The following is a 44,291-nucleotide window of genomic DNA, read 5'->3' as shown; positions in this document are numbered from 1 at the left end:
AGCCGACGATCAGGATCTTGTGACCCATCTGCGCCAGCGCCGCCAAAGTGTTCTGGGACGTCGTCGACTTGCCGATGCCCCCCTTCCCGTAAAATGCGATCTGTCTCAGCGACATCTTGCTCTCCTTAGACCTGATGCTTGCCCGGCGCGCCGAACCTCTGCGCGGGCGAATTCCCGATCGACCTTCGACCGCGGCGCGGGCGTGGGCCCGGGGTCCACCCAAGGATCCTCCGATGCTCCCACCGGGGGCGCGCCGGCGGTCGCGGAGCACCCGACAAGGGGTTAAGCAACCCGCGTGCCACGACTTTTCGTTCTTGAAAATCGTTCAAATCTAAGGAGATACCCGGACGCCGTGGATTCTCGCCGCGGTGTTCAGAACCCGACATCCAGGGCCCGCCGCCCCACAGGTCCGGGCGGCGCTGTCCGAAACGGAACAAGTCGTGTCGGAGCCGCCGGACAGTAAAAATCACGCAGCTCCGGATGTTTACGGAGGCGGCGTGAAAACCGGGCCGGGCGGTACGCAGCTTGCTTGGTGCGGCAGGTCCCCGCGCGCGCCGGCCGCGCGGGCGCCGGCCCCAAGGGCGGGTCCGCCGGCTTATCCGCGGCGTCGAGAGGGCGTTTTATGACGACACCGAGCATCACGGCCTTCAGCGCGACGGCCCACAGCACCGCCGCTCTTCCGCCGGTGGCGGAGATCGCCGAGAATTTCGCGCTGCTCGACCAGTGGGACGACCGCTACCGCTATGTGATCGAGCTCGGCCGCGCCTTGCCGGAGATGCCGGAGGCGCTGCGCACGGAGGCCACCAAGGTGCAGGGCTGCGCCAGCCAGGTGTGGCTCTTCACCGAAGTGCGCGACGCCGGGGCCGGCCCGGTGCTCACCTTCGCCGGCGACAGCGACGCGCACATCGTGCGCGGCCTCGTGGCGATCCTTCTGGCGCGCTTTTCCGGCACCGGCGCGCGCGAGATCCTCGCCACCGATGCGCTTGCCTTCTTCGCCCAGCTGGGTCTGAAGGAGCACCTCACGCCGCAGCGCTCCAACGGCCTGCGCTCCATGGTGGAGCGCATCCGCCGGGATGCGGCGGAGGCGCTGGCGGTGGCGGCCTGAAAGCGTTCGAGCCCGCCATTCCCGCCACGCCGTCATGCCTCGGCTCGTCCGGGGCATGACGGCGTGGCGGCATCCGCCTCAGGCGAACATCGCCTGCGCCTTCTTCAGCGCCGCCACCAAGGCGTCCACCTCCGCTTGCGTGCTGTAGAGCGCGAACGAGGCGCGGCAGGTGGCGGTGACGCCGAAGCGCTCCAGCAGCGGCATGGCGCAGTGGGTGCCGGCGCGCACGGCGATGCCGTCACGGTCGATCAGGGTCGCGAAATCGTGGGCGTGGCCGCCCGCCATGTCGAACGAGACGATGGCGCCCTTGTCCCGCGCCCGGCCGATGATGCGCAGCCCCTCGATCGCTCCAAGCTGCGCTTCCGCGTAGCGGGTGAGCGCGCTCTCGTGGGCGCGGATGCGGCTTTTGCCGATGGAGGTGATGTAGTCGAGCGCCGCGCCGAGGCCGATGGCCTGGACGATGGGCGGCGTGCCGGCCTCGAAGCGGTGGGGCGGAACACCATAGGTGACGGTGTCGCGCGTCACGGTGCGGATCATCTCGCCGCCGCCGTTGAAGGGCGGCATGGCGGCGAGCAGGTCATACTTGCCGTAGAGCGCGCCGATGCCCGTGGGCCCGTAGAGCTTGTGGCCGGTGACGACGTAGAAGTCGCAGTCGATGTCGGTGACGTCCACGTCGAGGTGCACCGCCCCCTGCGAGCCGTCCACCAGCACCGGGATGCCGCGGGCATGGGCGAGCCGCACCACCTCCTTCACCGGGACCGTGGTGCCGAGCACGTTGGACATCTGCGTGATGGCGACCAGCTTGGTGCGCGCGGTGAGCAGCGTCTCGAATGCGTCGATCAGGAAGTTGCCGTCCTCGTCCACCGGCGCCCATTTCAGCACCGCGCCCTTCTCCTCCCGCAGGAAGTGCCAGGGCACGATGTTGGCGTGGTGCTCCATGATGGAGAGCACGATCTCGTCGCCCGCCTGGATGTTCGCCCGGCCCCAGGTGGCGGCCACGAGGTTGATGGCCTCGGTGGCGGAGCGGGTGAAGACGATCTCCTCCGCCCGCCCGGCATTGAGGAAGCGCCGCACGCTCTCGCGCGCGCCCTCATAGGCCTCCGACGCCGCATTGGCGAGATAATGCAGGCCGCGATGGACGTTGGCGTATTCGCGCGTTTCGGCGAGACGCATGCGGTCCATCACCTGGATCGGCTTCTGGGCCGAGGCGCCGTTGTCGAGATAGACCAGCTTCTTCCCGTAGACCTCCATGTGGAGGATTGGGAAGTCCTTTCGGATCCGCTCCACGTCGTAGCCGCCGCCGGCCACGGCGGGATGGAGCGCGACGGCGTCCTGCGGGATCGGCGCCGCGCTGTTCATGCGCGCGCCAGCAGCCAGGCGCGGATGGCGCCCATGAGCGCGTCGCGCACCGTCTCGTCCTCGATCTGGTCCACCACCTCGCCGACGAACGCCTCCACCAGCAGCGCCACGGCCTCGGTCTCGGGGATGCCGCGGGCCATCAGATAGAATTTGAGGTTCGCATCGAGCGCGCCGGCGGTGCAGCCATGGCCGCATTGCACGTCGTCGGCGAAGATCTCGAGCTCGGGCTTGGCGTTCGCCTCCGCCCTGTCGGACAGCAGCAGCGCCCGGCTCATCATGCGCGCGTCGGTCTTCTGCGCCGCCTGGCGCACGGCGATGCGGCCCTGGAACACGTCGCGCGCTTCGCCGTCGAGCACGGCGCGGAACGCCTCGCGGCTCTCGCAGCGCGGCGCCGTGTGCTCCATGGCGAGCGTGGTGTCCGCGTGCTGGCGGCCCGACAGCAGGCTCGCGCCGGACACATGCGCCACGCTCTCCGCGCCGTCGAGGCGGATCGCCAGCTGGTTGCGCACCACCGCGCCGCCCAGCACGAAGCCGGCGGCGCTGAACGCCGCCTGCGCGCCGACGCGGGCGAGCAGGCTCGCCAGGTGGAGCGCGCCCGGCCCCTCCGCCGTCACCTTCACGCGCGAGACCTTGGCGCCGTCGCCGGCGACGATCTCCAGCGCGCAATTGACCTGGTAGGCGCCCTCCGCCGGACCCTCGTGGGTCTCGATGAGGCTCACCGTGGCCTCCTCCTCCGCCACCAGCAGCGAGCGCACGAACAGCGCCGCCGGGGCGGCAAGATCGGCCACGTGGACGATGTGGATCGGCCGGGCGAGCGCCGCCCCCTTCGCCACGTGGATCACCACGCCGTCGCCCATGAGGGCGGTGTTGAGGGCGAGCACGGCATCGTCGGAGGCCACCACCTGGCCGAGATGGGCGGCCACCAGCGGGTCGCCTTCGGCGAGCGCGGCGGCCATGGAGCGAATCATAAGGCCGGGCTCGGGGGAAAGGTCCGACAGTTCCGGCACGAACGCGCCGTTCACCACATAGAGCCGGCGCGCGGCGAGGGCGGCGAACAGCGCGCCCTTGCCGGCCGCGCCCGCTCTGGCGGCGGCATCCGGCGGGGCGGCGAGCGGGGCGGCCTCGCGCATGAGGGTGCGCAGATCGGTGTAGCGCCAGGCCTCCACGCGGCGGTGCGGCAGGCCGCTCGCGGCAAAGCGCGCGAAGGCGGCGGCGCGGGCGGCCGCCATGTCGCCCGTGCCCGGCAGGCGGTCCTCGACCGCGGCGAAGGTCTCGGCCAGCGTCAGTTCGGCCGGGGTCTTCATGAGATGGACGGCGGCGGCCATGGCTCAGGCCGCCTCGGTCTGGAACTGGGCGTAGCCGGTGGCCTCCAGCTCCAGCGCCAGCTCCTTGCCGCCGGAATGGACGATGCGGCCGGCGGCGAGCACATGCACCACGTCCGGCACGATATAGTCGAGCAGGCGCTGATAATGGGTGATGACCACCATGGAGCGGTCCGGCGCGCGCAGGGCATTGACGCCGTTCGACACCACCTTCAGCGCGTCGATGTCGAGGCCGGAATCGGTCTCGTCGAGCACGCACAAACGCGGCTCCAGCAGCATCATCTGCAGGGTCTCGTTGCGCTTCTTCTCGCCGCCGGAGAAGCCGACGTTCAGCGGCCGGCGCAGCATCTCGGCGGAGATGTCGAGGCTCTTGCCGATCTCGCGCACGCGCTTCAAGAGCTCGGGCGAGGTCATCTCGGCTTCGCCGCGCTTCTTCTTCTGCGCGTTCACCGCCGCATGCAGGAACGCCATGGTGGAGACGCCGGGGATTTCCAGCGGATACTGGAAGGCGAGGAACAGGCCGAGCGCGGCGCGCGCATCGGGGGCGAGCTCGCTGAGTTCCACGCCCGCGAGCTTGATCGAGCCGGAGGTGATGACGTAGCCCGGCTTGCCGGAGAGCACGTAAGAGAGCGTCGACTTGCCCGCCCCGTTCGGCCCCATGATGGCGTGCACCTCGCCCGGGTTCACGGTCAAGGAGAGGCCGTCGAGGATATTGCGCCCGCCTTCGATCTCGGCGTGGAGGTCTGCGATTTCGAGCAGGGGGGTCATGGGAGCGGTCCTCTGTCGGAAGGGGGCGCCGGCGTCAGCCGACGCTGCCTTCGAGGCTGATGGAGATGAGCTTCTGGGCCTCCACGGCGAATTCCATGGGCAGCTGCTGGAGCACGTCGCGCACGAAGCCGTTGACCACGAGCGCCACCGCCTCTTCCTGGGAGAGGCCGCGCTGCATGGCGTAGAACAGGACGTCCTCCGAGATCTTCGAGGTGGTGGCCTCGTGCTCGAACTGGGCGGACGGGGTGCGGGTCTCGATGTAGGGCACCGTGTGGGCGCCGCATGCGTCGCCGATCAGCAGCGAATCGCAATTGGTGAAGTTGCGCGCGCCCGCCGCCTTGCGGTGCGCCGAGACCAGGCCGCGATAGGTGTTCTGCGAGCGCCCCGCCGAGATGCCCTTGGAGATGATGCGGCTGGTGGTGTTCTTGCCCAGATGGATCATCTTGGTGCCGGAATCCACCTGCTGGCGGCCGTTCGAGATGGCGATGGAATAGAATTCGCCGCTCGAATTGTCGCCGCGCAGGATGCAGCTCGGATACTTCCAGGTGATCGCCGATCCGGTCTCGACTTGAGTCCAGGAGATCTTGGAATTCTTGCCGCGGCAGTCGCCGCGCTTGGTGACGAAATTGTAGATGCCGCCTTTGCCTTCCGCGTCACCGGGATACCAATTCTGGACCGTGGAATACTTGATCTCCGCGTCGTCCATGGCCACCAGTTCGACCACCGCGGCGTGCAGCTGGTTCTCGTCGCGCATGGGCGCGGTGCAGCCTTCGAGATAGCTCACATAGGCGCCTTCCTCGGCGATGATGAGCGTGCGCTCGAACTGGCCGGTGTTCTTCTCGTTGATGCGGAAGTAGGTGGACAGCTCCATCGGGCAGCGCACGCCCCTGGGGATGTAGACGAACGAGCCGTCCGAGAACACCGCGCTGTTGAGCGTCGCAAAGTAATTGTCTGTGGTGGGCACCACGGTGCCGAGATATTTCTTCACCAGGTCCGGGTGCTCGTGCAGCGCCTCGGAGATCGGCATGAAGATGACGCCGGCCGCCTTCAGTTCCGCCTTGAAGGTGGTGGCGACCGAGACGCTGTCGAACACCGCGTCCACGGCGATCCGGCGCTCGCCCTCGGGGCGCTCGACGCCGGCGAGGATTTCCTGCTCGCGCAGCGGGATGCCGAGCTTCTCGTAGGTCTTCAGGATCTCGGGATCGACCTCGTCCAGGGACTTGGGCCCGCTGCCGCCCTTCTTGGGCGCCGAATAATAATAAAGGTCCTGATAGTCGATGGCGGGATAGGCGACGCGCGCCCAGTCCGGCGCCTGCATGGTGAGCCAGCGGGCATAGGCGTCGAGCCGCCATGCCAGCATCCAGTCCGGCTCGTTCTTCTTGGCCGAGATGAAGCGGATGACGTCTTCGCTGAGGCCCTTGGGCGCCTTCTCGGTGTCCACCAGGGTCTCGAAACCGTATTTGTACTGGTCGACGTCGATGCGGCGGACCTGCTCGATCGTCTCGTGTACCGCGGCCATCCGATCCTCCGTTCACCTGAACCTGACGTCACTTCACCCGGCATCGCCGCAGCGGCCGCGGACCGCGCGGGGGATGCGGGCCTGCCGCACCCCGCGCCGACCGTCCCCGTGGGCGGGCGTGCTGCTCAGGCGGGGATGCAGGTGTTCTCGACCGGGCACACGACGGCGCATTGGGGCGTGTCGAAGGAGCCCTCGCACTCGGTGCACTTCTTCGGATCGATGACGTACATGTCGCGCTTGAGCGAGATGGCGGCGTTCGGGCACTCGAACTCGCAAGCGCCGCAGACGGTGCATTGGGAGGCGACGATCTTGTAGGCCATTGGCTTTCCCCGCTGGTGCAGAAGATGGCGGACAAGGCCCTCTTTCAAGCGGCGTGCCAGTCTGTAATTGTTTGATTTTCAAAGAAAAACAAAGCGGTCGCCGGCGGATGGCGGTGTCGCGCCCCCGACACGGTGTCGCAAGTGCGACAGGGGGGCCCCTGCCCGGCTGCTTTCACGCGCGCCGTCCTGCCCCGGCTTGTCCGGGGCATTCACCCGTCCGCTGGCCTGCGCTTCAGGCCCGGTCGCTGGGTGGCTCCCCCGGACAAGCCGGGGGATGACCCAAGAGCGGGAGGATGACGCGGGAACGCGATGACGCGGGAGGGGACGACGACCGCCGGGACGGAAAGGTGCCGTCCTCAGAAGCGCTTGATCTCGATGTCGTGCTTCTTCAGCGCGTAGCCGATCTGGCGCGGGGTGAGGCCGAGCAGACGCGCGGCCTTGGCCTGCACCCAGCCGGCGCGCTCCATGGCGTCGACCAGGCGCTCGCGCTCGCCCGCCTCCCCGTCGGTTGCCGGCAGGCCGCCGAGCGCCACGGGCGGCGACGGCAGGCGCACCACGGCGCCGGCACCGGGGGAGGACACGACCGCCGGCAGAGGCGCCGCCTCGGCCGTTTCGATGGGTGCCGGGCGGATACCGGGCCGCGCCACCACCGGCAGCGGGATGTCGATGGGCCGGCGCAGCACCGGCTGCGGCGAGCTCTTCCACAGGAGCGCCGAGAGGCATTCATTGTGCGCGCAGGCGAAGTCCGAGGCGCCGATGGCGGCGCCCTGGGCCAAGGTCGCCGTGCGCTGCACGCAATTTTCCAGCTCGCGCACGTTGCCGGGGAAGCCGCAGCCCATCAGCACCTCGAGCGCGTCGCGGCCGAACGACAGATCGCGGCTGTTCTCCTTGTTGAAGCGGTCGAGGAACTCGCCCGCCAGCAGCGGGATGTCGGAGCGCCGGTCGCGCAGCGAGGGCACCAGGATCGGGATCACCGTGATGCGGTAATAGAGATCGGCGCGGAACTCGTTCTTGGAGACCGCCTCCTCGAGATTCTTGTTGGTGGCGGCCACCACGCGCACGTTCACCTTGATGGTCTGCGATCCGCCGACCCGCTCGAATTCCTGCTCCTGCAGCACGCGCAGCAGCTTGGCCTGGAAAGCGGGGGAGATCTCGCCGATCTCGTCGAGGAACAGCGTGCCCTTGTCGGCCAGTTCGAAGCGGCCCTTGCGGGCGCCGACGGCGCCGGTGAAGGCGCCCTTCTCGTGGCCGAACAGCTCGCTCTCCAGCACGCTCTCCGGAAGCGCCGCGCAATTGACCTTGATGAACGGGCCCTTGGCGCGCGCGGACAATTCGTGGATGGCCTTGGCGATCAGCTCCTTGCCGGTGCCGCTCTCGCCGCGCAGCAGCACCGGCGCGTGCGACTTGGCGACGATCGTGATCTTGTCCAGCAGCTGGCGCAGCTCCGGGCTCTCGCCGATGATGCCGTCCACCAGCACCCGCTTGCGCTCGCGCACCGCCGGCTTCAGCTCGGACAGTTCCTTCTGCAGGCGCCCGCTCTCGGCCATGAGGCGCTCGCGGTCGCGCGCCACCACCCGGTGCAGCTGCACGGTCTGGGCGATCAGGTTCGCCACCATGGTGAGGAAGCGCACGTCGGAATCGAGCCGGAACACCGAGCGCCCGTCCCACACCCGGTCGATGGAGAGCGTGCCGATCACCCGCCCGCCCACGCGGATGGGCACGCCGATGAAGGAGACGCGCACCTCGTCGGTGGCGCCGAGCGCCATGGCGTCGGCGCCGCTGAAGGCGGGGTGGCTCGCCACGTTCTCCGCCACCAGCGGCACCGCGGTGGCGACGATCTGGCCGATCGCCTTGTCCGGCAGGCGCGCGCGGTAGCGCTGGTCGGTCCCTTCGTTCCAGCCGACGCCCACCGTGATGTCGGGAATGCCGTCGTCGGCGAGCAGGGAGATCACCCCGTGCCGCATCTGCATGAAGGAGGACAGAAGATTGACCACGCTGGCGAGGGTGGTCTCGAGCCGGTTCGGCGCGGTGAGGATCTTCGAGATTTCGTAGATGCCGGTCAGCGCCACGTCGCTGAGCGCGACCAGCGGCACATGGCCGCCGGCGTGGGCGCCCGCATGGGCGCTCGGATCGCGGGCGGAAGAGAGGGTCTTGTCCTCGATCATGGCACAGCCTCCGTCACCCCAGTGCGCTCCCTCCGCCGGTTTTTGTCTGATTACAAACACTTTGATTTAGATTCATTCGCATGTCGTGCTCATCGTGGCGGCACGCTAGCCTATAAATTGGGCTTATATTGATAATGCTAGTTTTTTTGGCGCAGCCGCGCGGGCGGCCGGGATCATCCCGGCCTCACGATGTCACAATGCCGCATCTTCAACGGCTTGCGGGCACCGGCGCCGGGGGGCCGCCTGCGACGAAGGTCGCATGGGACTCCGATTCCCCGCGCACCGGCCCGGCGGCCCGGCTTGGGTCGCGGTCCAAGCGGCGAATCCGGCCGGAGGCGGGTCCGCTCCCGTTCGAGGCGTAGAGGGAGACCGACGGCCCGTATGAAGCCAAGCTGGGGTTCCATGCGGCCGATCCGCACGCAAGACCTCTCCCGCATGGCCGCCGGCGGATCGCCGGACGCCGGCCCCGGTTTCTTGGCCGCCGGGCGAACGCCTGCGACGCCGCGCCGGCGGGCCGGAAGGGCGGCCCGGCGCGGGACCGGGCCGGGAAAGGCGCGCGCAGACGCGCGGGCCGGCGGCGCCCGCGGACCGAAGTCCAGGAGCGCAGGCTCGGACAGCTACGTGCTGAAACGCGACAGGCCAAGCCGCCTGCCCGGAAGAAGGGCCGGCGTCACGCGCCCGGACACGTCCCCGCGCCCGAAATGATCGTTAGTGGACCGTCGCCGGGGTGCCGAGACGCATGATCTCGTCCTTCAGCACCAGCTTCTTGCGCTTGAGCTCAGCGACCCGGAGCGGGTCGGCGGCAGGATGGGAAAGCTCGCGGTTGATTTCCTGCTCGATGGCGGCGTGGCGCCGCTTCAACACTTCAAGGTGCGACTGGATGGACATGAAGTGCCTCTCCTTGTCTGCAACACGAGGACAACAAGACTGTCACGGAGGCCGCGAAGAGTCGAACCCTTTCGTGGCTAATCGCGAAATTCTCGTCCGCCGCCAGTGCCGGCGGTAGGCCGACGCCTTCCGGCGGTAGCCCCGCGCTGACGCGTCAATAGGGGCGCCCTATCTGCCCTCCCACTCGGCCCTGCGCTTCTGGGTGAAGGCCGTCACCCCGGCCTTGAAGTCGGCGCTGCCATAGACCGCCCGCACCAGATCCTCGTCACGCGCCGTGAGGTCGGTGCGCAGGCGCAGCAGCGCCGCCTTGGTGGCGCCCATGGTGAGCGGCGCGTGGCTCTTGAGCGCCGCGCACAGCACCCGCACCTTGGCGTTCAGCTCCTCGGGCGGCACCACCGCGGCGAGATAGCCGGTGGGGGCAATCTCCTCGGCGGTGGGCATCTCGGCGAGCAGCAGCATGCGCTTCACCCAGGCCTCGCCGAGATTGGCCGCGAGCCGCGCGAGGTTGGCGGCCGAAAGGCAATTGCCCAGCGTCGCGGCGATGGGCACGCCGAAGCGCGCGCCGGCGGCCGCGACCCTGAGGTCGCACGCATTGGCGATCGCCATGCCGCCGCCCACGGCCACGCCTTCCACCACCGCCAGGGTCGGCACCGGCAGCTGCTCGATGCCGGAAAGGAAACGCTCCACCTTCTTCTCGTAGGCGATGCCGTCCTCGCCGGAGGCGAAGGCGTCGAACTGGGAGATGTCGGTGCCGGCCACGAAGGCCTTGCCGCCGGCCCCGCGCAGCACGCACACCCGCACGCTGGGATCGGCGGCGATGGCGGCGCAGGCCTCGGCCAGCTCCTCATACATGCGCCAGGTCATGGCGTTGCGGGCGGCGGGACGGTCGAAGGTGATGCGCGCGATCCCGTCCGCGACCGCAAGGCGGGTGGTCCCTTCCGCGCTCATGGCGCGACATCCGGCGTGAACGCGCCGGCGGCCTCCAAAGCGGCGAGGGCTTCGGCATCGAGCCCCGCCTCGGCCAGCACCTCGCGCGTGTGCTCGCCGAGCAGCGGCGGATGGCGCCGCACCTGCTGGGGGGTGCCGGTGAGCTTCACCGGAAAGCCGATGTTGGGCACCCTGCCCTCGACCGGATGATCGATCTCCATGCGCATCGCCCTGTGCCGCCCGTGCTCGCTTTCAAAGGCTTCAGCGTAGGTGTGCATGGCGCCGGCGGGAAGACCCAAGGCGAGTAATTCCCCAACCCAGTCCTCGGAGTTGCGTGTGACGAAGGTCTTTTCCAGCTCGGCGATCAGCGCCTCGCGGTTCCTGAGCCGCGCCGGATTGTCGGTGAAGCGCGGATCGGCGGCGAGGTCGGCGCGCCCGAGCGCCTCGCACAGCCGGATCCACAGGCGCTGGTTGGTGGCGCCCATGACGAACCAGCCGTCCTTGGAGCGCACCGCCTGGTAGGGCGCGCTCATCTTGTTGGAGGTGCCCACCGGGCCGGGCACCACGCCGGTGCCCCAGTACTCGCACACGTCCCAGATGGAGAAAGCGAGCGCGGCGTCGAACAGGCTGGCGTCGATGAACTGGCCCATGCCGGTGCGCTGGCGGCCGATATAGGCCGACAGGATGGCATAGGCGGCGAACAGCGCGCAGCCGATGTCGGCCACCGGCACGCCCGCCTTCACCGGCGCCATGCCGGGATGGCCGGTGACGCTCATCACCCCCGACATGGCCTGCGCCATGAGATCGAAGCCTGGCCGCTGCGCCCACGGCCCGGTCTGGCCGAAGCCGGAGATCGAGGCATAGACCAGCTGCGGGTTGCGCGCGGCGAGGGTCTCGTAGCCGATCCCGAGCTTGGCGGTGACGCCCGGCCGGTAGTTCTCCACCAGGATGTCGGCTGTGTCGGCGAGGGCGTAGAAGGCGTCGCGGCCCGCCTGGGTCTTCAGGTTCAGCGCCACCGAGCGCTTGTTGCGGTTCATGTTGAGGAAGCCGAGGCTGTCGTCGCCCTTCAGCTTGAAGCCCATGGCCGAGCGCGTCTGGTCGCCGGTGCCGGGCGGCTCGATCTTGATCACGTCGGCGCCGAGGTCGCCGAGCAGCATGGTGCAGACCGGGCCGGCCATCACCTGGCTCACGTCGAGGACCCGCACCCCTTCGAGCGGGAGCGGGCGGGCGGCGGGGGGCTGGGTCATGGCGGGTCCGGAAATCTCAAGGGGTCCAGGCGGACGCAGGCGCGGCGCTGCGCCCGCGGCGATCGGTCGGCGGCGTGCCGGCCGGATGGGCTCCGGCCGGCGCGGCGCTCAGCCGGCGACGTCGCCGTAGAACCAGCGGGTCGGCGCGAGCGCCAGCCACGGCACGTAGGTGCAGATCATCAGCACGATCAGCAGCACAAGGATATAGCCGAGATTGGCCTTGGTGGTCTGCCAGATGTCCGACTTGGCGATGGCGCAGGCGGCGATCAGGACCGAGGCCACGGGAGGCGTCTGCTGGCCGATGGCGAGGTTGAGGGTGAGCACCAGGCCGAAATGCACCGGGTCGATGCCGACCTGCTGGATCAGAGGCAGCACGATCGGCACGGTGAGGATGATGGCGGCGGCCGAGTGCAGGAACATCCCCAGGATCAGGAAGAAGACGTTGAGCAGCAGCAGCACCATGTAGGGGTTGGTGGTGTATTCGAGGATCGAGCCGGCGAGCGCCTGCGGCACCCGCGCCTCGGTCAGGAACACGCCGATCAGGGCGGAGGACGCCACCAGCAGCATCACCACCGCGGTCTGGAGCGCGGCGTCCACCAGGGCCTTGTAGAACTCCCGGAAGGACAGCTCCCGGTAGACCACGATGGAGATGAACAGCGCCGCCACCACCGCCAGCGCGGCGCCTTCGGTCGCGGTGACGAAGCCGCCGAAGATGCCGCCGAGGATGATCACCGGCAGCATCAGCGCCCACAGGGATTCGCGCAGCGCGGTGCCGAGCCTCGACAGCGAGAAGCGCTGCTCCACCGGGAAATTGTACTTGCGGGCGTAGAAGTAGCTGGCGATGGCGAGGCCCGCGCCGCCGAGCAGCCCGGGCAGCAGGCCGGAGATGAACATCTTCACCACCGACACCTGCGCCATCACCGCATAGAGGATCATGGGGATGGACGGCGGCAGGATGATCGCGAGGCTGGCGGACGACGAGGAGATCGCCGCCGCCACCTCCTTGGAATAGCCGCGGCTCTTCATGGCCGGGATCAGCAGCGTGCCGAGGGCGGCGACGCCCGCCACCGCCGAGCCCGAAATCTCGGCGAAGAACATGGAGGCGCCCACCGTCACCATGGCGAGGCCGCCGCGCACGAAGCCCAGCATGGCGGAGGCGAGGTTGATCAGCCGCCGCGAGATGGACGACGAGTTCATGATGCCGCCGGCGAAGATGAAGAGCGGGATCGCCAGCAGCGGGAAGTTCGTCGCGCCCTCGAACATCACCAGCGGCACGTTGGGCAGCATGCTGGATCCCTGGGTGATCCAGATCGCCGCCACCGCCACCACGGCGAGCGCCACCGCGATGGGCACGTTGAGCAGCACCATGCCGAACAGGCCGGCGAACATGTATCCGAGCGTGGCGGTCATCGCGCGCGGCCTCCTTCGGCCATTCCGCTGGGGAGAGGGTTGGCGGCCGCCAGGCGCGGGCCGGGCGGCGGCGCGGGCGGTACCCCGTCCGGATCGGCGCCGACGCTCTCCAGCGCCTCCTTCAGCTCGTGGTCCTCGAAGCCGTGGGTGCGCGCCGCATGGATCATCTCCGGCAGGCGCAGCAGCTCGGCGATGATGATGAGCACCGACGCGATGGGCAGCGCCGACTGGGTGAGCTGCTGCGACACGTCCGGCAGCGAGACCAGGGTGGAGCCCTCAAGGATCATCACCACCTCGGTGCCGTAGATGGCGAGCAGCGCGAAGAAGCCGATGACGATCGCCTGCGACAGCAGCGTCACCGTCACCCGAAGGCCGGGCGGGAAGGCATTGACGATGCCGGGAAAGCCGATGTGCGCGCCGCGGTGGGCGGCCAGCGCGCTGCCGTAATAGGTGAGCCAGGCGAGGCCGATGGAGGCGATCTCGTCATACCAGACGAGCGAGGCGCCGAAGAAGCGGTAGACGAACCCCATGACGAGGATGACCGTGAGCCCCGCCATGAGGGCGGCGGCGATCACCTCCAGGAACTTGTCGTACCATTTGCGGACGGTCTGCATGGGAATGGCTGCTCCGGCGAACCTGGCCATGACGGGTGGCGACGGGGAACGGGCACGAGGCGTGGCGAGGAGGGGACCGGTCCGCGCGCAGGCGCGGCGCAGCCCCCGGCTCGGCCCTCCCCCTGCGCGGCGCGCGGGGGAAGGCCGGGTTAGGCTGACGGCCGGGCGCGCGGAAATCCGGCGCGCCGCGGGCCGGTCACCGGGCGCGGGTCACGACCCGTTGCCGAGCGCCAGCGACTTGTCGATCAGCGCCTGCCCGCCGTTCACCTGCTTGGCGAACTCCTCGTAGACCGGCTTGGAGGCGGCGATGAAGGCGGCCTTGTCGGCCTGGTTCACCTGCATGCCGGCGGCCTTGAGCTTGCCGAGCAGTTCGTCGTCGAGGCGGGCGGCGATCTCCAGCGCCACCGGCTCCATCTCGATCGCGGTCTCCTCGAGCGCCTTGCGCACGTCCGGCGGCAGCGACTGCCAGGAGCGCCCGGCGGTGAGGTAAGCGGGCGTGTAGACGTGGCCGGTGAGCGAGAGATACTTCTGAACTTCCTGGAAGCGCGAGGGATAGATCTGCGCGAACGGGTTCTCCTGCCCGTCCATGACGCCGGTCTGGAGCGCGACGAACACCTCCGACAGCGCCATCGGGCTCGGCGAGGCGCCGTAGGCCTGGAACATCTTCACCCGCCACACGCCCTTGGGCACGCGCAGCTTGATGCCCTGCAGGTCCTCCGGCTTCACGATCGGCCGCTTGTTGTTGGTGATGTGGCGGACGCCGTTCTCCCAGGTGGCGATGATGGTGTAGCCGGCCTTGGTGGCGATGGGCACGAGGGTGGGCTTGATCACCCCCTCGCGGATGCGCGCGGCATGGGCGCGGTCCTTCACCAGATAGGGCATCTCGAACACGCCGAACTCGGGCGCCACCGTGGTCATCACGGTGGAGGGCAGCGCCAAATCGATGGTGCCGAGCTTCAGCTTCTTGAGCATCTCGTCGTCGCCGCCGAGCTGGCTCGATCCGAACACCACCACCTTGGCCTTGCCAGCCAGCTTGGCGTTGGCGCGCTTGGCGAATTCCTGGCTGGTCTGGTCGAACAGCGATCCCGGCTCGCCCACATGACCGAGCTTGACCTCGGTCTGGGCGATGGCACCCGAGGCGGCGAGCACGCCTGCGGCCACGAGCATGAGGGTTTTGAAGGGTCTCATTGGCGTCTCCTGCGTTTCCTCAGAACCGCCGGTTTTCCGGCTTTCCGCCCGCCTTTTCCGGCCGGCGGGCCTTAAGTGAATTATGAATGCAAGTTCGCGAAAGGCAAGGACGCATCTGTTTCCCGCCCAGCTACTCCGCTGCCGCCTCCAGGGGCGGGCGCGCTTGTGCCGCCGCCACCGAGCGGGCCAGCACCCGCGCCACGTGGACCGCCTGCCGGCCGGCGCCGTCAGCGATCTGGTGGCGGCACGAGGTTCCGTCCGCCACCACCAGCGTGTCCGCATCCGCCGCCCGCACCGCCGGCAGCAGCGACAGCTCCCCCATGGCCTTCGACACCGCCACCGTCTCGGCGCCGTAGCCGAAGGCGCCGGCCATGCCGCAGCAGCTGGTCTCCACCGTCTCGACGCTGAGGCCGGGCACCAGGCGCAGCGTGTGCTCCACCGCGCCCATGGCGGCGAAGCTCTTCTGGTGGCAGTGGCCGTGCAGCAGCGCCCGCGGGGCGATGGGCGCGAGGTCGAGCGCGAGCCGCCCCGCCTTCGCCTCGGCGGCGACGAACTCCTCGAACAGCAACGCCGCGGCGGCGAGGGCCTGCGCCGGCGCGCCGGGGATGAGCGCCGGCACCTCGTCGCGGAACGAGAGCAGGCAGCTCGGCTCGAGGCCGATCACCGGCACCCCGTCCTGGACCCGCGGGCCGAGCGCGTCGAGCACGCGCTGCGCTTCCTTCTTGGCCTCCGCGACCGCGCCGATGGACAGGAAGGTGCGCCCGCAGCACAAGGGGCGGGACGAGCCGTCCTTCGGCCGGGCGATCTCCACCCGGTAGCCCGCCGCGGCGAGCACCGCGACCGCGGCCTCGAGGTTCTCGCGCTCGAAATAGCGGTTGAAGGTGTCGGCGAACAGGATCACCGGGCGCCCGCCCACCGGCCCGAAGGCGAAGGCGGCGTCGGCGAACACGTCGCGCCGCCAGCGCGGCAGCGCCCGCTCGGCGGCAAAGCCGGTGATGCGCTCGGCGAGCCGCGCCAGGCCCGGCACCCGGTCGCGCAGATTGGCGAGTTCCGGCAGCCGCGCCGCGACCGGCGCATAGCGCGGCAGGAAGCCCACCAGATGGTCCCGCAGCGAATGGCCGACCTTGGCCGCGCGGGCCGCCAGCGCCTCGATCTTGAAGCGCGCCATGTCGACGCCGGTCGGGCACTCGCGCCGGCAGCCCTTGCAGGAGACGCAGAGCTTCAGCGTCTCCATCATCTCGTCCGAGGTGAAGGCGTCCGCGCCCAGCTGCCCGGAGAGCGCGAGCCGCAGCGTGTTGGCGCGCCCGCGCGTCACGTCCTTCTCGTCCCGCGTCACCCGGTAGGAGGGGCACATGGTGCCGCCCGAGAGCTTGCGGCAGGCGCCGTTGTTGTTGCACATCTCCACCGCGCCCTGGAGCCCGCCGGAGGCGCCGGGAAAGGCCGACCAGTCGAGCCGGGTGGCGATCTCGATCGGCCGGTAGTCGGGGCCGTAGCGGAACAGCGCCGTGTCGTCGAACTTCGGCGCGTCGACGATCTTGCCGGGATTGAACAGGCCCCTGGGGTCGAAGGCGCGCTTGACCTCCCCGAAGGCATCCACCAGGCGCTGGCCGAACATGAATGGGTGGAACTCGGAGCGCACGATGCCGTCGCCGTGCTCGCCGGAATGGGAGCCCTTATAGGCCCGCACCATGGCGAACGCCTCCTCGGCGATGGCGCGCATGCGCTTCACGTCGAGGTCCTGGCGCAGGTTGAGCACCGGGCGCACATGCAGGCACCCGACCGACGCATGGGCGTACCAGGTGCCGCGCGTGCCGTTGCGCTCGAACACCTCGGTGAGGCGGGCGGTGTATTCGGCGAGGTGCTCGAGCGGCACCGCGCAATCCTCCACGAAGGAGATCGGCTTTGCCTGCTCCTTCATGGACATCATGATGTTCAGGCCGGACGTGCGCAGGTCCGCGATCGCCGCCTGGAGCGGCGGCTCGTAGACGTCCACCACCCCGCCCCAATGCGCGCCTGCTTTATCCCAGCCGAGGCCGAGGTCGCCCATCAACTCATGCAGGCGGCCCATGCGGCGGACGTTCTCCGCCTCGTCCTCGGCGAACTCCACCAGCAGGATCGCCTCCGGCCGGCCGCGTACGAAGGCCTCCAGCGTCGGGCGGAACATGGCGATGTCGCCGGCGAGGTCGATGAGCGTGCGGTCCACCAGCTCGACCGCGATGGGGCCGAGCGTCACGATGTGCTGGGCCGCATCCATGGCCGCGTAGAAGGAGCCGAAATGGCATGCCCCCACGGCCCGGCGGCCCATGAGCGGCCAGAGCTTCAATTCGATCTTGGTGGAGAAGCCGAGCGTGCCCTCCGAGCCGACGAGGACGTGGGCGAGGTTGATGTCGTCCGCCGGCACCAGGGCGTCGAGATTGTAGCCGCCCACCCGGCGCTGCACCTTCGGGAAGCGCACTTCGATCTCGTCCGCCTCGCGCGCGCCGAGGGCGAGCAGCGTCTGCGCCAGGGGCCGCAGCGGCGCGGATGCGGGAAGGTCGGCGAGGTCGCCGCGCACCGGGCCGAAGCGCGCCTTGACGCCGCTCGCCAGGAGCGCGTCGACGGCCACCACATTGTCCCGCGTGGTGCCGTAGCGCAGCGAGCGGCCGCCGCAGGAATTGTTGCCCACCATGCCGCCGATGGTGGCGCGCGAGGCGGTGGAGACGTCGACCGGGAACCACAGGCCGTACGGCCGCAGCTGCCGGTTCAGTTCGTCGAGCACGATGCCGGGCTCCACCACCGCGCGGCGGCCTTCCGCGTCCAATTCCAGGATCCGCGTGAGGTGGCGCGAGCAGTCGACGATGAGCCCGCTATTGATGGTCTGCCCGCACTGGGAGGTGCCGCCGCCGCGGGCGGTCACGGGCACCTTCTCGTCGAGCGAGATGGCGACGGCGCGCTCGGCCTCGGCGCGGGTCCGGGGCACGACGACGCCGGCGGGCGTCTGCTGATACGCTGAGGCGTCGGTCGCGTAGCGGCCCCGGCTGAAGCGGTCGAACAGGACCTCGCCTGCAAGCTCCGCCTTCAGGCGCCGCGCGAGGCCCGGTGCCACGATCGCTGCCATCCCCGGGGTGCTCCCTGAAAAAGTGTTCTTGACTGTTTTTTGCATTCATAATTCATTTTGGCAAGCCAGAAGGGAAACACCCCTCACTCGGAGGCTCGTCCATGTCGCCCAATTCCGCCCGTGTCGCGGGCCGCCATTTCCTGCAGATCCCGGGGCCGACGCCGGTGCCGGACCGTATCCTGCGGGCCATGGACATGCCGGTGCTCGACCATCGCGGGCCGGAATTCCAGAAGCTCGGCCGCCGCGTGCTGGAGAACGTGAAGACCATCTTCAAGACCCGCGCGCCGGTCGTCATCTATCCCGCCTCGGGCACCGGGGCATGGGAGGCGGCGCTCGCCAACTGCCTGTCGCCCGGCGACACGGTGCTGATGTACGAGACCGGCCATTTTGCCACGCTCTGGCGCAACATGGCGCGCAAGCTCGGGCTGGAGCCGGTGTTCATCGCCTCGGACTGGCGCCAGGGCGCGGACCCGGAGGCGATCTTCGCCGCCCTCGCCGAGGACAAGGCGCACGCCATCAAGGCGGTGTGCGTGGTCCACAACGAGACCTCCACCGGCTGCGTCTCGCCGATCGCCAAGGTCCGGAAGGCCATCGACCAGGCGCACCATCCGGCGCTGCTGTTGGTGGACACCATCTCCTCGCTCGCCTCGATCGACTATCGCCACGACGAATGGGGCGTGGACGTCACGGTGGCCGGCTCGCAGAAGGGCCTGATGCTGCCGCCGGGCCTGTCCTTCAACGCGATCAGCGACAAGGCGCTCGCCGCCGCCAAGGCCGCGCGCACGCCGAAGCTGTTCTGGTCGTGGGAGGAGATGCTGCCGCACAACCGCAACGGCTACTTCCCCTACACCCCCGCCACCAACCTGCTCTACGGCCTCGATGCGGCGATCGACATGCTGCACGAGGAGGGCCTCGAGAACGTGTTCGCCCGCCACGACCGCCACGCCGAGGCGACGCGCCGGGCGGTGCGCGCCTGGGGGCTCGAAATCCTGTGCCGGGTGCCGGAGCACTATTCCTCCTCGCTCACCGCGGTGCTGGTGCCCGAGGGGCACGACGCCGACGCGTTCCGCGCCCGCGCCCTGGACGCCTTCGACATCTCGCTCGGCACGGGGCTCACCAAGCTCGCCGGCAAGGTGTTCCGCATCGGCCATCTGGGCGACACCAACGACCTCACCATCCTCGGCGCTTTGGCGGGGGTGGAGATGGGGCTGGAGCTCGCCGGCATCCCGCACAAGAAAGGCGGGGTCGCCGCCGCCATGGAGCATTTCGCCGCGGTCGCCAAGGGCGCTTTGCCCCGGGCCGCGGAATAGCGGAGCGGCCGGCGCGCCTTCCGTCCCGCGCGGGGTCCGGGACGCGAGGGCGCGTCCCGCTCTCTCCGGCGCGCGGCTGACGACCAGACCGCCGCCCTGCGCCCAACCGCCGTCATGCTCCGACTTGATCGGAGCATCCATCCTCGCCGTTCGAGTTGCCGGAGACCTCCTTGGGTCCTCAGATCAAGTCGGAGGACGACGGCGGGAGGGAGGACGACGGCGAGGACGGTGGCGGGGAGAGCCGACGTCGTCAGCCCACCTCGCGCAAGGACTGCTTCTCGCGCCGGCGCTGCACCGAGGAGGGGATGTTCATGCCCTCGCGATACTTCGCCACCGTGCGGCGGGCGATGTCGATGCCGTCCTCGCGCAGCTTGTGCACCAGCGTGTCGTCGGAGAGCACGTCGTCGGCGCTCTCGGCCTCGATGAGCGCCCGGATGCGGTGGCGCACCGCCTCGGCCGAATGGGCCTCCCCGCCGCCCGCCGCCGAGATGGCGGAGGAGAAGAAGAACTTCATCTCCACCACGCCGCGCGGGGTCGAGATGTATTTGTTGGAGGTGACGCGCGACACCGTGGATTCGTGCATGCCGATGGCGTCCGCCACGGTCCGCAGGTTGAGCGGCCGCAGGTGGCGCACGCCGTGCAGCAGGAAGGCGTCCTGCTGGCGCACGATCTCGCTCGCCACCTTGAGGATGGTCTGCGCCCGCTGGTCGAGCGAGCGCGTCAGCCAGCTGGCGCTCTGCAGGCACTCGGCGAGGAAGCTCTTCTCGTGGGCGAGCTTGGCCGCCTTCGCCACCACCGCATGGTAGGACTGGTTCACCAGCACCCGCGGCAGGGTCTCCGAATTCAGCTCCACGATCCAGGCGCCGTCCGATCCCGGCCGCACATAGACGTCGGGGATCAGCGGGTGCACCACGCCGCCGCCGAAGGCGAGGCCGGGCTTGGGATCGAGCCGGCGGATCTCGCCGATCATGTCGGCGAGGTCCTCGGCGTCCACGCCGCAGATGCGCTTCAGCGCGTTGCGGTCGTGGCGGGCGAGCAGCTCCAGGTTGGCCACCAGCGCCTGCATGGCCGGGTCGAAGCGGTCGCGCTCCTTGAGCTGGATGGCGAGGCATTCGGAGAGGTTGCGCGCGCCGACGCCGGTGGGCTCGAAGGTCTGGATGACCTTGAGCACCGATTCCACGTCGGCGCGGCGGGCGCCCATCTGCTCGGCCACCTGGTCGAGGTCGCCGGTGAAGTAGCCCGCCTCGTCGATCAGGCCGATGAGGTGGAAGCCGATGAGCCGGCGGGCGGGGTCCGGCTCCGCCACCGAGAGCTGCGCCTCCAGGTGATCGGCCAGCGTCGCCTCGGAGGTGAGGAAGGCCTCCGGATTGTAGTCCTCCCCGCGGTCCCCGCCGCCGCCCCAGTCGATGGCGGAGGAGGAGGCGCCGGGCGAGGCGGCGCCCTGGGCGCGTTCGGAGGGGGCGTCGTCGGGAAACACGTTGCCGAGGTCGGTGTCGAGCCGAGTCTCCATCTCCGCGCGGGACGGCTCGAGGCTCTTCTCCATCCAGTCGCCGGAAGCCGGCGCCTCGCGCTCGGCGGCGGCCAGCTCCTCGCGCGCCTCGCGCGCCTCGGCCCCGTCCGGGCCGTCGGGCGGCGCCGGGCCCTCGCCCTCGGCCAGCCGCTCCAGCAGCGGATTGCGCTCGAGCTCGGCCTCCACATAGGCCACCAGCTCCATGTTGGAGAGCTGCAGCAGCTTGATGGCCTGCATCAGCTGCGGCGTCATCACCAGCGACTGGGTCTGGCGGAACTCCATCTTCGGGCTCAGCGCCATGGCGCATGCTCCCGCGGTGGCGTTTTGGCGGGCGCCGTGCTCACAGCCGGAACTCCTCGCCGAGATACAGGCGGCGCACGTCGGGGCTGGAGACGATGGCCTCCGGATCGCCCTCCATCAGCACGGTGCCGGAATGGATGATGTAGGCGCGGTCGATGAGGCCGAGCGTCTCGCGCACATTGTGGTCGGTGATCAGCACGCCGATGCCGCGCGAGGTGAGGTGGCGCACCAGCGCCTGGATGTCGCCCACGGCGATCGGGTCGATGCCGGCGAAGGGCTCGTCCAGCAGCATGAAGGAGGGCCGGCTCGCCAGCGCCCGGGCGATCTCCACGCGGCGCCGCTCGCCGCCCGACAGCGCGATGGCGGGCGACTTCCTCACATGGGTGATCTTGAACTCCTCCAGCAGCGCTTCCATCTCGTCGTGCCGCTTGCGCCGGTCGGGCTCGGTCACCTCGAGCACGCCCATGATGTTGCCCTCCACCGTGAGGCCCCGGAAGATCGAGGCCTCCTGCGGCAGGTAGCCGATGCCGAGCCGGGCGCGGCGGTACATGGGCATGGGGGTGACGTCGTGGCCGTCGAGCTCGATGCGGCCGGCATCCGCCTTCACGAGGCCCGTCACCATGTAGAAGCAGGTGGTCTTGCCGGCGCCGTTGGGCCCGAGCAGGCCCACCGCCTCGCCGCGCCGCACGTTCATCGACACGTCGCGCACCACCTGGCGCCCGCCATAGGACTTGGCGAGGCCGTAGGCGGCCAGCGCGTCCTGCATGTCGGCTTCGGTGACCGGTCCGCGCCGGCCGTGCGCGCCGGCGTATGTGAGCGCGCGGGGCTCCTGCCAGTGACCCTCATAGGGCCCGTCACGGCGCCCGCCGTCGGCGCCCGGGTCAAAGTCCCGGTCCGCGTAGTCCTGGTCCTCGTAGTCGTAGGCGTAATCCTGGTCCCGGTAGTCCTGAGCGTCAGACGCGCCGTCATGATCGGCGCCGGCGCCATGGGCGCGAGGATCGTAAACGCCAGGATCTTGGGCGCGAGGCTCATAGCCGGCGGCGTCGGTCGCGGCCTCGTCGTACAGCGCCTGTTCCAGCGCCGCGAGGTCGGCCCGATCATCCACGGGCTTGCGCGGCTTGATCGTGCTTGTCCGGCGCTTGCCGCCGCCCCTGCCGAAGATCGATAGGACGTTCAACTTTGCCTCCGGGCCCCCGCCCCCAGAGATAGGTTTAGCCGCTCGGCACCGGGGATGCAATGCACTCCGGATGCAAAAAATGGGCCGATCGTTCTGCTGGAAGCTCTCGCGGCGGGATTTTCCGGTTCAGGCCAAGCCGCGTCCGGGCGCCGTGTCGCAAAGCTGTCGCAGTCTGGTACAATTCCTGCGTCGGCGCCAGTCTCGCGTAGGGCGTGCGGCCTTGCGCCCCGGCAAGCGGGGCGACGGTCGGCGCGGCGATCAGCGGCGCGGGGCCTGCCCCGCTCCCGGCTGGGCGGCTCCCGGCTTGGCGCCGGCCGGGGCGGGCTCCTTGACCGAGCCGGGGACGATCAGGCTTTCCACCCGCCCGCCCTCGAACTTCGAGATCCCGCTCACCAGATCGACCACCAGCTTCTGGCCGCGGATCACGTTCGGCCCCTGGGTCAGCACCACGGGCTTGCCCACCAGCGTCACCGTATTGTCGGCCATGATGAAAATGCCGCTGTCGCCGGTGGCGGTCTGTTCCTTGGTCTTCACCACCACGCCGCCCTTGGCCTCGAGCTTGCGGATCTGGCCCTGCTTCATGGGCGCGCCCTCCTGGGGGGCGCCGACCGAGCCGTCGTAATAGACGTAGAGGTCCTTGGTGTTCATCGTGGTGTCGCCCTGCACCACCACCACGTTGCCCGAGAACACCGCGATCTTGTCCTTGTCGCGGACCTCGAGGGTGTTGGCGTTGATGCGCACCGGCTGGTCGCGGTTCTTGGCGAAGCCCTGGAGCGCGTTGGGCACGTTGCCCTGCTGGGCGGCGGCGGGCGCGGCGAGGAGCACGGCGAGAGCGACCGCGCCCCAGGCGGCGCGTCCAAGGGGGAAGCCTGCCATCACCGCGCCTCGGCGGGGCGGCGCGGCGGCAGCGGAGCGGGCGGCAGGTTCACCGCGGGCGCCGTGGGCGCCGCGCCGGTCACGGACAGGTCGGCCTGGGGCGAGGTGACCGACGCCGGCAGCGACCAGAACGGGGCAGGCAGCGCGCTCGCGGTCGGCGCGAAGGCGGACGACACCGATCCCGGCATCAGGGCGCCGGCCGGCAGAGAGGGAGTCTGGTTAGGCGCCGGCGTCGCCGCGGCGACGGTCGCCGGCTTCTGTCCGCCTTGCGCCACCGGCGGCGCGGGCCGGGCCGGCTGCGGCCGCGCCGCGGCGCCGGCTGGCGCGCCCGCTTGCGCCGCGCCGTTCGCCGGTCCCGGCGACAGATCGGAGGGGCGGAAATCAAGCTGCACGTTGCCGACGAAGAGCGCCTTTTCGCCGCGGTCGGTGACGGTGAGGGTGTCGGCCACCAGCTTGCCTTCCTGATAGGTGAACACCACCGGCTTCCGGGTGACGATGGTGCCGGCCTTCACGTCCACGTCGGCATCCTGGAGCCGGCCGCCATAGCCGCCTTTCATGGCGAGGTCGACGCCGCCGCCGAGGGTGATGAACTGGCTCTTGACGTTCATGGTGCCGGTCTTGGCGATGACCGTGGTCCAGCCCTTGTCCGCCAGCTCGAGCCGCGCCTCGATATCGGTGAGGTCCACCACGTCCGGCTTGCTGAGGTCCTGCTCCGCGGTCCGGGCGACGACGCTGTAGCCGCGCTTGTCGTCGGTGAAGCCGGACAGCTTGGGCTCCTCCATGGTCAGGCGCGTGCCGGACAGCGTGAGGCGGCCGATGTCGAACGGCAATTCGATCTTGAAATCGAGGCTGGAGATGAGCGGAATGGCCGCGAGCACCAGCACCGTCACCACCAGCGAGATCGGCAGCAGCCGCCGGAACCACCGCACGCGGGAGCTGTGGCGCGCGGCGCGCTTGAAGTCGGGCGCGGCGCGCGGCGCGAAGCTGGCGGCCTCCCGCCTCTGGATCTCGTGTGGCGGCACGTGTCGGTTCATGACCCTGTTCCGGGGGTTGGAGCCCAGCCCTTCCCCCATTCCGCCGCGGCCCCACGCAGCTGAACGACGCGTCGCCCCACGCGCCCAACCGGCAACTTGTCCGAAATGGCTGCGCCGCGCAAGCCTTGCCCCTTCGCTTATGCACGCTGTGGTGGAGAAAAGCGCCGCTCGCTCACGAATGGGCGAAGATGTCCTCCTCGCCCCAGCCCGACAGATCGAGCGCCGCCCGGGCCGGCAGGAAGGCGAAGCAGGCCGCGGCGAGGCCGGTGCGCCCCTCGCGCGCCAGCATCTCCTCCAGCTTGGCCTTGACCTGGTGCAGATAGAGCACGTCGGAGGCGGCATAAGCGAGCTGGGCGTCGGAGAGGTCGTCCGCGCCCCAGTCGGAGCTCTGCTGCTGCTTGGAGATCTCGACGTTGAGCAGCTCCCGCAGCAGGTCCTTGAGGCCGTGGCGATCGGTATAGGTGCGCACCAGGCGCGAGGCGATCTTGGTGCACCACACCGGCTGCGGCATCACCCGGAAGGCCTGCTGCAGGGCGGCGATGTCGAAGCGCGCGAAATGGAACAGCTTGGTCACCGCCGGGTCGGCGAGCAGGCGGGCGAGGTTCGGCGCACTGTCCGGCCCCGCGCCCTTGCCGATCTGCACGATGTCGGCGCTGCCGTCGCCATTGGAGAGCTGCACCACGCACAGGCGGTCGCGGAACGGGTTGAGGCCCATGGTCTCGGTGTCGATGGCGACCACCGGGGCGGCGACGAAACCCGCGGGCAGATCGCCCCGGTGCAGGCGGATGGTCATCGGTGCGCGAGCCTCCTGGATCCGAGCCCGCTCGCGGGTGCGAAATCGGCAACCCGTCGGCGGGCGGCCCACCGGTCGGCGAAAGCCGGAACGGCCCCACGCTGCCGGGAGGACCGCGCCCTCGAGCGGACTGGGCTTTTAGCGGAGGGCGTCCTCTGTGTCGATGGCGCTACACCCGGCGCCTCGGTTGGCCTCGGCGCGCCCTGCGGGGCCAAACGGTTCTGGCGGGCCGCGGCACCCTGCGGTACGACTGGACGCGCGCCGACGCGCCGACGCCGCCCGGCTCCGGGCCGGCAGGCTGGTGGCGGCGCGTCGGGGGGACCGTCGGTCCAGGCAGTCGAATCTTTCGGGGGGATTTCATGCGATCACGCGCCATCTGGGCCGGCTTGCTCGGCCTGTTCCTCTTCGTCCTCGGGGCGGTGCCCGAGGCGAACGCCCAGGGTGCGCCGCCCGGCAGCTATCTGCGCTCCTGCCGCGACGTGCGCGTGGTGGGCGGGCGGGACATCACCGCGCTGTGCGAGACCCGCCAGCCGGGCCGTTTCGAATTCACCCGCCTGCCGGACTTCCGCTCCTGCTGGGGCGACATCGCCAACATCAACGGCAACCTGCGCTGCGACCGCCGCCCCGGCCCGCCTCCGCCCCCGCCGCCGGCGGTTCGCGTGCCCCCGGGCTCCTATCTGCGCTCGTGCCGCGACGCGGTGGTCGGCCCGGCCGGCACGCTCTGGGCGGAATGCCGGATGATGAACGGCGCCTGGGTGCGCGCCAACGTGAACCTCAACGACTGCCGCGGCGCGCGCGACATCGCCAACATCAACGGCCGCCTCACCTGCAACTGGTGACGCGGCAGGGGGCGCCCCGGCGCCCCCTTTTCGCGCCCCTTTGCACCCGCCGATCGTTTGCGCGGCGTGTGGCGCCCGCCCCGGGCGCTAAGAGTGCATTGCAGCGCACGCCGGACGATGGTACCCGCTGCCCGTCACGCAAGGGACGCGGCACAGGAGACGGCCATGGGTGCGCAGTTCACGGGTGCGCGGCTTGTGGGTGGGCGGCTCACGGGCCTTCTCGCCGCGCTGCTGCTCGCCGCCGGGCCCGCCGCCGCGCAGGTGCCGCCGGGCAGCTATCTCTACAGCTGCCGCGACGCGCAGGTGCGCTTCGGCCGCGACCTCGCAGCCTTCTGCCCTGACGCCTCGGGCGCCTGGGTGGTGACGCGGCTCAACGACTTCCCGACGTGCCGCGGCGAGATCGTCAACCGCTCCGGCCAGTTGTGGTGCGACCGCCCCAATCCCGAGCCGCCGCCGGCGCAGGGGCCGGCGGGCCCCTCCGCCGAGCAGGTGATGCGCGAGATCGTCGGCGCGCCCGCGCCGCCGCCGGGCTCCTACCGCCAGAGCTGCGAGCGGATCGCGTTCGAGAGCGGCGTGCTCACCGCCGCCTGCCGCACGCCCTACGGCGACCGGCGCGTCTCCTCGCTGCGTGTCGCCTCCTGCGGCCCCGGCACCGACATCGCCAATCTGGACGGCGCCCTCGCCTGCCAAGCCGGCGGCGCGGGCACCTATGGCGGCTATGGTGGCGATGGCGAGCGCCCGCCCGTTGGCTCCTACGTGGCCACCTGCCGCGACATCCGCGTGGAAGGCGGCTGGCTCAAGGCCACCTGCCAGGACCGCTGGGGCAATTGGCGCCCCACCAGCACCACGCTGATGGGCTGCCGGCCCGGCGCCGACATCGTCAACGACAACGGCACCATCGACTGCCGTGCCGCCTCGGCCGCCTTCCCCGAGGGGCGCCCGCCCTACGGCTCCTATCTCGCCACCTGCCGCAATGCGCGCGTGGGCGGCGGCTGGCTGCACGCGGAATGCCAGGACCGCTGGGGCTCCTGGCGCCCCGCCACCATGACCGTCTCGTCGTGCGAGCGGGGCGCGGACATCGCCAACGACAATGGTTCGCTGACCTGCCGCAAGCCGTTCAGCGGCGGCGACCCGGCCCCGCCGCGCGGCTCCTACATGATGAGCTGCAGGGACATCCGCGTCACCGCCGGCTGGCTCAAGGCGAGCTGCCGCGACCGCAACGGCCGCTGGGTGGACGCCACGACCGCCATCGGCTGGTGCAGCGCCGGCCGCGACATCGCCAATGACGACGGCCGCCTGACCTGCCGGTGAGGCTTTCCGCCGTCATGCTCCGGCATGACCGGAGCATCCACGCGAGCTCCCCGCGTCGCGTCCAGCCGCAGCATGGGCCCTTCGGTCAAGCCGAAGGGCGGCGGCGGTGGATGGGGCGGCCGCGGGGAAGAGCCACGGGGGCGACGACGGTGAAGGGTCGACGGCGGACGAGCGGTCCGCGTCCGGCCCTCAGCGGCGCAGCGCCGCCTTCACGTCGCGCACCGCGCCGCGGGCGGCGGAGGTGGTGAGCGCCGCATAGGCCTGCAGCGCCTGGGAGACGATGCGCTTGCGGCTCTCCGGCTTCCAGGCGGCGTCGCCCTTGGCCTCCATCACCGCGCGGCGCTCGGCCAGAACCTCGTCGGAGACCGCCACGTTGATGGTGCGGCGGGGGATGTCGATCTCGATGATGTCGCCCTCCTCCACCAGGCCGATGGCGCCGCCCTCGGCCGCTTCCGGCGAGCAGTGGCCGATGGACAGGCCGGAAGAGCCGCCGGAGAAGCGCCCGTCGGTGACCAAAGCGCACACCTTCCCGAGCCCCTTCGACTTCAGATAGGAGGTGGGATAGAGCATTTCCTGCATGCCGGGGCCGCCGCGCGGCCCCTCGTAGCGGATCAGCACGATGTCGCCCGGCAGGATGCGCTGGGTCGACAAGATCGCCTCCACCGCCGCGTCCTGGCTCTCGAAGATGCGCGCCGGGCCCTTGAAGACGAGGATGCTCTCGTCGACGCCCGCGGTCTTCACGATGCAGCCGTCGGCGGCGATGTTGCCGTAGAGCACCGCGAGGCCGCCATCCTTGGAATAAGCGTGGGCGAGGTCGCGGATCACGCCCTTCTCGCGGTCGAGATCGAGCTCGTCGTAGCGGCGCGCCTGGCTGAAGGCGACCTGGGTCGGCACCCCGCCGGGGGCAGCGCGGAAGAAATTGGAGACGCTCTCGCTCTTGGTGCGCTTCACGTCCCACCGGTCGAGCGCGTCCGCGAGCGTCGGCGCGTGCACGGTGGGCAGGTCGGTGTGGATCAGGCCGGCACGGTCCAGCTCGCCGAGGATCGCCATGATGCCGCCGGCGCGGTGCACGTCCTCCATGTGGATGTTGGCGACCGCCGGCGCGACCTTGCACAGCACCGGGACGCGCCGGGACAGGCGGTCGATGTCGGCCATGGTGAACGGCACCTCGCCCTCGTTCGCCGCGGCGAGCAGATGCAGCACCGTGTTGGTGGAGCCGCCCATGGAGATGTCGAGCGTCATGGCGTTCTCGAACGCCTTGAAGGTGGCCACCGCGCGCGGCAGGACGCTGGCGTCGTCCTGCTCGTAGTGGCGCCGCGCCAGGTCGACGATGAGATGGCCCGCCTCCACGAACAGCCGCTCGCGGTCGGCATGGGTGGCGAGCACCGAGCCGTTGCCGGGCAGCGCGAGGCCCAGCGCCTCGGTGAGGCAGTTCATGGAATTGGCGGTGAACATGCCCGAGCACGAGCCGCAGGTGGGGCAGGCGGAGCGCTCCATCACCTGCACGTCCGCATCCGAGACCTTCTCGTCGGCGGCGGCGATCATGGCGTCGATGAGGTCCACCTTCTTCTCGCCGGTGGAGAGGATCACCTTGCCGGCCTCCATGGGGCCGCCCGAGACGAACACCGCCGGGATGTTGAGGCGCATGGCCGCCATCAGCATGCCGGGGGTGATCTTGTCGCAATTGGAGATGCACACCATGGCGTCGGCGCAGTGCGCGTTGACCATGTATTCCACGCTGTCGGCGATGATCTCGCGGGACGGCAGCGAATAGAGCATGCCGTCATGGCCCATGGCGATGCCGTCGTCGACCGCGATGGTGTTGAATTCCTTGGCGACGCCGCCCGCCTTCTCGATCTCGCGCGCCACCAGCTGGCCGAGGTCTTTGAGGTGCACGTGGCCGGGCACGAACTGGGTGAAGGAATTCACCACCGCGATGATCGGCTTGCCGAAGTCGCCGTCCTTCATGCCGGTGGCGCGCCACAGGCCGCGGGCGCCGGCCATGTTGCGGCCATGGGTGGAGGTGCGGGAACGGTACTGGGGCATATCCTCGTCGCCTCGATACGGCGCGGCTCGCGGCTGCGCGATGTTCTTGAAGCCGCCCTTCTAAAGGGGAATGGCGGCAAAGTTAAATCATTTCAAGGCGAGTGGGATACCCCCTCAGGACCGCTCCGTTGGCTGCGGCGGCGCGTGCCAGGCGCGCACCGCCGCCTGTGCGCGGCCCCGGACGCTGTTCTGGAGTCCATAGTGGCGCGCGAGGCGGTCGAGGCCCAGCCCGAGCACCACCTTGGCGGTGCGGGCGGGCCAGGCCCGCTCGCGCTCCACCTGCTCCAGGCCCTTGAGGAAGCAGCACACGTCCAGCAGCACGCCGGACAGTTCCGGCCCGACCGCCGACAGCGCGCCGGCGACCCGCGCCTTGGCCGCGAGCACCATGTCCGGGAAGGCGTCCGGGGCGCTGCCGCGGGCGCCCGACGCGTCCCAGCGGGTGGTGACCGAGGGGGTGAGGCCGGCGCGGGTGAAATCGGCGCGCAGGCGCTCGCCGGCGAGGAGCTGGACCTTGTCCACCATCGGCCGGCCGGCCTTGTCGGTGCGGCGCGCGAGCCATTCGAGCGGGCTCTCGGCCCGCGCTTCGGCGGCGGACGGACGCGGCTTCGGGTGGCCGCAGGCGGGGCGGGCGGGCGCCGCGGGTGCGCGCGTCATGGCTCAGCCCTCCGCCGCCCAGCGCGCGCAGGCTTCCAGGCGCGCCACCTCCAGGTCGAACGGCCCGTCCCGCAGGTCCTCGATGCGCCGGCAGGCGTAGGCGACGGTGGTGCGGTCGCGGCGGAAGGCGCGGGCGACGTCCGCGAGCGCGACGCCGAAGCCCACATGGGCGAGATACATGGCGAGCTGGCGCGCGCTCGCCGCCGCCGCCGGGGCGCGCCGGCGCGCCAGGATGTCGTCCACCGAGACCCCGGTCGATGCCGAGACCATGGCCGCGGCGAGCCGGCAGGGCACGAGCTTCGGTCGGGGAAAGGCTTCTGCCGGGCCCGGGCGCGCCCGCGGCGGGGCGGCGCCGGCCGACCGCCCCGTTGGGCGGCTCGGGGGCCGGGTCACCGGGCCGGGCCGCTTGTCGCCGGCCGGGACAAATTGGCTACGCCCCTCGGGGCAGGCCGAGTCGGTCAGAAGCATCGCGACCTCTTGTTGTAGGTTTGAATTCCTACATCATCATGCCGCGCCCCGCGGAGGCGGGGATAAGGCGACCGGCAAGAATGCGTGACGCCTCAGTAATTAATATTTATTTTCAATTATTTGATCGCAAGAGCCCGAACCCGGCGCCGCAAAGTAAATAGGAACTTATCCCCCTGCACCGGAAACGCTTTAACCCTCGGGCGATCGCAAGAGGGAGCTGCGCCATGCCGCCGACCGCGAACATCCGACCTTCGCCGCGCTCCGCGCATCGTCCCGAAGCACGCATCCGCGCCTTCCGGGCGGAGGAATCGGAGACGCTGGTGCGGCGGAAGATGGAGGCCATGCGGCGCGCCGCGCCGGGGGCGGCGGAGATCGCGCGGGCGCTCCGCGGCGCACGCAAGGCCGCGTCCTCGCTGCGGAGCGGCGCGGGCGGCTACGATCCGGTGCGGCATGCCGCGCTGCTGCGGCTCGCCAAGAGCTGGGGAGGTGGTTCGGGGCGCGGCCCGGCCCGGCCCGGCGGGCGCACGCAAAAGCCCGCGCCGTCCGGCTGAGCGCCGCCCCCCCGGGGCGGCCGGACGTCACGCGCGGCGGCGCCCGCGGCGGCCGGCCGTTGGCGCGCCGGGACAGAACGCGGTCAGCGGCGGCGGCGCTGCTGGCCGAGGCCCATCTGCTTGGCGAGCTCGGAGCGCGCCGCGGCATAGCTGGGCGCGACCATCGGATAGTCGAGGGGCAGGCCCCACTTCTCGCGGTACTGCTCGGGAGTCATGTCGTACTGGGTGCGCAGGTGGCGCTTCAGCGACTTGAACTTCTTGCCATCCTCGAGGCAGACGATGAAGTCGGGCATCACCGACTTCTTGACCGGCACCGCCGGCTTCAGCGGCTCCGGCTCCGGCTCCGCCTCGCCCGTGGAGACGCGCTGGAGGGCACCGTACACCTCGTTGATCAGGCCGGGCAGATCCGCCGCTGCGACCGAATTGTTGCTCACATAGGCCGAGACGATGTCGGCCGCGAGCTCAATGAAGCTGGTCGTTTCCGTGATATCGTTCATGGTACTTTCTTCGAGCGTGTTGATCGATCTGGAACATTGACCCTCGAACGCGGCCCCGCCACCGCGCCGAACCCCGCATCAAGGTCCGCTCCGCGATATCGCAGGGATTCGACCGAACAGGTACGCGCGCCTTTTATGGTCGAGATTTGCAGATTGCAAGTAGATTCCGTGGAAATCCGACGCTCATCTTTCCAGGTCTTCACAGATTCCGGAAACCGTACCGTCAGCACTCGATGCGGGAAAGTCCTCTTTCACCGACGCTCGTGCCCGATCCGCGACCCGCAGGCATCTTGCGGGGCGTCGGAGGGATGTCTACTTGAAGGCAAACGCCAAGCGAGGTTCCCCATGGTCGACGTCAAGCCTGCGACCTCGGCGCCTGATGCCGAGCCGTCCGACAAGCTGGTGCGCAGCGAGACGGAATGGCGCACCTGCCTGTCCCCCGCCCAGTTCCACGTGCTGCGCCAGCATGGCACCGAGCGCGCCTTCACCGGCCCCTACTGGGACGAGAAGCGCAAGGGGCTCTATTCTTGCGCCGGCTGCGGAGCGCCGCTGTTCCGCTCCGATTCCAAGTACGATTCCGGCACCGGCTGGCCGAGTTTCTTCGCGCCGGTCTCGCCCGACGCGGTGGTGACGCACCAGGACACGTCCCACGGCATGCGCCGCATCGAGGCGCGCTGCGCCCGGTGCGAGGGCCATCTCGGCCATGTCTTCCCGGATGGCCCGGCGCCGTCGGGCCTGCGTTTCTGCATGAACGGCACCGCGCTCAAGCTCGCGCTCGACACGGGAGACGACGCGTGAGCGCGGGCGAGCCGCCGCGCGCCGCCCGCACCAGCACCCCCGTCACCATCCACGGCGTCACCCTCGACGACCCCTATGCCTGGCTGCGCGCCGACAACTGGCGCGCGGTGATGCGCGATCCGGGCGTGCTCGGCCCGGCGATCCGCGCCTATCTGGAGGCGGAGAACGCCTACCAGGCCGCCTATTTCGCCCCGCTTGAGGAACTGAAGCACACGCTGGTGCGCGAGATGCGCGGGCGCATCAAGGAAGACGACAGCTCGGTGCCGCGGCCCGACGGGCGGTTCGCCTATTTCAGCCGCCACCGCGAGGGCGGCCAGCACCCGCTGGTCTGCCGCAAGCCCGCCCACGGGGACGGACCGGAGACCATCCTGATCGACGGCGACGCCGAGGCGAAGGGCAAGGCCTATTTCCGCTTCGGCCACTGGCGCCATGCGCCGGACCATGCCCGCCTCGCCTTCGCCGCCGACGAGACCGGCGCCGAGCTCTACGCCATCCGCCTGCGCGACGCGCTCAGCGGGCAGGACCTGCCCGACCGCATCGAGGGCACCACCGGCGACCTCATCTGGAGCGCCGACGGCGCCCAGCTCTATTACATCCGCCGCGACGCCGAGCACCGCCCGTCCCAGGTGTTCCGCCACGTGCTGGGCACCGACCCGGCCACCGACGTGCTGGTCTATGACGAGCCGGACAAGGGCTTCTTCGTCTCGCTCGGCGAGACCCAGTCCGGCGCCTTCGGCCTCATCGCCTGCGGCAACCACGAGACCTCGGAAGTCCGCCTGCTCGCGCTCACCGACCCGGCGGCAACGCCGCGCCTGGTGGCCGCCCGCACGCCCGGCGTGCGCTACGAGGTGGAGCACCACCCTGACCTTGCCGGCGCCGCGCGCCTCGTCATCCTCACCAATGCGGACGGGGCCGAGGACTTCAAGATCGTCACCGCCCCGCTGGACGATCCGCAGCGCGCCAACTGGCGCGATTTCGTGCCCCACGTCTCGGGCCGCATGATCCTGAGCGTCACGGTGTTCGCGCACCATATGGCGCGGCTGGAGCGGGAGGCGGGGCTGCCGCGCATCGTCGTGCGCGCGCTCGCCGACGGCACCGAGCATCCGGTCGCCTTCGCCGAGGAGGCCTATGCCCTGGGGCTCGACGGCGGCTTCGAGTTCGACACGCGCGAGATCCACTTCACCTACGCCTCCATGACCACCCCTGCCGAGGTGTGGCGCTACCATATGGACAGCCGCGACCGCTCGCTGCTGAAGCGGCAGGAGGTGCCGAGCGGCCACGATCCCGAGGCCTATGTGACACGCCGGGTGTTCGCCATGGCCCCCGACGGGGAAAGCGTCCCCGTCTCCCTGCTCTACCGCGCCGGCACGCCGCTCGACGGCACGGCGCCGCTCCTGCTCTACGGCTACGGCGCCTATGGCATGAGCATCCCGTCGGGCTTCTCCACCACGCGCTTGTCGCTGGTGGACCGGGGCTTCGTCTACGCCATCGCCCACGTCCGCGGCGGCACCGAGAAGGGCTGGCGCTGGTACATCGACGGCAAGCTCGACCGCAAGACCAACACCTTCACGGACTTCATCGCCTGCGCCGAGCACCTTCTCGCCGCCGGCTTCACGCGGCGCGGCGCCATCGTCGCCCATGGCGGCTCGGCCGGCGGCATGCTCATGGGGGCGGTCGCCAACATGCGCCCCGATCTGTTCGCCGGCATCGTCGCCGAGGTGCCGTTCGTGGACGTGCTCACCACCATGCTCGACGCCAGCCTGCCCCTCACCCCGCCGGAATGGCCCGAATGGGGCAATCCGATCGAGAACGCGGCCGCGTTCCGGCGCATCCTCGCTTACTCGCCGGTGAACAACGTGCGGCGCCAGGCCTATCCGGCGATCTTCGCGCTCGCCGGCCTCACCGACCCGCGCGTGACCTATTGGGAGCCGGCCAAATGGGTGGCGCACCTGCGGCATGAGGCCACCGGCCACGCGCCGATCCTGCTGCGCACCAACATGGAGGCGGGGCATGGCGGCGCGGCGGGGCGCTTCGACCGCCTGGACGAGGTGGCGCTGGTGTTCGCCTTCGCCCTCGCCACGGCGGGCGCCGCCGTCGGCGCGCCCGAGCCCGCCTGAGGCGGCGCCCGCGGAGACCTCGGGCGCCCTCAGACCTGCGGCGCCACCAGCGGCGGCAGACCGCCCTGGGCGCCGTCGATGACGACCCGCTCGTGCGCCACCGCCAGCCGGCCCGCAGCGAGCAGTTCCAGGCCCTTGGGATAGATCACATGCTCCTGGGCCAGCACCCGGGCGGCGAGCGTGTCGGGCGTGTCCGCGGGGTCCACCGCCACCGCCGCCTGCAGGATGATCGGCCCCTCGTCCATCTCGGCGCGCACGAAATGCACCGTGCAGCCGTGCAGCCGCACCCCCAGCGCCAGAGCGCGGGCGTGGGTGTCGAGCCCCTTGAAGGCGGGCAGGAGCGAGGGATGGACGTTGATCATCCGGTCGCGCCAGCGCTCCACCAGCCAGGGGGTGAGCAGGCGCATGAAGCCGGCGAGGCAGACGATCTCGATGCCGGCCACCTTCAGCTGCGCGTCGAGCGCGGCGTCGAAGGCGAGGCGGTCCGCATAGTCCTTGTGGCTGAGCACCACGGTCTCGATGCCGCGCTCGGCCGCGAAGGCGAGGCCGGCGGCATCGGCCCGGTTCGAGAGCACGAGCGAGATTTCCGCCGGGAAATCCGCCCGCTCCGCCGCCTTCACCAGCGCCGCCATGTTGGAGCCGCGCCCGGAGATGAGCACGGCGACGCGCTTCTTCCTCATGCCGCGAACCCGAAGTCGGCGGCGCCGTCATAGACCACGCGCGGCGCCCCCGCGCCCGGCTCGATCACGCCGAGCCGCATGACGCTTTCGCCGTGGTCGGCGAAGGCGTCCGCCACCTGCTCCGCCTTGGCGGCATCCACCACCACGGCCATGCCGATGCCACAGTTGAAGGCGCGCAGCATCTCCTCGCCGGCGACGCCGCCGGCGGTGGCGAGCCAGCGGAACACCGGCGGCACCATGAGGGTGGCAAGGTCGATGCGGGCGAGGGTGTCCTTAGGCAGCACCCGCGGCAGGTTCTCGGTGAGGCCGCCGCCGGTGACGTGGGCGAGCGCCTTCACCGCGCCGCTGGCGCGGATCACGGCGAGCGTGCTCTTCACATAGAGCCTGGTCGGCGTGAGCAGCGCGGCGCCGAGACGCTGGCCGGGCGCGAACGGGGCCGGGTCGCCCCAGACGAGCCGCGACCGCTCGACGATGCGGCGCACCAGCGAATAGCCGTTGGAATGAACCCCCGCCGAGGCCAGGCCCAGGATCACGTCGCCCGGGCCGACGTCGGCGCGCGGCAGCAGGCCGCCGCGCTCCACCGCGCCCACGGAGAAGCCGGCAAGGTCGTAATCGCCGTCCTGGTACATGCCGGGCATCTCGGCGGTCTCGCCGCCGACCAGGGCGCAGCCGGCCTCCTTGCAGGCGCGGGCGATGCCGGCGACGATGTGCGCGCCGACCTCCGGGGCGAGCCGCCCGGTGGCGAAATAATCCAGGAAGAACAGCGGCTCGGCGCCCTGGACCACGAGGTCGTTCACGCACATGGCGACGAGGTCGATGCCGATGGTGTCGTGCACGCCGGTCTCGATGGCGATCTTCAGCTTGGTGCCGACCCCGTCGGTGGTGGCCACCAGCAGCGGGTCTTCAAACCCTGCCGCCTTGAGGTCGAACACCCCGCCGAAGCCGCCGATGTCCGCGCCGGCCCCGGGCCGGGCGGTGGCCTTCACCAGCGGCTTGATGAGATCGACGAGCCGGTTGCCCGCGTCGATGTCGACGCCGGCGTCCCGATAGGAAAGTCCGTCCTCAGCCATGGGCACCTCGCGCGCGGCCGGCGTCGCGCCGGCCGGCCTGCGTAGAAGTGGGCGCTCTAGCCGCGAATGAAGGGCAAGGCAAGGCGGGCCGGCGGCGGCATCCCCTTTCGGAGCGGGCGAACCGCTCTGCCCGGGCGGTTCCGGGCAGGCCGCCTGCGGCACGGTTCCTGCGCTGGACCCCGGCAAAGCAGACCATTCCTGCGATGCAGGAGGCGCGCCTGCTAGCTGCCCGCCGCCTCCAGCTCCGAACTGAGCGCGAGCCATTCCTCCTCGGCCTGGACCAGCGCCTGGGCCGCCGCCTCGCGCGCCTTGGCGAAGCGGGCGGCATCGTAGGGCTTCCGGGCGTGCAGGTCCGGCTCGGAGAGCTTGGCGTCGATCTCGGCGATCTCGGTCTCGAGCTTCGCCACCGCGCTCTCGAGCTCGCGGATGCGCTTCTTCATGGGACCGGTGGCGATCCGCCGCCGCGGCTCGGACGTCCCCTGCTGCGCCGCGCCGCGGTCCTTGCGGCCCTCGCCGGTCATGCGGTCCCCGTCGGCCTTGGAGAGCACCTCGCGGCGGTACTGGTCGAGGTCGCCCTCATAGGGCCTGACCGTGCCGCCGGAGACGCGCCACAGCCGCTCGGCGCAGGCCTCCAGCAGATGCCGGTCGTGGGAGATCAGGATCACCGCGCCGGGAAAGTCGTTGAGCGCCTCGATCAGGGCCGAGCGCGCGGCGATGTCGAGATGGTTGGTGGGCTCGTCGAGGATCAGCAGATGCGGGCCGTTGAAGCAGGCGAGGCCGAGCAGCAGGCGCGCCTTCTCGCCGCCCGACAATTGGGCGACCTTGGTGTCGGCGGCGGCGCCCGAAAAGCCCATCTCCGCCGCCCGCCCGCGCACCCGCGATTCGGGGGCGTCCTTCATCAGGCGGCGCAGGTGCTGGGCCGGGCTCTCGTCGGCATGCAGCTCGTCGAGCTGGTGCTGGGCGAGATAGGCCACCTCCAGTTTGTCGGCGCGCACCACGGAGCCGCTCTGCGCCTTCAGGCGGTCCGCCAGCAGCTTGGCGAAGGTGGACTTGCCGTTGCCGTTCGGCCCCAGGAGCGCGATGCGGTCGTCCTCGTCGATGCGCAGATCGAGGTTGCGCAGCACCGGCTTGCCCGGCTCGTAGCCCACCGCCACATGGTCCAGCACCACGATCGGCGGGGAGAGCAGGCGCTCGGGATGGCGGATCGAGATCGCCGCCGCCTCCTCCGCGGCCTCGGCGGCGAGCGGCTCCATCTTGGCGAGCGCCTTGAGGCGCGACTGGGCCTGCTTCGCCTTGGTCGCCTTGGCGCGGAAGCGGGCGACGAAGGATTCCATGTGGGCGCGCTTGGCCTCCTGCTTCTTGCGCGCCTTCTGGTCGAGCAAAAGCCGCTCGCGCCGCTGGCGGTCGAAGCCGGTGAAGCCGCCTTTGTAGAGCGTGAGCTTCTGGTTGGTGAGGTGGAGGATGTGGTCCACCGAGGTGTCGAGCAGATCGCGGTCGTGGCTGATGAGGATCACCGTGCGCGGATAGTGCGCCAGATAGTCCTGGAGCCAAAGCGTGCCTTCGAGGTCGAGATAGTTGGTGGGCTCGTCCAGCAGCAGCAGGTCCGGCTCGGTGAACAGCAGCGCCGCGAGCGCGACGCGCATGCGCCAGCCGCCGGAAAATTCCGAGCACGGCCGGCTCTGCGCGCTCTCGTCGAAGCCGAGGCCGGCGAGGATGGTGGCGGCGCGCGCCGGAGCGGAATGGGCGTCGATGTCGACGAGGCGGGTCTCGATCTCCGCCATGCGCGCGCCGTCGGTGGCGCTCTCGCGCTCGGCCATCAAGGCGGCGCGCTCGTCGTCCGCCGCCAGAACGCGCTCGATCAGGCTGTCCGGGCCGGCCGGCGCCTCCTGGGCGACGCGGCCGATGCGGGTGCGGCTCGGCATGCGGATGACGCCGCTTTCGAGCTCCAGTTCGCCCACCAGGGCCTTGAACAAGGTGGTCTTGCCGGAGCCGTTGCGGCCGACCACGCCGACGCGCGCGCCCTCGGGGATGGCCACCGAGGCGTGGTCGATGAGCAGGCGCCCGGCGAGGCGCAGGGAGATATCGTCGATAACGATCATGGGCGCGCCTTGTCGCAGGTGCGCCCGGCCTTCGCAAGGCGTGCCGGTGGCGCAGGTCAGGCGGCGTCGAGCACCTTGCCCACTTCGGCGACCAGATCGCGCAGGTGGAACGGCTTCGAGAGCACCTTGGCCTCCGAGGGCGCGTCGGCGTCCGCATTGAGCGCCACGGCGGCAAACCCGGTGATGAACATCACCTTGAGGTCGGGATCGAGCTCGGTGGCGCGGCGCGCCAGCTCGATGCCGTCCATCTCCGGCATGACGATGTCGGTGAGCAGCAGCTCGAACGGCTCCTCGCGCATGCGCTCGTAGGCGGACTTGCCGTTGTCGTAGGAGGCCACGGAATAGCCCGCATTCTGCAGCGCCTTGACGAGAAAGCGGCGCATGTCGTTGTCGTCTTCCGCGAGCAGGATCTTGGCCACGCCCCGTCCCCTCAAAATCGAGAATCCCAGCCGCCCCGGATGGTGCGGGGGCGCATGGGCCTTCTTGGCCCCAACGGGTAAATTCGAGGTGAAAGCGCCGCGGCGCCCGCTCCGCTTAACCGGGTCCCGACCGCGCCCGGCCTCGCACAAGCGCGAGCCTAGCGCTGCACGAAGCAATACGCCATCGTACCTTTCCAGGGGCGCGGCGCGCCGTTAAGCTCTTCTTTCCCAAATATTCAAGGAGCCGACGGCGCTCGATGACTGCCTGCCTCGCCGACACCATCGACCCCGCCTTCGAGATCCTGGTCCCGGACGAGGCCACGACGCCGCTGGTCTTCAACTCCCCCCATTCGGGACGGATCTATCCGCGCGCCTTCGTCGAGCAGGCGCGGCTCGATTTCTCGACCTTGCGCCGGTCCGAGGACAGCTTCGTCGACGAATTGTTCCTGCCGGCGGTGGCGGCCGGCGCGCCGCTGATGCGGGCGCTGTTCCCGCGCGCCTTCCTCGACCTCAACCGCGAGCCCTACGAGCTCGATCCGCGCATGTTCGACGGGCGCCTGCCGCCGTTCGCCAACACCCGCTCCATCCGCGTGTCCGGCGGGCTCGGCACCATCGCCCGGGTGGTGGGGGACGCACAGGAGATCTATCCGCGCCGGCTCTCGGTGGCCGAGGCGCTGGAGCGCATCGAGGCCTATTACAAGCCCTACCATCAGGCGCTGCGCCGGCTCGTGGCGCGCACCCAGCGGCGCTTCGGCGTCGCCGTGCTGGTGGACTGCCATTCCATGCCCTCGGTCTCCACCCGCGACGACAATGCGCGCGCCGACTTCGTCATCGGCGACCGCTACGGCACCAGCTGCGCGGAGGCGGTGACCGAGGCGCTGGAGCGCGAGCTTGCCGCGCTGGGCTACCGGGTGGTGCGCAACAAGCCCTATGCCGGCGGCTACATCACCGAGCATTATGGCAACCCCTCCGCCGGCCTGCACGCGGTGCAGATCGAGGTCAATCGCGGCCTCTATATGGAGGAGGCGGTCTATGCGCGCGGTGCGGGATTCAACGCCCTGCGCGCCGATGTCGGCGCACTCGTTCCGCGCCTGATGGAGGCGGTCGCCGAGGTGCTGGAACCGCCGCGGGCGGCGGCGGAGTAGCTCTGTCGGAATTTCGTCAAAAAGGTGCCTTGCGTTTTTCGAATGGCAGATATACCAATTTGCCGTGGACCGACGAGGGCTGCCGCTTGCCCCGAATTCGCCGGCAATGACCGGGTCTCCGCGCCAGGGGAGACGTCTTTCAGGACAGGGCCACTCGCACCCGCGAAGGCCATGATGTGACCGCCGCTTATGCGGGTGGCGAGCGCAGTCTGCTGTTTTTTGGGAGGGGAACCGGACGGCCCAGTCGCCGCGGCTCAAGGCCCGGCGGCTCAAGACCAAGGCCCGCGCAAACGCGGCGCCAATAGAATGGCAGGGCCCAAAAAGAAAGGGGCCGTCCGCAGAAGCGAACGGCCCAAGTCTAGGGAGGAAACGCCCAAGGAGGGCAGCGACACAGCGACGCCAATCGCCATGTCGCAGTGCAGCAATAGCCCATTGCGTCGCCAGAAATCAAGTGCTTGGATGTCGCATGGGGGCGATTTTTCGCAATCGCTTGATCTCATGAGGAGATTTTCCGCCCCGCCAGGGTAGCGGAGTGCTGCTGCACCGCCCTCCGGGGGGCGTTCCGCGCCAATCAGCTTTCCCACCAAGGCATCTCGCCGGTCCGCGCCGAGTCGCCCGCGCCGCGCGTTCGGACCGGCGTCCGCGGATGGCGCCGGCCGTGGTGCACCGTCGCGCTCACGCGCCGCAGGGTTATCGGCCCGATGGGCCGGCACCGCCCGGGATCGAGGGACCGCCCTCCTGGCGGCGCGCACGCCGCGATCTGCCCCCCCACCCGCCCCTGCCTCGCGGCGTCGCGTCCCACCATTGCCTGCGCCCCGCCCGCGCCCGCAGGGCCTCCGTTCGCGGCCGCCTCGGCCGGGCGCCGCCACGACCTCGGCCTGGACGCGACAAGCCTGCGGCGCGCGAGCCCCGGCGGCGCGGAAAACGGGCGCGGGCGGCCCGGTGCGGCACCCGCGAGCGAGGGATGTAAGGCGAAGCGGGCGATCGCGGCGCTCGGGCGCAAGGCACCGGCCGGGCTCCCGAAAAGAAAGGGGCCGCTCACGAAGCCGGAGCGGCCCAAGTCTAGGGAGGAAACGCCCAAGGAGGGCAGCGGCACTGCAGCAAGCAATGCCGCGCCGCACTAATATGCTAGCTTCCCCCGGGTGCCGCAAGATGGCGCAACGGCGATTGTTTAGGCAGCTTCGGGCGGTCCTGAATCATTTGCCGCCAACAGGTTGAGGAGTCTTGCACGACGGACGAGCGGCGCCTGGCGGCCCTGCTGCCCGTGTTTGAACCACAGCCCCGCCCGCGCCTGGCCCGAAACGATCCATGCCTTGATATCACTCGACATTCATCTTTAGTCGTAGGCCGTTCTGTCCCCCTACCGCACCTGCGAACCAGCGCGGCGCGGCGCCCGGTTCGGCGGCAGTGCCGCGGGCGCGGCGCCCGGCCGCTTGCCCGCGATCATCGGGCCCCTTGGCAGCGGCCGCCTCCCGCGCTTACCTGCCGCCGCCGGCGCGCGCCGGCGTCCGAGGCACCGAAACGACAAGGTGGACCCCATGACCGCCGTGGCATTCGACGCATTCGTCCACCAGCTCGCCACCGTGTCGGGCGAGGCGATCCTGCCCTTCTTCCGCACCGCCTTGAGCGTCGAGGACAAGAGCCGGGGCCGCGCGTTCGATCCGGTCACCGAGGCCGACCGCGCCGCCGAGCAGGTCATGCGCCAGCTCATCACCACCACCTTCCCGGACCACGGGGTGATCGGCGAGGAGTTCGACAATCTGAACCCCGATGCGCCCTATGTCTGGGCGCTCGACCCCATCGACGGCACCAAATCCTTCATCGCCGGCCTGCCCGCCTGGGGCACGCTGATCGGCCTGCTGAAGGACGGCGCCGCAGTCTACGGCATGATGCACCAGCCGTTCATCAAGGAGCGATTCTTCGGCGATGGCCGCAGCGCGCGCTATACCGGCCCGGCGGGCGACCGCGCTTTGTTCACCCGCGACTGCGCCCGGCTGGAGGATGCCGTCCTCTACACCACCAGCCCGCGCCTGATGGACGAACCGGACCGCGCCGCGTTCGAGAAGGTGGAGGCGCAGGTGCGCCTCTCGCGCTATGGCGGCGACTGCTACGCCTATTGCATGGTGGCGGCCGGCCTGATCGACCTGGTGATCGAGACCAACCTGCACGACCACGACGTGATCGCCCTCGTCCCCGTCATCGAGGGGGCGGGCGGCGTGGTGACCAGCTGGGAGGGCGGCTCGCCCGTGGCCGGAGGGCGGGTGGTCGCGGCCGGCAGCCGCGCGGTCCACGAGGCCGCGCTCAAGGCGCTCGGCGCCTGAGCCCGGCTTCGCTCAGAGCGGCGTGCCGGGGATGAAGGCGTCGAAGGCGGCCCAGAATTGGGCGCGGAACAGATCGCGCTCCATCAGGATCTCGTGGCGGCTCGCCGGCACCACCACATGGGCGCCGGCGATCAGCCGCGCCGAGAGGCGCTCGATGGCGTCGTTGGCGACCAGGCGGTCCGCCCCCGCCGCAATCATCAGCAGCGGCTGGCGGATGCCGAGCACGGTCTCCGGGCGGGCGAGGTGGTCCATGGCGTCATAGGCGGCCGCGAGCCAGCCTATGGTGGGCGCCCCGAGGGCGAGGTCCGGATGCGCGCGCACGATCTGCGCCGTGCGCTCGTAGCGCGCGGCATCGGAGGTGAGGATGTTGCGCTGGAACGGGATCTCGGTGACCGAGGCCGAGCCGCCGCCGGGCACGAAGGCGCGGCCCATGCCGAGCAGAGACAGCCCGCGCACCAGCGGGCGCACCAGGCCTTCCGCCGGCACCACCTCGAGCCCGAGCATGGGCGCGCACAGCACCATGCGATCGAACCAGCGCCGCCCCGCCACCACCGCCTCCAGGAGAATGGTGCCGGCCATGGAATGGGCGAGGGCGAAATGCGGCGCCGGGCAGTCCGGCAGCAGCACCTGCTTGGCGAAGGCGTCGAGATCGGCGAGATAGTCCGAGAAGCGCCGCACATGCCCCTTGCGCGGATTTCCCAGGGGGCGCTGGGAGCCGCCCTGCCCGCGCCAATCGAGCACCGCCACGGCGAAGCCGCGCACCTGGAGGTCGCGCACCACCTCGAAATATTTCTCGATGAACTCGGTGCGCCCGGTCAGCAGCGCCACGGTGCCGCGCAGCGGCGCCTGGGGCGCGAACCGCGCGAAGCGCAGGCGCACGCCGTCCGCCGTGGTGATCTCGCCCGAGACGGCGCCTTCCGGGACGGGGTTGCTCGGGGTGGGAAAGAGGGTCATGGGGGCTCGACGGATGCGGCGCGGCGGCCGGGCGGACGCGCGGCCCACCGTTACATAAGGACGGGCGCCCCGACAACGCGGGCCCGCCGGGGCGCGAAAGCGGTGCGCCGGAAGGGCGCGCCCCCTTGCCTTTCGCGCGCCTGTCCTGTAACGACTTCCGCCTTCGGAACAGGCCGGCCACAAGGGCTGCCGCGCCAGTTCTTACCGCTCAACAGCAACAAGAGGCTGGGGGTCGGCGCCGCAAGGCGGACGCACCCGTGCCACGGAGAGCCAAATGCCCAAGATGAAGACCAAGTCGGGAGCGAAGAAACGCTTCCGCCTCACGGGTACGGGAAAGGTCATCGCCGCCCAGGCCGGAAAGCGCCACGGCATGATCAAGCGCACCAACAACCAGATCCGCAATCAGCGCGGCACGACCATCCTCGCCGAGTGCGACGGGCGGGTCATCCGCAAGTCGTTCCTGCCGAACGGCTGACGCCACGATCTGAAGGAGCATTCCCATGGCCCGCGTCAAACGTGGCGTAACTTCCCACGCCAAGCACAAGAAGGTCTTCAAAGCCGCCAAAGGCTTTTACGGCCGCCGCAAGAACACCATCCGCGCTGCGAAGTCGGCCGTCGAACGGTCGATGCAGTACGCCTACCGCGATCGCAAGGTGAAGAAGCGCAATTTCCGCGCGCTCTGGATCCAGCGCATCAATGCCGGCGTGCGCGCGCTCGATCTGGATTTGACCTATTCGCGATTTATCGACGGTCTCGGCAAGGCCGGGATCGAGGTCGACCGCAAGGTGCTCTCGGATATCGCCATCCACGAGCCCGATGCGTTCAAGGCCCTGGTGGAGAAGGCCAAGTCCGCGCTCGCCTGAGCGCGGCCAAGGTGCACCTCCGCGCTTGCTGAGCGCGGGCGGCCTCTTCCTCCCGTCTTTCCGAGACCTGCTTCAGCCCCGACGGCCTGCCGTGCGGGGCTTTTGCCTTTGCACGCCCCGCGTCTATAAGCGGCGCGATCGTCGAGCGGCGCGATCGCCAGAACGCCGCCGGCCCCGCGCGAACACCTGACATTCCGGGATATCCCCATGTCCGACCTCGTCCTGACCGATCATCCCGCCCTCGACGCGCTGGAGCGCGAAGTCGCCGCCGCCATCCTGGCGAGCGCCGACGAGGCCGCGCTGGAGCAGGTGCGCATCTCGGCGCTCGGCAAGAAGGGCTCGGTGTCCGAGCTCCTGAAGTCGCTCGGCGCCATGAGCCCGGACGAGCGCAAGGTGATGGGCCCGGCCATCAACGGCCTGCGCGACCGCATCCAGGGCCTCATGGCGGCCCGCAAGGAGACCCTGAAGGCCGCCGCGCTGGAAGCGCGCCTCGCCACCGAACGGGTGGACGTGACGCTGCCGGTGCGCGA

40 protein-coding genes (1 of these 40 running past the window's edge) are annotated in these 44,291 nt (G+C 70.3%); 12 read left to right on the top strand and 28 right to left on the bottom strand.

Translation table 11 applies throughout. The features are described 5' to 3' along the window. Nucleotides 1-115: ArsA-related P-loop ATPase (locus ABLE88_RS22155; protein WP_348833994.1), on the bottom strand; the 115-nt coding region annotated here is incomplete at its 3' end. A gap of 507 nt (nucleotides 116-622) precedes the next feature. Here ABLE88_RS22155 and ABLE88_RS22150 point away from each other — a divergent pair. Further along, the gene (locus tag ABLE88_RS22150) at nucleotides 623-1,105 is read left to right on the top strand and encodes a SufE family protein (RefSeq protein ID WP_348833985.1); all 483 of its coding nucleotides are present in this window, start codon (nucleotides 623-625) and stop codon (nucleotides 1,103-1,105) included. A gap of 78 nt (nucleotides 1,106-1,183) precedes the next feature. Here ABLE88_RS22150 and ABLE88_RS22145 read toward each other — a convergent pair whose 3' ends face one another. The 13 genes from ABLE88_RS22145 to ABLE88_RS22085 all read right to left on the bottom strand — a co-directional run bounded on the left by ABLE88_RS22145 (nucleotide 1,184) and on the right by ABLE88_RS22085 (nucleotide 17,929). Beyond that, the gene (locus ABLE88_RS22145) at nucleotides 1,184-2,464 is read right to left on the bottom strand and encodes a cysteine desulfurase (RefSeq protein ID WP_348833984.1); all 1,281 of its coding nucleotides are present in this window, start codon (nucleotides 2,462-2,464) and stop codon (nucleotides 1,184-1,186) included. Beyond that, the gene (gene sufD, locus ABLE88_RS22140) at nucleotides 2,461-3,789 is read right to left on the bottom strand and encodes a Fe-S cluster assembly protein SufD (protein WP_348833983.1); all 1,329 of its coding nucleotides are present in this window, start codon (nucleotides 3,787-3,789) and stop codon (nucleotides 2,461-2,463) included. The genes ABLE88_RS22145 and sufD overlap by 4 nt, the downstream gene beginning before the upstream one ends. A 3-nt stretch (nucleotides 3,790-3,792) precedes the next feature. After that, nucleotides 3,793-4,554, bottom strand: coding sequence for a Fe-S cluster assembly ATPase SufC (gene sufC / locus ABLE88_RS22135; protein ID WP_348833982.1), 762 nt, complete (start codon nucleotides 4,552-4,554; stop codon nucleotides 3,793-3,795). Nucleotides 4,555-4,588: 34 nt separating this feature from the next. Next, nucleotides 4,589-6,073 carry a Fe-S cluster assembly protein SufB gene (gene sufB / locus ABLE88_RS22130; protein ID WP_348833981.1) on the bottom strand — a complete coding sequence of 495 codons (1,485 nt, stop codon included), beginning with the start codon at nucleotides 6,071-6,073 and terminating at the stop codon, nucleotides 4,589-4,591. A 125-nt stretch (nucleotides 6,074-6,198) separates the two neighbouring features. Then, nucleotides 6,199-6,393, bottom strand: a complete 195-nt coding sequence (locus ABLE88_RS22125) for a 4Fe-4S dicluster domain-containing protein (protein WP_348833979.1) — start codon at nucleotides 6,391-6,393, stop codon at nucleotides 6,199-6,201. A gap of 356 nt (nucleotides 6,394-6,749) precedes the next feature. Next, complete coding sequence (gene nifA, locus ABLE88_RS22120; RefSeq protein WP_348833978.1) at nucleotides 6,750-8,558, bottom strand: nif-specific transcriptional activator NifA; 1,809 nt, start codon at nucleotides 8,556-8,558, stop codon at nucleotides 6,750-6,752. A 708-nt stretch (nucleotides 8,559-9,266) separates the two neighbouring features. Further along, the gene (locus ABLE88_RS22115) at nucleotides 9,267-9,446 is read right to left on the bottom strand and encodes a YdcH family protein (protein WP_348833977.1); all 180 of its coding nucleotides are present in this window, start codon (nucleotides 9,444-9,446) and stop codon (nucleotides 9,267-9,269) included. Nucleotides 9,447-9,614: 168 nt separating this feature from the next. Continuing rightward, nucleotides 9,615-10,394 carry an enoyl-CoA hydratase gene (locus ABLE88_RS22110; RefSeq protein ID WP_348833976.1) on the bottom strand — a complete coding sequence of 260 codons (780 nt, stop codon included), beginning with the start codon at nucleotides 10,392-10,394 and terminating at the stop codon, nucleotides 9,615-9,617. After that, nucleotides 10,391-11,620 carry a CaiB/BaiF CoA transferase family protein gene (locus ABLE88_RS22105; RefSeq protein ID WP_348833975.1) on the bottom strand — a complete coding sequence of 410 codons (1,230 nt, stop codon included), beginning with the start codon at nucleotides 11,618-11,620 and terminating at the stop codon, nucleotides 10,391-10,393. Before ABLE88_RS22105 ends, ABLE88_RS22110 begins: the two co-directional genes overlap by 4 nt. Before the next feature lie 108 nt (nucleotides 11,621-11,728). Then, entirely contained in the window at nucleotides 11,729-13,030 is a 1,302-nt protein-coding gene (locus tag ABLE88_RS22100; RefSeq protein WP_348833974.1) for a TRAP transporter large permease, read from the bottom strand. Beyond that, on the bottom strand, nucleotides 13,027-13,644 hold the full coding sequence (locus ABLE88_RS22095) for a TRAP transporter small permease (protein ID WP_348833973.1): 618 nt from the start codon (nucleotides 13,642-13,644) through the stop codon (nucleotides 13,027-13,029). Before ABLE88_RS22095 ends, ABLE88_RS22100 begins: the two co-directional genes overlap by 4 nt. 210 nt (nucleotides 13,645-13,854) lie before the next feature. Next, nucleotides 13,855-14,832, bottom strand: a complete 978-nt coding sequence (locus ABLE88_RS22090) for a TRAP transporter substrate-binding protein (RefSeq protein ID WP_348833971.1) — start codon at nucleotides 14,830-14,832, stop codon at nucleotides 13,855-13,857. 130 nt (nucleotides 14,833-14,962) lie between these two features. Then, entirely contained in the window at nucleotides 14,963-17,929 is a 2,967-nt protein-coding gene (locus tag ABLE88_RS22085; protein ID WP_348833970.1) for an FAD-binding and (Fe-S)-binding domain-containing protein, read from the bottom strand. A 101-nt stretch (nucleotides 17,930-18,030) separates the two neighbouring features. Between ABLE88_RS22085 and ABLE88_RS22080 the strand changes: the two genes are divergently transcribed. Beyond that, nucleotides 18,031-19,239 carry a pyridoxal-phosphate-dependent aminotransferase family protein gene (locus ABLE88_RS22080; protein ID WP_348833968.1) on the top strand — a complete coding sequence of 403 codons (1,209 nt, stop codon included), beginning with the start codon at nucleotides 18,031-18,033 and terminating at the stop codon, nucleotides 19,237-19,239. A gap of 250 nt (nucleotides 19,240-19,489) precedes the next feature. Here ABLE88_RS22080 and rpoN read toward each other — a convergent pair whose 3' ends face one another. The 5 genes from rpoN to ABLE88_RS22055 form a co-directional block, all read right to left on the bottom strand. Next, nucleotides 19,490-21,049, bottom strand: coding sequence for an RNA polymerase factor sigma-54 (gene rpoN / locus ABLE88_RS22075; protein ID WP_348833967.1), 1,560 nt, complete (start codon nucleotides 21,047-21,049; stop codon nucleotides 19,490-19,492). Between the two features lie 40 nt (nucleotides 21,050-21,089). Further along, nucleotides 21,090-22,226, bottom strand: coding sequence for an LPS export ABC transporter ATP-binding protein (gene lptB / locus ABLE88_RS22070; protein WP_348833966.1), 1,137 nt, complete (start codon nucleotides 22,224-22,226; stop codon nucleotides 21,090-21,092). A 258-nt stretch (nucleotides 22,227-22,484) separates the two neighbouring features. Next, entirely contained in the window at nucleotides 22,485-23,102 is a 618-nt protein-coding gene (locus ABLE88_RS22065) for an LptA/OstA family protein (protein WP_348833965.1), read from the bottom strand. Further along, entirely contained in the window at nucleotides 23,102-24,136 is a 1,035-nt protein-coding gene (locus ABLE88_RS22060; protein WP_348833964.1) for a hypothetical protein, read from the bottom strand. The genes ABLE88_RS22065 and ABLE88_RS22060 overlap by 1 nt, the downstream gene beginning before the upstream one ends. A gap of 172 nt (nucleotides 24,137-24,308) precedes the next feature. Then, nucleotides 24,309-24,929 (bottom strand): ribonuclease D, encoded by a 621-nt coding sequence (locus ABLE88_RS22055; RefSeq protein WP_348833963.1) that lies wholly within the window; start codon nucleotides 24,927-24,929, stop codon nucleotides 24,309-24,311. Nucleotides 24,930-25,288: 359 nt separating this feature from the next. Here ABLE88_RS22055 and ABLE88_RS22050 point away from each other — a divergent pair, with 359 nt between their 5' ends. Continuing rightward, entirely contained in the window at nucleotides 25,289-25,768 is a 480-nt protein-coding gene (locus ABLE88_RS22050) for a CVNH domain-containing protein (RefSeq protein ID WP_348833962.1), read from the top strand. Between the two features lie 165 nt (nucleotides 25,769-25,933). Beyond that, nucleotides 25,934-27,079, top strand: coding sequence for a CVNH domain-containing protein (locus ABLE88_RS22045; protein WP_348833961.1), 1,146 nt, complete (start codon nucleotides 25,934-25,936; stop codon nucleotides 27,077-27,079). Between the two features lie 189 nt (nucleotides 27,080-27,268). Here the strand turns inward: ABLE88_RS22045 and ilvD are convergent, their stop codons facing one another. From ilvD to ABLE88_RS22030, 3 genes are all read right to left on the bottom strand, one after another. Then, nucleotides 27,269-29,125: a dihydroxy-acid dehydratase gene (gene ilvD, locus ABLE88_RS22040; protein ID WP_348833959.1), complete on the bottom strand. Its 1,857-nt coding sequence runs from the start codon at nucleotides 29,123-29,125 to the stop codon at nucleotides 27,269-27,271. Between the two features lie 114 nt (nucleotides 29,126-29,239). Continuing rightward, nucleotides 29,240-29,779, bottom strand: a complete 540-nt coding sequence (locus tag ABLE88_RS22035; protein ID WP_348833958.1) for a DUF6456 domain-containing protein — start codon at nucleotides 29,777-29,779, stop codon at nucleotides 29,240-29,242. A gap of 3 nt (nucleotides 29,780-29,782) precedes the next feature. Further along, a complete protein-coding gene (locus tag ABLE88_RS22030; RefSeq protein WP_348833957.1) occupies nucleotides 29,783-30,049 on the bottom strand; it encodes a helix-turn-helix domain-containing protein in 267 nt (88 codons plus the stop codon). 422 nt (nucleotides 30,050-30,471) lie between these two features. Between ABLE88_RS22030 and ABLE88_RS22025 the strand changes: the two genes are divergently transcribed. Continuing rightward, nucleotides 30,472-30,798, top strand: coding sequence for a hypothetical protein (locus ABLE88_RS22025; protein WP_348833955.1), 327 nt, complete (start codon nucleotides 30,472-30,474; stop codon nucleotides 30,796-30,798). A gap of 83 nt (nucleotides 30,799-30,881) precedes the next feature. Here ABLE88_RS22025 and ABLE88_RS22020 read toward each other — a convergent pair whose 3' ends face one another. Beyond that, the gene (locus ABLE88_RS22020; RefSeq protein ID WP_348833954.1) at nucleotides 30,882-31,295 is read right to left on the bottom strand and encodes a Ros/MucR family transcriptional regulator; all 414 of its coding nucleotides are present in this window, start codon (nucleotides 31,293-31,295) and stop codon (nucleotides 30,882-30,884) included. A 345-nt stretch (nucleotides 31,296-31,640) separates the two neighbouring features. Here ABLE88_RS22020 and msrB point away from each other — a divergent pair, with 345 nt between their 5' ends. Both msrB and ABLE88_RS22010 read left to right on the top strand, forming a co-directional pair. Continuing rightward, the gene (gene msrB / locus ABLE88_RS22015; RefSeq protein ID WP_348833953.1) at nucleotides 31,641-32,093 is read left to right on the top strand and encodes a peptide-methionine (R)-S-oxide reductase MsrB; all 453 of its coding nucleotides are present in this window, start codon (nucleotides 31,641-31,643) and stop codon (nucleotides 32,091-32,093) included. Further along, complete coding sequence (locus tag ABLE88_RS22010) at nucleotides 32,090-34,210, top strand: S9 family peptidase (RefSeq protein ID WP_348833952.1); 2,121 nt, start codon at nucleotides 32,090-32,092, stop codon at nucleotides 34,208-34,210. The genes msrB and ABLE88_RS22010 overlap by 4 nt, the downstream gene beginning before the upstream one ends. Before the next feature lie 29 nt (nucleotides 34,211-34,239). Here ABLE88_RS22010 and purN read toward each other — a convergent pair whose 3' ends face one another. From purN to cpdR, 4 genes are all read right to left on the bottom strand, one after another. Further along, nucleotides 34,240-34,890: a phosphoribosylglycinamide formyltransferase gene (purN, locus tag ABLE88_RS22005; RefSeq protein ID WP_348833950.1), complete on the bottom strand. Its 651-nt coding sequence runs from the start codon at nucleotides 34,888-34,890 to the stop codon at nucleotides 34,240-34,242. Then, nucleotides 34,887-35,960 carry a phosphoribosylformylglycinamidine cyclo-ligase gene (gene purM / locus ABLE88_RS22000; protein WP_510182934.1) on the bottom strand — a complete coding sequence of 358 codons (1,074 nt, stop codon included), beginning with the start codon at nucleotides 35,958-35,960 and terminating at the stop codon, nucleotides 34,887-34,889. The genes purN and purM overlap by 4 nt, the downstream gene beginning before the upstream one ends. 221 nt (nucleotides 35,961-36,181) lie before the next feature. Further along, nucleotides 36,182-38,059, bottom strand: a complete 1,878-nt coding sequence (locus ABLE88_RS21995) for an ABC-F family ATP-binding cassette domain-containing protein (protein ID WP_348833948.1) — start codon at nucleotides 38,057-38,059, stop codon at nucleotides 36,182-36,184. Nucleotides 38,060-38,115: 56 nt separating this feature from the next. Further along, the gene (gene cpdR / locus ABLE88_RS21990) at nucleotides 38,116-38,478 is read right to left on the bottom strand and encodes a cell cycle two-component system response regulator CpdR (protein WP_348833947.1); all 363 of its coding nucleotides are present in this window, start codon (nucleotides 38,476-38,478) and stop codon (nucleotides 38,116-38,118) included. Nucleotides 38,479-38,735: 257 nt separating this feature from the next. On the opposite strand from cpdR, the gene ABLE88_RS21985 reads away from it, so the two are divergent. Together ABLE88_RS21985 and hisN are read left to right on the top strand one after the other, a co-directional pair. Further along, nucleotides 38,736-39,623, top strand: coding sequence for an N-formylglutamate amidohydrolase (locus ABLE88_RS21985; RefSeq protein WP_348833946.1), 888 nt, complete (start codon nucleotides 38,736-38,738; stop codon nucleotides 39,621-39,623). 1,538 nt (nucleotides 39,624-41,161) lie between these two features. Further along, a complete protein-coding gene (gene hisN / locus ABLE88_RS21980) occupies nucleotides 41,162-41,944 on the top strand; it encodes a histidinol-phosphatase (RefSeq protein WP_348833945.1) in 783 nt (260 codons plus the stop codon). Between the two features lie 12 nt (nucleotides 41,945-41,956). Here hisN and ABLE88_RS21975 read toward each other — a convergent pair whose 3' ends face one another. Next, complete coding sequence (locus ABLE88_RS21975; protein WP_348833944.1) at nucleotides 41,957-42,898, bottom strand: alpha/beta fold hydrolase; 942 nt, start codon at nucleotides 42,896-42,898, stop codon at nucleotides 41,957-41,959. Between the two features lie 274 nt (nucleotides 42,899-43,172). Between ABLE88_RS21975 and rpmI the strand changes: the two genes are divergently transcribed. From rpmI to pheS, 3 genes are all read left to right on the top strand, one after another. Continuing rightward, nucleotides 43,173-43,373 carry a 50S ribosomal protein L35 gene (rpmI, locus tag ABLE88_RS21970; RefSeq protein WP_348833942.1) on the top strand — a complete coding sequence of 67 codons (201 nt, stop codon included), beginning with the start codon at nucleotides 43,173-43,175 and terminating at the stop codon, nucleotides 43,371-43,373. A gap of 25 nt (nucleotides 43,374-43,398) precedes the next feature. Beyond that, nucleotides 43,399-43,761, top strand: a complete 363-nt coding sequence (gene rplT / locus ABLE88_RS21965) for a 50S ribosomal protein L20 (protein ID WP_282891847.1) — start codon at nucleotides 43,399-43,401, stop codon at nucleotides 43,759-43,761. 207 nt (nucleotides 43,762-43,968) lie between these two features. After that, nucleotides 43,969-44,291: the start of a phenylalanine--tRNA ligase subunit alpha gene (pheS, locus tag ABLE88_RS21960; protein ID WP_348833940.1), read on the top strand. The gene runs 787 nt beyond the window's last position; the window shows 323 of its 1,110 coding nt (coding positions 1-323); its start codon is at nucleotides 43,969-43,971; the stop codon falls past the right edge of the window.

The organism is Xanthobacter luteus (assembly GCF_040049235.1).
GTDB lineage: Bacteria > Pseudomonadota > Alphaproteobacteria > Rhizobiales > Xanthobacteraceae > Xanthobacter.
The sequence above is the reverse complement of the archived record's forward strand: the minus strand, read 5'-3'. Positions and strand labels throughout refer to the sequence as shown.

Excerpts from the sequence above, each read along its gene's own strand:
- ABLE88_RS22110 (WP_348833976.1), bottom strand. The coding sequence starts at position 10,394 with ATGAGCGCGGAAGGGACCACCCGCCTTGCGGTCGCGGACGGGATCGCG.
- ABLE88_RS22060 (WP_348833964.1), bottom strand. The coding sequence starts at position 24,136 with ATGAACCGACACGTGCCGCCACACGAGATCCAGAGGCGGGAGGCCGCC.
- msrB (WP_348833953.1), top strand. The coding sequence starts at position 31,641 with ATGGTCGACGTCAAGCCTGCGACCTCGGCGCCTGATGCCGAGCCGTCC.
- rplT (WP_282891847.1), top strand. The coding sequence starts at position 43,399 with ATGGCCCGCGTCAAACGTGGCGTAACTTCCCACGCCAAGCACAAGAAG.
- ABLE88_RS22115 (WP_348833977.1), bottom strand. The coding sequence starts at position 9,446 with ATGTCCATCCAGTCGCACCTTGAAGTGTTGAAGCGGCGCCACGCCGCC.
- ABLE88_RS22105 (WP_348833975.1), bottom strand. The coding sequence starts at position 11,620 with ATGACCCAGCCCCCCGCCGCCCGCCCGCTCCCGCTCGAAGGGGTGCGG.
- ABLE88_RS21985 (WP_348833946.1), top strand. The coding sequence starts at position 38,736 with ATGACTGCCTGCCTCGCCGACACCATCGACCCCGCCTTCGAGATCCTG.
- ABLE88_RS21995 (WP_348833948.1), bottom strand. The coding sequence starts at position 38,059 with ATGATCGTTATCGACGATATCTCCCTGCGCCTCGCCGGGCGCCTGCTC.
- ABLE88_RS22030 (WP_348833957.1), bottom strand. The coding sequence starts at position 30,049 with ATGGTCTCGGCATCGACCGGGGTCTCGGTGGACGACATCCTGGCGCGC.
- purN (WP_348833950.1), bottom strand. The coding sequence starts at position 34,890 with ATGAGGAAGAAGCGCGTCGCCGTGCTCATCTCCGGGCGCGGCTCCAAC.
- ABLE88_RS22085 (WP_348833970.1), bottom strand. The coding sequence starts at position 17,929 with ATGGCAGCGATCGTGGCACCGGGCCTCGCGCGGCGCCTGAAGGCGGAG.
- rpmI (WP_348833942.1), top strand. The coding sequence starts at position 43,173 with ATGCCCAAGATGAAGACCAAGTCGGGAGCGAAGAAACGCTTCCGCCTC.
- ABLE88_RS22055 (WP_348833963.1), bottom strand. The coding sequence starts at position 24,929 with ATGACCATCCGCCTGCACCGGGGCGATCTGCCCGCGGGTTTCGTCGCC.
- ABLE88_RS22145 (WP_348833984.1), bottom strand. The coding sequence starts at position 2,464 with ATGAACAGCGCGGCGCCGATCCCGCAGGACGCCGTCGCGCTCCATCCC.
- ABLE88_RS22050 (WP_348833962.1), top strand. The coding sequence starts at position 25,289 with ATGCGATCACGCGCCATCTGGGCCGGCTTGCTCGGCCTGTTCCTCTTC.
- ilvD (WP_348833959.1), bottom strand. The coding sequence starts at position 29,125 with ATGCCCCAGTACCGTTCCCGCACCTCCACCCATGGCCGCAACATGGCC.
- ABLE88_RS22090 (WP_348833971.1), bottom strand. The coding sequence starts at position 14,832 with ATGAGACCCTTCAAAACCCTCATGCTCGTGGCCGCAGGCGTGCTCGCC.
- ABLE88_RS22065 (WP_348833965.1), bottom strand. The coding sequence starts at position 23,102 with ATGGCAGGCTTCCCCCTTGGACGCGCCGCCTGGGGCGCGGTCGCTCTC.
- ABLE88_RS22095 (WP_348833973.1), bottom strand. The coding sequence starts at position 13,644 with ATGCAGACCGTCCGCAAATGGTACGACAAGTTCCTGGAGGTGATCGCC.
- ABLE88_RS22020 (WP_348833954.1), bottom strand. The coding sequence starts at position 31,295 with ATGAACGATATCACGGAAACGACCAGCTTCATTGAGCTCGCGGCCGAC.
- rpoN (WP_348833967.1), bottom strand. The coding sequence starts at position 21,049 with ATGGCGCTGAGCCCGAAGATGGAGTTCCGCCAGACCCAGTCGCTGGTG.
- ABLE88_RS22125 (WP_348833979.1), bottom strand. The coding sequence starts at position 6,393 with ATGGCCTACAAGATCGTCGCCTCCCAATGCACCGTCTGCGGCGCTTGC.
- purM (WP_510182934.1), bottom strand. The coding sequence starts at position 35,960 with ATGGCTGAGGACGGACTTTCCTATCGGGACGCCGGCGTCGACATCGAC.
- ABLE88_RS22045 (WP_348833961.1), top strand. The coding sequence starts at position 25,934 with ATGGGTGCGCAGTTCACGGGTGCGCGGCTTGTGGGTGGGCGGCTCACG.
- sufD (WP_348833983.1), bottom strand. The coding sequence starts at position 3,789 with ATGGCCGCCGCCGTCCATCTCATGAAGACCCCGGCCGAACTGACGCTG.
- ABLE88_RS22025 (WP_348833955.1), top strand. The coding sequence starts at position 30,472 with ATGCCGCCGACCGCGAACATCCGACCTTCGCCGCGCTCCGCGCATCGT.
- ABLE88_RS21975 (WP_348833944.1), bottom strand. The coding sequence starts at position 42,898 with ATGACCCTCTTTCCCACCCCGAGCAACCCCGTCCCGGAAGGCGCCGTC.
- sufC (WP_348833982.1), bottom strand. The coding sequence starts at position 4,554 with ATGACCCCCCTGCTCGAAATCGCAGACCTCCACGCCGAGATCGAAGGC.
- ABLE88_RS22035 (WP_348833958.1), bottom strand. The coding sequence starts at position 29,779 with ATGACGCGCGCACCCGCGGCGCCCGCCCGCCCCGCCTGCGGCCACCCG.
- ABLE88_RS22150 (WP_348833985.1), top strand. The coding sequence starts at position 623 with ATGACGACACCGAGCATCACGGCCTTCAGCGCGACGGCCCACAGCACC.
- sufB (WP_348833981.1), bottom strand. The coding sequence starts at position 6,073 with ATGGCCGCGGTACACGAGACGATCGAGCAGGTCCGCCGCATCGACGTC.
- ABLE88_RS22100 (WP_348833974.1), bottom strand. The coding sequence starts at position 13,030 with ATGACCGCCACGCTCGGATACATGTTCGCCGGCCTGTTCGGCATGGTG.
- ABLE88_RS22080 (WP_348833968.1), top strand. The coding sequence starts at position 18,031 with ATGTCGCCCAATTCCGCCCGTGTCGCGGGCCGCCATTTCCTGCAGATC.
- nifA (WP_348833978.1), bottom strand. The coding sequence starts at position 8,558 with ATGATCGAGGACAAGACCCTCTCTTCCGCCCGCGATCCGAGCGCCCAT.
- hisN (WP_348833945.1), top strand. The coding sequence starts at position 41,162 with ATGACCGCCGTGGCATTCGACGCATTCGTCCACCAGCTCGCCACCGTG.